The organism is Agrococcus sp. KRD186, assembly GCF_017168255.1.
Classification (GTDB): Bacteria; Actinomycetota; Actinomycetes; order Actinomycetales; family Microbacteriaceae; genus Agrococcus.
In genome coordinates this window covers 1,996,990-2,050,398 of sequence record NZ_JABFAP010000001.1, presented here as the reverse complement: position 1 = coordinate 2,050,398, position 53,409 = coordinate 1,996,990, and the positions used below count along the sequence as shown (strand labels likewise).

General features: G+C 70.5%; 59 protein-coding genes (1 of these 59 only partly in view). 33 read left to right on the top strand and 26 right to left on the bottom strand.

The window, feature by feature from the left end; all coding sequences use genetic code 11:
• Positions 1 to 242, bottom strand: partial view of an LLM class flavin-dependent oxidoreductase gene (locus J1M46_RS09930; protein WP_342384412.1) — the 5' portion only. It extends 280 nt beyond the left edge of the window; the window shows 242 of its 522 coding nt (coding positions 1-242); it begins with the start codon at positions 240 to 242; the stop codon falls past the left edge of the window.
• Positions 243 to 794: 552 nt separating this feature from the next.
• Between J1M46_RS09930 and J1M46_RS09925 the strand changes: the two genes are divergently transcribed.
• The 5 genes from J1M46_RS09925 to J1M46_RS09905 all read left to right on the top strand — a co-directional run bounded on the left by J1M46_RS09925 (position 795) and on the right by J1M46_RS09905 (position 5,234).
• Positions 795 to 1,991, top strand: a complete 1,197-nt coding sequence (locus tag J1M46_RS09925; protein WP_206447651.1) for a M20 metallopeptidase family protein — start codon at positions 795 to 797, stop codon at positions 1,989 to 1,991.
• Positions 1,992 to 2,029: 38 nt separating this feature from the next.
• Entirely contained in the window at positions 2,030 to 3,349 is a 1,320-nt protein-coding gene (locus tag J1M46_RS09920) for an MFS transporter (protein ID WP_206447650.1), read from the top strand.
• 141 nt (positions 3,350 to 3,490) lie between these two features.
• Positions 3,491 to 3,727: a helix-turn-helix domain-containing protein gene (locus J1M46_RS09915; RefSeq protein ID WP_206447649.1), complete on the top strand. Its 237-nt coding sequence runs from the start codon at positions 3,491 to 3,493 to the stop codon at positions 3,725 to 3,727.
• The gene (locus J1M46_RS09910; RefSeq protein WP_206447648.1) at positions 3,714 to 4,997 is read left to right on the top strand and encodes a type II toxin-antitoxin system HipA family toxin; all 1,284 of its coding nucleotides are present in this window, start codon (positions 3,714 to 3,716) and stop codon (positions 4,995 to 4,997) included. The genes J1M46_RS09915 and J1M46_RS09910 overlap by 14 nt, the downstream gene beginning before the upstream one ends.
• A gap of 42 nt (positions 4,998 to 5,039) precedes the next feature.
• A complete protein-coding gene (locus J1M46_RS09905) occupies positions 5,040 to 5,234 on the top strand; it encodes a hypothetical protein (protein WP_206447647.1) in 195 nt (64 codons plus the stop codon).
• 53 nt (positions 5,235 to 5,287) lie between these two features.
• Here the strand turns inward: J1M46_RS09905 and J1M46_RS09900 are convergent, their stop codons facing one another.
• Positions 5,288 to 6,280, bottom strand: coding sequence for a hypothetical protein (locus J1M46_RS09900; protein WP_206447646.1), 993 nt, complete (start codon positions 6,278 to 6,280; stop codon positions 5,288 to 5,290).
• A gap of 284 nt (positions 6,281 to 6,564) precedes the next feature.
• Here J1M46_RS09900 and J1M46_RS09895 point away from each other — a divergent pair, with 284 nt between their 5' ends.
• The 4 genes from J1M46_RS09895 (at position 6,565) to J1M46_RS09880 (ending at position 10,400) form a co-directional block, all read left to right on the top strand.
• On the top strand, positions 6,565 to 8,028 hold the full coding sequence (locus J1M46_RS09895) for a SulP family inorganic anion transporter (RefSeq protein WP_206448678.1): 1,464 nt from the start codon (positions 6,565 to 6,567) through the stop codon (positions 8,026 to 8,028).
• 169 nt (positions 8,029 to 8,197) lie between these two features.
• Complete coding sequence (locus J1M46_RS09890; RefSeq protein ID WP_342384343.1) at positions 8,198 to 8,764, top strand: nucleotidyltransferase domain-containing protein; 567 nt, start codon at positions 8,198 to 8,200, stop codon at positions 8,762 to 8,764.
• A gap of 91 nt (positions 8,765 to 8,855) precedes the next feature.
• Positions 8,856 to 9,347, top strand: coding sequence for an HNH endonuclease (locus tag J1M46_RS09885; protein ID WP_206447644.1), 492 nt, complete (start codon positions 8,856 to 8,858; stop codon positions 9,345 to 9,347).
• A 132-nt stretch (positions 9,348 to 9,479) separates the two neighbouring features.
• Positions 9,480 to 10,400 (top strand): PDDEXK nuclease domain-containing protein, encoded by a 921-nt coding sequence (locus J1M46_RS09880; protein WP_206447643.1) that lies wholly within the window; start codon positions 9,480 to 9,482, stop codon positions 10,398 to 10,400.
• A 79-nt stretch (positions 10,401 to 10,479) separates the two neighbouring features.
• Here J1M46_RS09880 and J1M46_RS09875 read toward each other — a convergent pair whose 3' ends face one another.
• The 3 genes from J1M46_RS09875 to J1M46_RS09865 form a co-directional block, all read right to left on the bottom strand.
• The gene (locus J1M46_RS09875; protein WP_206447642.1) at positions 10,480 to 10,992 is read right to left on the bottom strand and encodes a hypothetical protein; all 513 of its coding nucleotides are present in this window, start codon (positions 10,990 to 10,992) and stop codon (positions 10,480 to 10,482) included.
• A complete protein-coding gene (locus J1M46_RS09870; RefSeq protein ID WP_206447641.1) occupies positions 10,992 to 11,585 on the bottom strand; it encodes an RNA polymerase sigma factor in 594 nt (197 codons plus the stop codon). The genes J1M46_RS09875 and J1M46_RS09870 overlap by 1 nt, the downstream gene beginning before the upstream one ends.
• A gap of 139 nt (positions 11,586 to 11,724) precedes the next feature.
• The gene (locus J1M46_RS09865; RefSeq protein WP_206447640.1) at positions 11,725 to 12,438 is read right to left on the bottom strand and encodes an HAD-IA family hydrolase; all 714 of its coding nucleotides are present in this window, start codon (positions 12,436 to 12,438) and stop codon (positions 11,725 to 11,727) included.
• Between the two features lie 38 nt (positions 12,439 to 12,476).
• Between J1M46_RS09865 and J1M46_RS09860 the strand changes: the two genes are divergently transcribed.
• The 5 genes from J1M46_RS09860 to J1M46_RS09840 all read left to right on the top strand — a co-directional run bounded on the left by J1M46_RS09860 (position 12,477) and on the right by J1M46_RS09840 (position 16,335).
• Complete coding sequence (locus J1M46_RS09860; RefSeq protein WP_206447639.1) at positions 12,477 to 12,653, top strand: hypothetical protein; 177 nt, start codon at positions 12,477 to 12,479, stop codon at positions 12,651 to 12,653.
• Between the two features lie 5 nt (positions 12,654 to 12,658).
• Positions 12,659 to 13,885 (top strand): tyrosine-type recombinase/integrase, encoded by a 1,227-nt coding sequence (locus tag J1M46_RS15820; RefSeq protein ID WP_206447638.1) that lies wholly within the window; start codon positions 12,659 to 12,661, stop codon positions 13,883 to 13,885.
• Complete coding sequence (locus tag J1M46_RS09850) at positions 13,882 to 14,820, top strand: tyrosine-type recombinase/integrase (protein WP_206447637.1); 939 nt, start codon at positions 13,882 to 13,884, stop codon at positions 14,818 to 14,820. Before J1M46_RS15820 ends, J1M46_RS09850 begins: the two co-directional genes overlap by 4 nt.
• Positions 14,817 to 15,845 (top strand): tyrosine-type recombinase/integrase, encoded by a 1,029-nt coding sequence (locus tag J1M46_RS09845; protein WP_206447636.1) that lies wholly within the window; start codon positions 14,817 to 14,819, stop codon positions 15,843 to 15,845. The genes J1M46_RS09850 and J1M46_RS09845 overlap by 4 nt, the downstream gene beginning before the upstream one ends.
• Positions 15,846 to 15,978: 133 nt before the next feature.
• Positions 15,979 to 16,335 (top strand): PDDEXK nuclease domain-containing protein, encoded by a 357-nt coding sequence (locus tag J1M46_RS09840; protein ID WP_241249081.1) that lies wholly within the window; start codon positions 15,979 to 15,981, stop codon positions 16,333 to 16,335.
• Between the two features lie 39 nt (positions 16,336 to 16,374).
• Here the strand turns inward: J1M46_RS09840 and J1M46_RS09835 are convergent, their stop codons facing one another.
• Both J1M46_RS09835 and J1M46_RS09830 read right to left on the bottom strand, forming a co-directional pair.
• Entirely contained in the window at positions 16,375 to 17,130 is a 756-nt protein-coding gene (locus tag J1M46_RS09835; RefSeq protein ID WP_206447634.1) for an SDR family NAD(P)-dependent oxidoreductase, read from the bottom strand.
• Positions 17,131 to 17,176: 46 nt separating this feature from the next.
• Positions 17,177 to 18,814, bottom strand: coding sequence for an amidohydrolase (locus tag J1M46_RS09830; RefSeq protein WP_206447633.1), 1,638 nt, complete (start codon positions 18,812 to 18,814; stop codon positions 17,177 to 17,179).
• Between the two features lie 154 nt (positions 18,815 to 18,968).
• Between J1M46_RS09830 and J1M46_RS09825 the strand changes: the two genes are divergently transcribed.
• From J1M46_RS09825 to ald, 6 genes are all read left to right on the top strand, one after another.
• Positions 18,969 to 20,321, top strand: coding sequence for an MFS transporter (locus J1M46_RS09825; RefSeq protein ID WP_206447632.1), 1,353 nt, complete (start codon positions 18,969 to 18,971; stop codon positions 20,319 to 20,321).
• Between the two features lie 90 nt (positions 20,322 to 20,411).
• Positions 20,412 to 21,185, top strand: a complete 774-nt coding sequence (locus tag J1M46_RS09820; protein ID WP_206447631.1) for a FadR/GntR family transcriptional regulator — start codon at positions 20,412 to 20,414, stop codon at positions 21,183 to 21,185.
• A gap of 9 nt (positions 21,186 to 21,194) precedes the next feature.
• Entirely contained in the window at positions 21,195 to 22,106 is a 912-nt protein-coding gene (locus tag J1M46_RS09815) for a LysR substrate-binding domain-containing protein (protein ID WP_206447630.1), read from the top strand.
• A gap of 99 nt (positions 22,107 to 22,205) precedes the next feature.
• Positions 22,206 to 23,504 carry an aminotransferase family protein gene (locus J1M46_RS09810; protein ID WP_206447629.1) on the top strand — a complete coding sequence of 433 codons (1,299 nt, stop codon included), beginning with the start codon at positions 22,206 to 22,208 and terminating at the stop codon, positions 23,502 to 23,504.
• Entirely contained in the window at positions 23,501 to 24,988 is a 1,488-nt protein-coding gene (locus J1M46_RS09805) for an NAD-dependent succinate-semialdehyde dehydrogenase (RefSeq protein ID WP_206447628.1), read from the top strand. The genes J1M46_RS09810 and J1M46_RS09805 overlap by 4 nt, the downstream gene beginning before the upstream one ends.
• Positions 24,989 to 25,015: 27 nt before the next feature.
• Positions 25,016 to 26,137 carry an alanine dehydrogenase gene (gene ald / locus J1M46_RS09800; protein WP_206447627.1) on the top strand — a complete coding sequence of 374 codons (1,122 nt, stop codon included), beginning with the start codon at positions 25,016 to 25,018 and terminating at the stop codon, positions 26,135 to 26,137.
• A gap of 36 nt (positions 26,138 to 26,173) precedes the next feature.
• Here ald and J1M46_RS09795 read toward each other — a convergent pair whose 3' ends face one another.
• On the bottom strand, positions 26,174 to 27,961 hold the full coding sequence (locus tag J1M46_RS09795; protein WP_206447626.1) for a nuclease-related domain-containing DEAD/DEAH box helicase: 1,788 nt from the start codon (positions 27,959 to 27,961) through the stop codon (positions 26,174 to 26,176).
• 144 nt (positions 27,962 to 28,105) lie between these two features.
• Here J1M46_RS09795 and J1M46_RS09790 point away from each other — a divergent pair, with 144 nt between their 5' ends.
• Both J1M46_RS09790 and J1M46_RS09785 read left to right on the top strand, forming a co-directional pair.
• Entirely contained in the window at positions 28,106 to 28,750 is a 645-nt protein-coding gene (locus J1M46_RS09790; protein ID WP_206447625.1) for a type IV toxin-antitoxin system AbiEi family antitoxin domain-containing protein, read from the top strand.
• Entirely contained in the window at positions 28,743 to 29,705 is a 963-nt protein-coding gene (locus J1M46_RS09785; RefSeq protein WP_206447624.1) for a nucleotidyl transferase AbiEii/AbiGii toxin family protein, read from the top strand. The genes J1M46_RS09790 and J1M46_RS09785 overlap by 8 nt, the downstream gene beginning before the upstream one ends.
• Before the next feature lie 48 nt (positions 29,706 to 29,753).
• On the opposite strand, the gene J1M46_RS09780 is transcribed toward J1M46_RS09785, so the two are convergent.
• Entirely contained in the window at positions 29,754 to 29,996 is a 243-nt protein-coding gene (locus J1M46_RS09780; RefSeq protein WP_206447623.1) for a hypothetical protein, read from the bottom strand.
• 75 nt (positions 29,997 to 30,071) lie between these two features.
• Here J1M46_RS09780 and J1M46_RS09775 point away from each other — a divergent pair, with 75 nt between their 5' ends.
• Entirely contained in the window at positions 30,072 to 30,743 is a 672-nt protein-coding gene (locus J1M46_RS09775; RefSeq protein WP_206447622.1) for a DNA alkylation repair protein, read from the top strand.
• Positions 30,744 to 30,757: 14 nt separating this feature from the next.
• Here J1M46_RS09775 and nhaA read toward each other — a convergent pair whose 3' ends face one another.
• Positions 30,758 to 32,017, bottom strand: coding sequence for a Na+/H+ antiporter NhaA (gene nhaA, locus J1M46_RS09770; RefSeq protein ID WP_206447621.1), 1,260 nt, complete (start codon positions 32,015 to 32,017; stop codon positions 30,758 to 30,760).
• Between the two features lie 267 nt (positions 32,018 to 32,284).
• On the opposite strand from nhaA, the gene J1M46_RS09765 reads away from it, so the two are divergent.
• On the top strand, positions 32,285 to 33,058 hold the full coding sequence (locus J1M46_RS09765) for an SDR family NAD(P)-dependent oxidoreductase (RefSeq protein WP_206447620.1): 774 nt from the start codon (positions 32,285 to 32,287) through the stop codon (positions 33,056 to 33,058).
• The gene (locus J1M46_RS15920) at positions 33,004 to 33,630 is read left to right on the top strand and encodes a DUF4260 family protein (RefSeq protein WP_446698576.1); all 627 of its coding nucleotides are present in this window, start codon (positions 33,004 to 33,006) and stop codon (positions 33,628 to 33,630) included. The genes J1M46_RS09765 and J1M46_RS15920 overlap by 55 nt, the downstream gene beginning before the upstream one ends.
• Here J1M46_RS15920 and J1M46_RS09755 read toward each other — a convergent pair.
• From J1M46_RS09755 to J1M46_RS09740, 4 genes are all read right to left on the bottom strand, one after another.
• On the bottom strand, positions 33,515 to 33,802 hold the full coding sequence (locus J1M46_RS09755; RefSeq protein ID WP_206447618.1) for a YgaP-like transmembrane domain: 288 nt from the start codon (positions 33,800 to 33,802) through the stop codon (positions 33,515 to 33,517). The two genes, J1M46_RS15920 and J1M46_RS09755, sit on opposite strands and share 116 nt — an antisense overlap.
• A 116-nt stretch (positions 33,803 to 33,918) precedes the next feature.
• Positions 33,919 to 34,692 (bottom strand): sulfite exporter TauE/SafE family protein, encoded by a 774-nt coding sequence (locus J1M46_RS09750; RefSeq protein ID WP_342384342.1) that lies wholly within the window; start codon positions 34,690 to 34,692, stop codon positions 33,919 to 33,921.
• A complete protein-coding gene (locus tag J1M46_RS09745) occupies positions 34,689 to 36,104 on the bottom strand; it encodes an MBL fold metallo-hydrolase (RefSeq protein WP_206447617.1) in 1,416 nt (471 codons plus the stop codon). Before J1M46_RS09745 ends, J1M46_RS09750 begins: the two co-directional genes overlap by 4 nt.
• A gap of 162 nt (positions 36,105 to 36,266) precedes the next feature.
• Positions 36,267 to 36,452, bottom strand: a complete 186-nt coding sequence (locus J1M46_RS09740) for a hypothetical protein (RefSeq protein WP_206447616.1) — start codon at positions 36,450 to 36,452, stop codon at positions 36,267 to 36,269.
• 93 nt (positions 36,453 to 36,545) lie between these two features.
• Here J1M46_RS09740 and J1M46_RS09735 point away from each other — a divergent pair, with 93 nt between their 5' ends.
• A complete protein-coding gene (locus J1M46_RS09735) occupies positions 36,546 to 36,830 on the top strand; it encodes a metal-sensitive transcriptional regulator (protein WP_206447615.1) in 285 nt (94 codons plus the stop codon).
• A 33-nt stretch (positions 36,831 to 36,863) separates the two neighbouring features.
• Here J1M46_RS09735 and J1M46_RS09730 read toward each other — a convergent pair whose 3' ends face one another.
• A complete protein-coding gene (locus tag J1M46_RS09730; RefSeq protein ID WP_206447614.1) occupies positions 36,864 to 38,156 on the bottom strand; it encodes a M18 family aminopeptidase in 1,293 nt (430 codons plus the stop codon).
• Positions 38,157 to 38,291: 135 nt separating this feature from the next.
• Here J1M46_RS09730 and J1M46_RS09725 point away from each other — a divergent pair, with 135 nt between their 5' ends.
• On the top strand, positions 38,292 to 38,879 hold the full coding sequence (locus J1M46_RS09725; RefSeq protein WP_206447613.1) for a dihydrofolate reductase family protein: 588 nt from the start codon (positions 38,292 to 38,294) through the stop codon (positions 38,877 to 38,879).
• A 9-nt stretch (positions 38,880 to 38,888) separates the two neighbouring features.
• Here J1M46_RS09725 and J1M46_RS09720 read toward each other — a convergent pair whose 3' ends face one another.
• Both J1M46_RS09720 and J1M46_RS09715 read right to left on the bottom strand, forming a co-directional pair.
• Entirely contained in the window at positions 38,889 to 39,299 is a 411-nt protein-coding gene (locus J1M46_RS09720) for an antitoxin HicB (protein WP_206447612.1), read from the bottom strand.
• A gap of 14 nt (positions 39,300 to 39,313) precedes the next feature.
• Positions 39,314 to 39,523, bottom strand: coding sequence for a type II toxin-antitoxin system HicA family toxin (locus J1M46_RS09715; RefSeq protein WP_206447611.1), 210 nt, complete (start codon positions 39,521 to 39,523; stop codon positions 39,314 to 39,316).
• Positions 39,524 to 39,616: 93 nt separating this feature from the next.
• Between J1M46_RS09715 and J1M46_RS09710 the strand changes: the two genes are divergently transcribed.
• Complete coding sequence (locus tag J1M46_RS09710; RefSeq protein WP_206447610.1) at positions 39,617 to 39,805, top strand: hypothetical protein; 189 nt, start codon at positions 39,617 to 39,619, stop codon at positions 39,803 to 39,805.
• Positions 39,806 to 39,808: 3 nt separating this feature from the next.
• Here J1M46_RS09710 and J1M46_RS09705 read toward each other — a convergent pair whose 3' ends face one another.
• Complete coding sequence (locus J1M46_RS09705; RefSeq protein WP_342384341.1) at positions 39,809 to 40,621, bottom strand: alpha/beta fold hydrolase; 813 nt, start codon at positions 40,619 to 40,621, stop codon at positions 39,809 to 39,811.
• Between the two features lie 133 nt (positions 40,622 to 40,754).
• Positions 40,755 to 41,333 (bottom strand): LapA family protein, encoded by a 579-nt coding sequence (locus J1M46_RS09700; protein ID WP_241249079.1) that lies wholly within the window; start codon positions 41,331 to 41,333, stop codon positions 40,755 to 40,757.
• A 233-nt stretch (positions 41,334 to 41,566) separates the two neighbouring features.
• Here J1M46_RS09700 and J1M46_RS09695 point away from each other — a divergent pair, with 233 nt between their 5' ends.
• Positions 41,567 to 42,433, top strand: a complete 867-nt coding sequence (locus tag J1M46_RS09695) for a DUF559 domain-containing protein (RefSeq protein WP_206447608.1) — start codon at positions 41,567 to 41,569, stop codon at positions 42,431 to 42,433.
• A 70-nt stretch (positions 42,434 to 42,503) separates the two neighbouring features.
• Here the strand turns inward: J1M46_RS09695 and J1M46_RS09690 are convergent, their stop codons facing one another.
• Positions 42,504 to 42,743, bottom strand: coding sequence for a putative acetyltransferase (locus J1M46_RS09690; protein ID WP_206447607.1), 240 nt, complete (start codon positions 42,741 to 42,743; stop codon positions 42,504 to 42,506).
• Positions 42,744 to 42,789: 46 nt separating this feature from the next.
• A complete protein-coding gene (locus J1M46_RS09685) occupies positions 42,790 to 44,214 on the bottom strand; it encodes an SDR family oxidoreductase (protein ID WP_241249571.1) in 1,425 nt (474 codons plus the stop codon).
• A gap of 471 nt (positions 44,215 to 44,685) precedes the next feature.
• Between J1M46_RS09685 and J1M46_RS09680 the strand changes: the two genes are divergently transcribed.
• From J1M46_RS09680 to J1M46_RS09665, 4 genes are all read left to right on the top strand, one after another.
• Positions 44,686 to 45,015, top strand: a complete 330-nt coding sequence (locus J1M46_RS09680) for a type II toxin-antitoxin system HicB family antitoxin (protein WP_206447606.1) — start codon at positions 44,686 to 44,688, stop codon at positions 45,013 to 45,015.
• A 34-nt stretch (positions 45,016 to 45,049) separates the two neighbouring features.
• Positions 45,050 to 47,581 (top strand): DEAD/DEAH box helicase, encoded by a 2,532-nt coding sequence (locus J1M46_RS09675; RefSeq protein ID WP_206447605.1) that lies wholly within the window; start codon positions 45,050 to 45,052, stop codon positions 47,579 to 47,581.
• Positions 47,582 to 47,676: 95 nt separating this feature from the next.
• Complete coding sequence (locus J1M46_RS09670; RefSeq protein WP_206447604.1) at positions 47,677 to 49,209, top strand: HNH endonuclease signature motif containing protein; 1,533 nt, start codon at positions 47,677 to 47,679, stop codon at positions 49,207 to 49,209.
• Between the two features lie 164 nt (positions 49,210 to 49,373).
• Positions 49,374 to 49,814: a nitroreductase family deazaflavin-dependent oxidoreductase gene (locus tag J1M46_RS09665; protein WP_206447603.1), complete on the top strand. Its 441-nt coding sequence runs from the start codon at positions 49,374 to 49,376 to the stop codon at positions 49,812 to 49,814.
• Positions 49,815 to 49,887: 73 nt separating this feature from the next.
• Here J1M46_RS09665 and J1M46_RS09660 read toward each other — a convergent pair whose 3' ends face one another.
• The 5 genes from J1M46_RS09660 to J1M46_RS09640 all read right to left on the bottom strand — a co-directional run bounded on the left by J1M46_RS09660 (position 49,888) and on the right by J1M46_RS09640 (position 53,365).
• Positions 49,888 to 50,517, bottom strand: a complete 630-nt coding sequence (locus J1M46_RS09660) for an SDR family NAD(P)-dependent oxidoreductase (RefSeq protein ID WP_206447602.1) — start codon at positions 50,515 to 50,517, stop codon at positions 49,888 to 49,890.
• 25 nt (positions 50,518 to 50,542) lie between these two features.
• The gene (locus J1M46_RS09655) at positions 50,543 to 51,052 is read right to left on the bottom strand and encodes a nitroreductase family deazaflavin-dependent oxidoreductase (protein ID WP_206447601.1); all 510 of its coding nucleotides are present in this window, start codon (positions 51,050 to 51,052) and stop codon (positions 50,543 to 50,545) included.
• A 43-nt stretch (positions 51,053 to 51,095) separates the two neighbouring features.
• Complete coding sequence (locus J1M46_RS09650; RefSeq protein WP_092916735.1) at positions 51,096 to 51,287, bottom strand: hypothetical protein; 192 nt, start codon at positions 51,285 to 51,287, stop codon at positions 51,096 to 51,098.
• A gap of 97 nt (positions 51,288 to 51,384) precedes the next feature.
• Positions 51,385 to 52,020, bottom strand: a complete 636-nt coding sequence (locus J1M46_RS09645) for an NAD(P)-dependent oxidoreductase (protein WP_206447600.1) — start codon at positions 52,018 to 52,020, stop codon at positions 51,385 to 51,387.
• Positions 52,021 to 52,129: 109 nt separating this feature from the next.
• Positions 52,130 to 53,365, bottom strand: a complete 1,236-nt coding sequence (locus tag J1M46_RS09640) for a nucleotide disphospho-sugar-binding domain-containing protein (protein WP_206447599.1) — start codon at positions 53,363 to 53,365, stop codon at positions 52,130 to 52,132.
• Between the last annotated feature and the right edge of the window lie 44 nt (positions 53,366 to 53,409).

Here is a 53,409-nt window from a genome sequence, read left to right as displayed (position 1 = left end):
CGCGCGACGTCGAGGTCGCGGTCGTAGGAGACCTTGATCTCGATCATGCGGTCGACATCCGCGTCCGCCCGCTTGCCGAGCTCGATGCCCTCCTCGAGGTTGGGCACGATCGTCTCTGTGTAGTACTTGTCGCCCTTGCCCGAGGTGCAGATGTGGCCGTCGGCCACGCGGTCGGCGTACTTCGTGGTGGCGGGGCGGCCGCCGGCGAGGAGCGCTTCGGTAGGGGTCGGTGATGCTGCGATGCGGCGGATCGCCGCGACTTCCTCGGGGGAACGTCCCGCGCCATGCGTCCTGCGGCTTCGTCGCTCGAGCTGAGTATTGCTCGGAGGCTAACCCGCACCCCCCCGCGGTCGCACCAGCAACGGTGAACCGCGTCCGTGCGCTCGGCGACGGTGTACAGATTGCGAAATTTGGACTGTACGGATGGGGGCGGTGCATTGCGGCGTCGATCACATCCGATGACGGAACTCCGCCAGCGTGGTGAGAACGATGAGTCGCTCGGCGGCGCGGAGGCGGGGAGGGCTTGGCGGTCGCCGATCCTGGGGGTTTCGTGATGGCTGCGGCCTTCGTCCGCGGCTTCCTCGACCGGCGGGTGGGCGTTCTGCTCGACCGGCGGGTGGGCGGTCTCTGCGACCGGCGGCTGGTCGGTCTGCTTGACGGAGTGCAGTCCTCCTAGGACGGAGATTGCCGACCGCTAGGCAGCGGCGTCGTCAGCACTCGCCGTATGGGCTGCGTGTTAGGTTCGACCCTTGCAGCGAGCGCCGCTCGAGGCTCTCGCTCGCAAGGGAGACGGCATGACGGATCGCACGGCGCACGAGCCGACCGAGCTCATCGCCCTGCGCCGCGAGCTGCACCAGATCCCCGAGGTGGGGCTGCAGCTGCCGCAGACCGTCGCGCGCGTGCGCCGCGAGTTCGAGCAGCTGCCCGTCGAGATCGTCGACGCCGTCGGCGTCTCCGGGTTCGCGGCGGTGCTGCGCGGCGGCCGCGGCCAAGACACCCCCGTCAGCGAGCGCCCGACTGTGCTGCTGCGCGCCGACATGGACGCCCTCCCGGTGGTGGAGGAGACCGGGCTGCCCTACGCATCCGCCAACGGCAACATGCACGCGTGCGGGCACGACCTGCACATGGCCGCGATCGTCGGTGCGGCACGCCGGCTCGTCGAGGCCCGGCACGAGCTGGCCGGCGACGTGGTCTTCCTGCTGCAGCCGGGCGAAGAGGGCTGGGACGGCGCGCGGCTCGTCATCGACGAGGGCCTGCTCGACGTGAGCGGCAAGCGCCCCGACCACGCCTACGGGCTGCATGTCTGGTCGGGCCTCTACCCGCACGGGCAGATCGCCTCGCGGCCCGGGCCGCTGATGTCGGCGGCGGATGTGCTGACGGTCACCGTGCACGGGCGCGGCGGGCACGGCTCGGCTCCGCACCTCGCGATCGACCCGATCCCGATCGTCGCCTCGATGATCCTCGACGCACAGGTGATGGTCGCGCGGCAGTTCGACGCCTTCGACCCTGTCATCGTCACCTGCGGCAGCCTGCACGCGGGCTCGGCGAACAATGTCATCCCCGACAGCGCCATCGCCGAGTTCTCGCTGCGCTCCTACTCTGCAGCCGCGCGCACGCAGCTGCTCGAGGGCCTCACGCGGCTGTTCACCAGCATCGCCGAGGCGCGCGGGGCGACCTGCACGCTCGACTTCGGCGCCTCCTCAGCGCTCACGAGCAACGACCCGCATGAGATCGAGTACGTGGCGGATGTCGTGCAGCAGGCCTTCCCCGACCGCTGGCACACGCTCGAGCACCCGATCGGCGCCTCCGAGGACTTCTCGCAGATCCTGCAGCTGATCCCCGGGGCGTTCATCTTCGTGGGGGCCGTCCCGGCCGGGCAGGACCCCACGACCGCGCCCCTCAACCATTCGCCGAAGGCCGCCTTCGACGATGCCGTGCTCGACGACTGCGCAGCCATGCTCGCGGTCTTGGCGCAGCACCGACTGCGGTGACGCATCCGCTTCATCCCCCTGCACAGGAAGAGCCGACGATGACCACTCCCCAGCCCACCAGGGTCGCCCCAGCGCGGCAGAGCTCGTTCAAGACGCTGCTCGGCACCGGCGTCGGCAACGCCGTCGAGTGGTACGACTGGAACATCTACGCGAGCTTCGCCGTCTACTTCTCGGCGCAACTGTTCAACGACGCCGACCCGCGATCGGCGTTCCTGCAGACCATGGCCGTGTTCGCGGTCGGCTTCGTCGCACGCCCCTTCGGCGGCGTGCTCTTCGGCTGGATCGGCGACCGGATCGGCCGCAAGCCGTCGCTGACGCTGTCGATCCTCGCCGCCTCGGCCGGCTCGCTGCTGATCGCGCTCAGCCCCACCTACGAGCAGATCGGCTGGGTCGCCTCTGCACTGCTGCTGCTCGCCCGCCTCATCCAGGGCCTCGCGCACGGCGGCGAGCTGCCGGCCGCGCAGACCTACCTGGCCGAGTTCGCGCCGCGCGAGCGACGCGGGCTCTTCGCGAGCTCGATCTACGTCTCCGGCACGCTCGGACTGCTCGCCGGGCTCGCGCTCGGGCTGCTGCTGCAGGCGCTGCTGACCCCCGAGCAGATGGCGGTCTGGGGCTGGCGGATCCCGTTCGCGGTCGGTGCGCTGCTGGGGCTCGTGGCCCTGTGGATCCGCTTCTCGATGAACGAGTCGGAGGTGTTCGAAGAGCACAAGGCTGCCGCCCAGGAGCAGAAGAAGGAGAACGTGCTGCTCCTGGTCGCCAAGAACTGGCGCACCGGGCTGCGGGTCATCCTGATGACGGCGGGGCTGACGGTGGCGTACTACATCTGGTCGGTCACGATCGCGTCGATCGCGCAGACCTCGTTCGGCTACAGCCCCGAGGACGCCTTCGCCGCCGCGCTGATCGGCAACGCGGTGCTCATCGTGGTGCTGCCGCTGTGGGGCTGGGTCTCCGACATCGTCGGCCGGCGCCCGACCATCATCTTCGGCCTGCTCGGCAGCGCCGTGCTCTACATCCCGCTGATCAACCTGATCTCGGGCGGCGAGTTCTGGCAGCTCGTGGTCGCGATCTGCACGCAGCTCATCCTGCTCGCGGCGTTCCTCAGCCACGCGCCCGCCACCTACGCCGAGATGTTCCCGACCGCGCAGCGCACTTCCGGCTTCGCAATCTCGTACGCGATCGCGATCGCGACCTTCGGCGGCACCGCGGGCTACGTGCTCACCGCCATCGGCGACCCGTTCGTGTTCGCCTGGTACTCGATCGCCCTGCTCGTCGTGTCGGCGGTCACCGTGTTCTTCATGCCAGAGACCAAGGGGCGCGACCTGACGGTGGAGGCGGAGCCGGTCGTTCGAGTGCGGTAGGCGCTGCTCAGGGCAGTCCGGCGCGGTCGAACTCCTGCTGCAGGCGCGGGCGGCGCGTTATGGGGATATCCCCGCATGCTCTACTGTGGGGATATCGCCACATCGCCGGATGCGGTGAACTTCCCACACTGGAGGTGCAGGATGCCTGCTCTGCAGGCCCGAAAACCGAAGGATGTCGCGGCGCTGATCCGAGCCGCTCGCGAAGATCGTGGCCTCAGCCAGGGTGAGCTTGCTGAACTGGTCGCCTTTTCCCGCGACTACATGGTCGACCTCGAGTCCGGCAGGCCGACGGTCTACATGGCCCGGCTCTTCCGGGTGTTGCACGAACTTGGGATCACCGTGACCCTTGAGTACGAGGTCGACGATGGCAAGTCTTGACCTGTTCCTCCACGACCTTCGTGTCGGCTCGATCAGCCCAGTCGCGCGCGATCGGACACGCGTGGCGCTCACCGTCGATCGCGACTACGACGCCGCAGTCCTGCTCAGCGAGGCGTTCGCTCCCCTCGCCGGTCGACGGTCGCCCGTTGACGCGGTGACGAACTTCCTCGGCGGTTACGTCCCGGAGGGCAACCACCGCGAGCGGATGGCCGCGAAGCGTCGCATCGACAAGGACGACCTGTTCGCGCTGCTGCGCGAATTCGGGGGATCGATCGCGGGTGCGGTCACACTGCGTGCGCCAGATGAAGATCCCAGGTATCGACCCGAATACGACGCGCTCGACGATCGTGCGCTCGCGGCCAAGCTCAAGCAGGCGCTCGATGACAGCGACCAGGGGATCCCCGACGACAGCCGCTCGACGCTGCCCGGCTACCAGCCGAAAGTGCTCGTCGCACAGTTCGACAGCGGCTGGCTCGAACCGCATGGCAGGGCGCACTCGACGCACATCCTGAAGCCGCAGGTCGCCAGCAGACCGAACCGCATCTTCGACGAGCACTACAGCCACCTCCTGACGCAGCGACTCGGTCTGTCGACGTACGCCAGCGAGATCCGCACGGCGGGCCGCATGACCTATCTCGCCATCGAGCGATTCGATCGCACCGTCGAGGATGGCGCCGTGCGGCTGCACCATCAGGAGGATCTCGCGCAGGCGCTCGGACTCGATTGGCGGGACACCGACGTGAAGTTCCAGTCGCCGGACTGGCCTGCTGACCCCAAGCGCGCGACTGCACGAAGGATCGGTGAGCTGCTCGGCTCGATACCCGGAGGTGACGCTGCGATCGAGCGCTGGATCGAGCAGCTGACGTACACCGTGGCGATCGGTGACAACGACGCGCACGCCAAGAACGTCGCGCTCATGCACGAGCCGTCAGGCACGGAGCTCGCGCAGATCTACGACGCGCTCCCGAGCCTGTTCCAGCAGGATCGCGTGCACTGGGATCTTGCGCTCGCGATCGACGGGCAGTTCGATCATCGACGGGTCTCGGCGGAGCGCATCCTGGCCGAGGTGCGGTCGTGGGACGTCATCTCCGAGCGACGCGCGGCGTCGATCGTCGGTCGGGTCATCGCCGACCTGCAGCTCGCAATCGGTGACGTCACCCCGCCGGCGGGGGTCTCGCCGGGCATGGTGGAGCGGCTGCACTGGAGCGTCGATCGGCTGGCGGCCGGGGACGAGATCAGCGAGCCCAAGCGCAAGACGCAGATGCCCTGAGACGTGCTCGTCCCGCTGCTCGCGTGGCGATAGCCTCGGCGTATGGACGAGTCGACGATCACACCGGTGGAGCTCTCGCGCGAGCTGGGGATGGATCGCAAGGGTCGGCAGATCCGCGGCTTCCTGCGCAACCCCGCCGATGGTGGCGGGCCCTTCGAGGGGCACGAGATCGGCACCGAGTGGCACCTGACGCGCGAGCAGGCGGATCGCATCCGGAAGCACTTCCGCAAGGAGTGAGGGTCTCGTGACGCGCGCGGCTTCGCAGCGTGCTCCTCGACCGACGGGCTGGCTCAGGTCTGCTGCGTCGTGAGGGCGCTGATCTGGCAGTCGGCGCACCAGTAGGCGTACAGGAGGCCCTCCGTCCAGGCGCTCCAGCCCTTGGCGCCGACGAACTCGGTCGCGCCGTCGAGCTGCGCGACGAATGGCATGGCGCGCTGGCACTGCGGGCACTCCGGATGCCAGGCATCCTGGATCCAGCTCGGGTGGCCGCCGACGCGATTCAGGTTCTGCTGGCCGCCCCAATCCTGCAGCTGCCAGCGCGCGGGCGTCAGATGGAGCGCGGCGCGCAGCTCGGGCACCGGGTCGGGCGTCGGCATCCCGTAGTCCGGCAGGTCGTTGACCCGGGGCAGCGCCCGCGGCTGGTCGCCATCGTGCGCGAACCATTGCACGCTCCACATGCAGGGAGCGTTGACGCATGCCACCAGCGCTCGCGGCACCACGCCTTCCTCGACACCCGGGAAGTCGGCGAGGTCGAGCACCCGCTGCAGCGGCCAACCGCACGCGGAGCACTCGCCCTGTGCCGCTCCGCCGACGCGAACGTGACCGACAGCAGGAGTGCTCGGCTGCCAGGTGGGATTGGGCACCGCTCGCCAGCGCTCGACGGGCTCGTCGGGGAAGAACCTCGGCTCGTAGTCGACGTCGCGCTGTTCGAAGACCAGATGGTGGGCCGGCAGCGCGACGGGCGGGCGCTCGCCCTCGTCGAACTGCTCGAGCCAGGTGAAGGGCATCGGCTCATCGACCTCGTCGACGTGCCCTGCCATCAGCTGCGGTGCCTGGAGCAGCAGCCCACCGAGGTGCTTGGCGCTCTCACTCGGCAGATGCTGCACGACCGCTTCGGCCAACTGCGGCAGCTCATCGTCTGCCACGCGATCGAGGACGTTGACGATCGCGTCACCGGTGCGGATGTCGTTGCGCAGCGTCTCGAGCAGCACCTCCAGCGGCGACGCCAGCGCGGCGATCCTCCTGTCCTCTGCAGCGCGTGATTCCCGTTCCGCATCGTCCATCGCAGCCTCCTCGTCGTGGCACTCGCGGCCAGGCTAGCGGGGCGGGGTCTCGTGACGCGCGCGGCTTCGCCGCGTGCTCCTCGACCTACGACCGGCCGCCGGTAGACTGAGCCCGTCGGGCTCTCCGGCACCCAGCACTTCTGCGCCGCCGTGAGCGGCGCTCTTGCGTGACGCAGCGCATCCGTTCTTCTGGTGCGCCGGCTCGGGCGCACGTGCCCCAAGGAGCCACCGTGACCATCACCGCGACGCACGATCGCGCGCGCTACCGCGACGACCCATCAGTCATGACCGTGCTGCGCAACCCGCGGCTGCTCACGCGGGAGGCGCTCGCGGGGCTGGTGGTGGCGCTCGCGCTGATTCCCGAGGCGATCTCGTTCTCGATCATCGCCGGCGTCGACCCGGCCGTCGGGCTCTTCTCGTCGTTCATCATGGCCGTGACGATCGCGTTCGTGGGCGGTCGGCCCGCGATGATCTCGGCCGCCACCGGCGCCGTCGCGCTCGTCATCGCGCCGATCATGCGCGAGCACGGCTTCGACTACTTCATCGCCACGGTGCTGCTGGCGGGCGTGCTGCAGATCGTGCTGGCGGTGCTGGGGGTGGCGAAGCTCATGCGCTTCATCCCGCGCAGCGTCATGGTCGGCTTCGTCAACGCGCTCGCCATCCTCATCTTCCTCGCGCAGATCCCGCACCTGGTGGGCGTGCCGTGGCTCGTCTACCCGCTGACGGCGGTGGGGCTGGCGATCCTGGTGCTGCTGCCGCGCGTGCAGAAGGTGGTGCCGGCGCCGCTCATCGCGATCGTGGTGCTCACCGCCGCGGTGCTGCTGTTCGGCTGGTCGGTGCCGAACGTCGCCGACCAGGGCGAGCTGCCCTCGTCGCTGCCGGCGCTGTTCTTCCCCGACGTGCCGCTCACGCTCGAGACGCTCGGCATCATCGGACCGACCGCGCTCGCGATGGCGCTCGTCGGGCTGATGGAATCGCTCATGACCGCCAAGCTCGTCGACGACATCACCGACACCCGCTCGAACAAGACCCGCGAATCGTGGGGGCAGGGCGTCGCCAACCTCGCCTCCGGCCTCTTCGGCGGCATGGGCGGCTGCGCCATGATCGGCCAGACGATGATCAACGTGAAGGTCTCGGGCGCGCGCTCGCGCATCTCGACCTTCCTGGCGGGGCTGTTCCTGCTCATCCTCGTAGTGGTGCTGGGCGACATCGTCGGGCTCATCCCGATGGCGGCGCTGGTGGCCGTGATGGTGATGGTCTCGGTCGGCACCTTCGACTGGCACTCCATCACGCCGTCGACGTTGCAGCGGATGCCCGTGTCAGAGACGCTCGTCATGGTCGTCACGGTGGTGGTCGTCGTGGCCACCTCCAACCTGGCGATCGGCGTGGTCGTGGGCGTCGTGGTGGCGATGGTGCTCTTCGCGCGTCGGGTGGCGCACTTCGCCTCGGTGACGCGTGAAGTGCGCACGTCGGACGGCGGCACGGCCGTGCACTACACGGTCGAGGGGGAGCTGTTCTTCGCCTCGTCGAATGACCTGACGACGCAGTTCTCGTACACCGACGACCCCGACCACGTCGTCATCGACCTGTCGCGCTCGCACATCTGGGACGCATCCACTGTGGCTTCTCTGGATGCGATCGAGACGAAGTACGCGCGGCTCGGCAAGCGGGTCGAGCTGCACGGGCTGAATGCCGCGTCGGTGTCGATGCGCGAGCGGATGTCGGGGCAGCTGGGCGGCGAGGGCTGAGCTGGCGGTACCGGTAGGCCTCGGTGTCCGTTGTGCCACTTTGAGGGCCGAATAGCCACTTTTCTGGCCAATCGGCCACTTTTCTGGCATGCTTAGCCACGACGAGGAGGCTTTCGTGCGACTGCAGAATCCGTTCGCTGCGCTCAGCCCGTCGGGGATCGACTCCCAGGTGCTGCTCGTGCTCGCACGCACCGACCGGCAACTCTCCGTGCAGCAGATCCACAGCCTGCTGCCGGAGGAGGGCTCGCGCACGGCAGTGCAGAACTCTGTTGCGCGCTTCGTCGAGCAGGGCACCGTCCTGGAGCAGCAGATCGGGCGCAGCCGCGCGTTCGCATTGAACGACCAGCACCTGCTCGCCGAACCGATTCGGCAGATCGCCGCGAGCAAGCAGCTGCTCGTGCGCCGATTGGCCGGAGCGATCGCAGACTGGCCGGTCCAACCGCTCACCGTGATGATCTTCGGGTCGGCCGCGCGCAGCGACATGCGCTCGGACAGCGACATCGACCTGCTGATCGTGCTGCCGGATGCCGTCGATGAAGCTTCCGGCGACGAACTGGTCGGCGACCTCGCGGCGCGTGCCACCGCCTGGACCGGCAACGATGTTCGTCCTCTTGTGTATCAAGCCGGGGAGGTGCAGCCTGCCGGAGTCTTCGACGCGATCATCGAGGAAGGCCTCAACGTCGCGGGTGATCCCGCATGGCTGCGGCGGCGACTTCGTCGACGGGATGCCGCTTGAGCCCGCAGCGGTTGGGCTTCGAAGGGCATTGATCGGCGAGTCCTGAGCCGATCGGAAGCCCGACCGCTGCTTCGCGGGCGATGATTGCGGCATGGAGATCTTCGGGCCGCTGCTGGCCGGCTTCGCCCCGGTGGTCGGGCCGCATCTGTGGTGGTTGATCCCGGTGGTCGTCGCGGTGCTCGTGCTGCGGTTCCCGATGCTCGGGCGCGGGCCGAACTCCTCGGCGCGCGACCCGTGGCGCGGCTTCAAGTTCGGAGCGCGCACCGCCGTGCTGGAGCGCGCCGGCGGTCGCTGCGAGGGCAGCGCCTTCCTCTTCTGGGGACGCTGCGATGCGCCCGCGGTGGAGATTGACCACGTGGTGCCGTGGTCGCGCGGCGGGCCGACCGTGGTGGGCAACGGGCAGGCGCTGTGCAAGGCGCACAACCGATCGAAGGGCGCATCGACGCCGGCCTGGTGGTACGTGCTCGGCCTCGAGCGCCGCCGCCGCAGCTACTTCCCGGTGGGTGCGGATGTGCGGGTGCGCGCGGTCATGAGCGGCACCGACCGGATGCTGCGCGAGCGCTCAGCGGCCACGCGCGCCTGATCGGTTGGTCCGGTCGGCTACATCGCCCAGGCGAGCGACTCCGGCACCGCGAGCACGAAGTAGTGACGAGGCGTCCCGACCCCTGTGGAGAAGTGGGCGCCGATGTCGGCCGTGCCGTCTACCTTCCCCGGCATGAGCGAGATCGAGCTGCCCGAGCACTACGACCAGATCCTGGCGACGCTGAAGCAGCAGGTGCGCGGTGCGCATCTGCGAGCGCATCGATCGGTCAACGCCGAGCTCATCACGCTGTACTGGCGCATCGGCAATACGATTCTGGAGCAGCAGCAGCGGCAAGCAGGCTGGGGCGGCAAGGTCGTGGAGCGGCTGGCCCATGATCTGCGGCGAGAATTCCCAGAGATGACGGGACTGTCGCGACGGAATCTGATGTACATGCGAAGCTTCGCCGAAGCCTGGGGTGAGGAATCCACAATTGTGCCAACAGTGTCGGCACAATTGACATCGCACCCTGTGGGTCTGCTCAGTTGGAGTCACATTCGACTGCTGCTCGACAAACTTGAGCATCAAGCGAGCCGCGAGTGGTACGCCGCGAGGGCGGCGGACGAGGGCTGGTCCCTCGTCGTGCTGAGGCACAACATCATGGGGCGGCTCCGGCAGCGCGAAGGCGCGGCACCGAGCAGCTTCGACGGGCAGCTCGATGCGCGAGACGCGAGGCTCGCGCAGGCGATCTCCAAGGACCCGTACGTATTCGACTTCCTTGGGCTGGGCACGGAGGCTGCCGAGCGCGACCTCGAGCAAGCCATGATGGACCGGCTCGTCGATGTGCTGCGCGAGCTCGGGCCCGGCTGGGCGTTCGTCGACAGGCAGAAGCACATCGAAATCGGCGGCGATGACTTCTATCTCGATTGTTCCGATTCTCGGATTATCCCGAGCATGCTCACGTTGGCGGCAGGTCGCGCTGAGACAGCAGGAGTGGCCGTGTGGCCGGTCCCATCGCTGGTCGGGATAACCCGAGCACGCCGTGGTGAGCCCGCAAAACCGATCGGCAGCGTCAAGGCGTCCCCTGTCGACACGCCGCCTCGCGAGCCGATCTGAGACGCATTGCTCGCCGCGCACACTGCGCACAGCAGGGCGGGATGCAGCAGATTCGCTGCATCCCGCCCTGGAAGGTCGGTTACGGGACGGGCCGCAGGCCGACGCTCTCGCAAAGCTGCTCGTCGCTGCCGGGGAAGACGGCGATGACCTGGTCCGCGCGGAGGCAGGCGGTGAGCGGTGGTACCTCGTGCTGGCGACCGTCGTCAACGGGCACGCCGTCGGTGGCGAAGAAGCCTACCCGCCACACCGATCCGCACAGATCGAGCGCCTGCGCGGCACGGTCCGAGTCGGCTCGGATCGGCAGGGTGGTGCCATTGCTGTCAGTGACCTCATCGGGAATGCCGACCTGCGTTGACAGGCTCGAGGTGTCGGCGGCCGCGTAGCAGTGGGCACTGCGCTCCTGTGCCGCCTGGCTGGCGATCGTGACGGCGGCCACGCCAGTGCCGGCGAGGAGCACGAGTGCGGCACCTCCGGCGATTGCGCGATTGCGGCGTTGGTGCGTCTGTCGGGCACCGGCCGCGGCGGTGAGCAGTCGCTGCTCGATGCGCGCAGCGGTGCCGGTCGGGAGCTCGGGGAGCTGGGGGGTAGTCATCAGCGGCCTCCTGCCGTGAAATGGGTCAGTTCGGTGCGCAGGCGTGCGCGCAATCTGGAGAGGCGGTTGCGCACGGCCCCGTGAGAGAGGCCGAGTTTGTAGGCGGCTTCCTTGTAGGTGAATTCGTCGACGAGGCAGAGCTGGTAGATCGATCGGTCGGGCTCTGCCATCGCTGCCACGATCGTCTGGAGGGTCTGCTCGATCTCTCTTGCCAGCATCTGCTCGCTGGGATCGGTGCCAGAAGCGGGTAGTTGATCTTCGGGTTCGGTAATCGGTTGTTCGCGTCGTCGGCTGATCGAGCGGCTGCGATTGAGGGCGAGATTGCGGGCGGTGACGAGCAGCCATGGCAGCAATGAGATCGCGGCGATCTCGACGGACTGGCGCTTGCGCCAGAGGGTTAGGAAAACGTCGCCGGCGATCTCTTCTGCCTCGGCACGGTTGCGGAGCACGGAGAAGCTGCCCCAGTAGACCGGCCGTTGATAGCGGCAGAAGACCGTTGCCAGCGCGTGCTCGTCGTCGTGGCGGAGCCGTTCGAGGAGTTCGCGATCGTCGACGGCAGTGTTCGAATCCGTTGCCACGGGCTGGGTCCCCATCTCGTCTCCTCTAACTGCCGGCCAGGAGAGGCCGTTCACTGTCAGAGTGTCCGGAGGAAGCGGGATCGTCTCACCATTGCCGGGCTGCGCGGGACGGTTCTCGCTCGAAGAGGGGTCCACAGTTCCCGGTCTCGCATTCCTATTCGACGTCGCGCCCATCGAGTGCGGCTCGCAGAGCGGCATCGAGCTTGACGGGCGTCTTGCTGTCATGTTGCACGAGGCCGGCGCACATCCCCGCAGCGCGAGCGCCGGCAATGTCCTGATCCAGGTTGTCGCCGACGAAGGCCATGTTGGCGGGAGTGCTGCCGAGACGTGAGGCGAGAATCTTGAATGCTCTCGGGTCCGGTTTTGTTACCCCAATCTCTTCCGACGTGCACACCGCATCGATGAGCGGCGCCAACCCGATCGTCTCGAGCTTGTCCAACTGTTGAGCGTGGTTGCCGTTCGTGAGAACGCCGATGCGCACGCCACGAGCCCTCAACGCGGCGAGAGTCGGCGCGGCGTCGGGGAACGCGCGCCATGAGCGACGGTAGTGAGCCAGATACTGCTCGAATAGGGCATCGGCGTGACCGACGTCGCTCGGCTGTTCCGCCGCGAGGAGATGGAGGAAAGCGCGCAGTCGCCGTCTTCGCTGCTCGCCGAAGGAGATGGAGCCCGTGCGCCAATGTTCGAAGTGCTCGGCTTCGATGTCGAACCACACCGCGACGAGTCGGTCGGTCGGTTCGCGTCCTAGATCAATCGTGAACTGTCGGACTGCAATGGCCGCCGAACCGCGATGATCGAAGAGCGTGCCGTCCAGGTCGAAGCCGACCGCTTGCCAATGGGCGACATCGCCGCGGGCCACCGATTTCACTCCACCATCTTCGCAACAACCTCGACACCCGCGCATCTGTGATCGCGATCGTGCTCGAAGCCGATCCTCGAGTGGGGCGCCAATTGCCGACTGCCCGGCTCGGAATGATCCTCGCGCCTTCGAAGCTGAACGAGGGGGTCGTCGTCGACACCGTCCTGCGGGACTCTGGTGATGTCGCGACCGGAGCGGCCGCGACGCCGACCGACAGGAGGTAGGGGTCGTGAATGACGAAGCATCTGAGGACGCCGAGGGTGTGTTGGCAGAGGCCATGCGAATCGGCCTGGCGACGGGCTCGATCCGGTACTACCGGAGCTGCTGTCGGACCGTGACTCGGTTCCTCGACAGTCGAGGCATCGACCGGCTCACCGAGCAGGCTGTCGAAGAGTTTCTCACGGCGATGGTTGACCGAATGCGCCGCGGCGAGATCCACGCTGCGCTGCGCTCGAACCTGGAGAAGACCGCCCTGATGATGCTGGAGTTCCAGCAGACCGGCGCGGTCGTATGGAAGCGACGAAGGCCAGCACCGAGGCTCAGCGCGCCCACGACGAAAGTGCTCAGCGCCTTCGGTGAGCACTTGCAGAAGGAACTGGCACCAGGCTCCGTGCGTCTTGTCATCGGAGAAGTCCACGGGTTCATGAGCTATCTGGACCGCGTCGACCGCCCGCTCGAATCGGTCTCCGTCGAAGACGTCCGAGCGTTTCTCGTCGATGCGCGGTCGCATCACGCATCGGGCATGGGAAACACCGCGTGGGCTATCAAACGGTTCGTCCGGTTCCTGAACCATCAGGGCATGGCCGAGTTGAAGGCCGATGCCTTGCTGGCGCGGGTCGGACCGAGACGGACACGGGCACTGCCTTGCTTCACTCCCGAGGAGGCGGACAGGCTCGTCGGTGCGATCGAGACTGCATCTCCGCGCGGGAAGAGGGACTACGCGATCGTCCGGTTGGCACTGTCGACGGGACTGCGCTGCTGCGACATCGTGTCGCTACGGCTCGACGAGATCGATTGGCGCCGCGATGAGATCCGTTTGGTGCAGAACAAGACCTCGGCGCCGTTGACGCTGCCGCTGTCGGCGGAGGCCGGCAACGCGATCGCTGACTGGCTCCTGCAAGGAAGGCCCGAAAGCGATGCGCCCGAGGTCTTCGTCCGTCTGTACGCTCCGTTCACGAAGCTCACCGGGCCAACGGGGGCGCTCATCATGGGCCGATGGCTCGCCGAGGCCGGCGTGTCGCACCGAGCACATGACGGCAAAACGTTCCATGCACTGCGGCGCACGACCGGCACGCGCCTGATCGAGTCGGGCGCCGAGCTCGCGCTGACGGCACAGGTGCTCGGTCACGCGACCGTCGAGTCCTCTCGGCGCTACATCGCGCTGGCCGACGATTCCCTCCGTGAATGCGCCCTGCCCCTCGACACGTTCGCCCCCACGAAGGAGGGGCAGCGATGAGCATCACGTACAGCAGCGGCTTCGCGACTCACATCGAGGCAATGCTTGAGTGGCGCACAGCGCTGGGCTACTCCCGAGGCACGCTCGAGTATCCGATGCTGAGCTTCGACCGGTATTGCTCGGCCCACCCGTCTGACGAGCCGATCCTGACCCGCGAGCTGGTGACCGACTGGTGCCGGGAAGGTACGAAGATTGAGTGGCCTGCGCACAAGGCCCACGCGATCCGCGCATTCGGCAAGTACCTGCAGATTGTCGGCGTCGAAGCATTCGTGCTGCCCGCGCAGTGGATCCGAAAGCCCACCAGGCAACTGCCTCACATCTTCAGCGACGGGGAACTGGCCGCCTTCTTCGACGCGGCCGACTCGATCAGCCCGTCGGCGTCCAGCCCATTCCGTGAGCACACGCTGCCGGTGCTCTTCCGGCTGATGCTGAGCTGTGGGCTGCGGCCCCAGGAGGCCCGACTGCTGCGGCGCAGGAACGTCGACTCCGGCGGCGCGATCGTGATGATCGAGCAATCGAAACGGAACAAGGACCGTCGTGTTCCGGTGGACAAGGGCATGACTGATCTGCTGGCCCGATTTGACGAGCTCGCCGATCTGCGCAGGCCCGACAGGGAGTTCTTTTTCGAAGACCACACCGACCAGCCCTACCCAGGCCGTTGGGTCACGGCCCACTACCACCGCTGCCGTGAACGGACGGGCGGCATCGCGCCGGGTTCCACGCCGTACACGCTGCGCCACAACTACGCCTCGCGCACCCTGACGCGCTGGGTGGAGGAGGGCCGCGACCTCGGCGTGTGGCTGCCCTACCTGTCGGCCTACATGGGCCACGACACCTACTCGGCGACCGCCTACTACATTCACCTGCTTCCCGAGCGTCTGGCCGCAACCGGCCTGACGAGCGCCGCAGGCATCATCCCGGAAGTGACATCATGACCAACCCCACCGACAGCTTCTATCGGCACCTGCGCGAATGGTTCACCGTGTTCATGCCTCGGCAACGCGGAGCCAGCCCTCACACGATCACTGCGTGCCGCCACACCTGGAACATGCTCCTGCGCTACGTCGCTGAGATTCGCGGAGTCCCGCTCGAGCGGGTCACGTTCTCGATCATCGACCGAGCCTGCATCGTCGAGTTCCTCGACCACATGCGGGCAACGCGGTCATGGACCGGCACGACCTACAACCAGCGGCTCGCCTGCATCCGCTCCTTCTACCGGTACGCCGCGACCGCCGAGCCGACACTCGCCATCCACCTGGCCGACGTCAACGGCATCCCGCAGCTGAAGATCGCAGCGACTCCCACCGTCCGCCATCTGTCGACCAGTGCCGTCGCGGCACTGCTCGCCGCACCCGATCCCACCACGAAGACCGGTCTGCGCGACCAGTTCTTCATGATCCTCATGTACGACGTTGCCGCCCGCGATGCGGAGATGCTCGCTCTAACCGTCGGCGATCTCGATATCAGGCGACTCACCATCGACCTGATCGGGAAGGGAGCGAAACCGCGGCGGCTACCGATCACCGGCGAGACCGCCGCCCACTACCGCCGCTACACCGACGCGTTCCACCGCGACGCCGACCCGGGCGACCCGTTGTTCTTCACGATCCACGGACACCAGAAGACTCGAATGTCCGACGACAACGTCGGCCGATTCGTTCGCCAGCATGCGAGCAGCGCGCGCGAGAGCTGCGCGGAGATCCCGAAGAGGGTTCACCCCCACATGCTGCGCCACTCCCGCGCGATGCACCTCTACCAAGCAGGCATGCCACTGGCGCTGATCACCGAGTGGTTGGGGCACGTCGACCCCGAGACCACGCTCATCTACGCGCACGCCGATACCGAGATGAAGCGTCAGGCTCTCGCCAGAGTCGGCAGCGGCACCACCAGCCCGCCAGCCGTGCCGATGTGGCATGACCGAGATGACATCGTTCGGCGACTCTGCGGGCTCACGGCCTGAACCGGGTTATCCCGACTACCGATAGGCCAGCCGCACCGCTGCTGCTGCTGGCTGTCGCCGCGCCTCGCGCGTGCTCGGGATAATCCGGGAATCGGAACAATCGATATTATGCCGACCTCGGCATAACGTCGACTTGCTCTTCTTCCACACGGAGCAGCTGCGCTACGTCGTCTTCGAGTTGAAAGCCGGCAAGTTCAAGCCCGAGTACACCGGGCAGCTGGGCTTCTACGTCGCCGTCGTCGACGACCTCATCAAGCAGCCGCAGCACGCGCCGACCGTCGGCATCCTGCTCTGCTCCGACAAGAACGAGTCGGTCGTGCGCTACTCGCTGAGCGCCGTGAACGGCGCGCTCGCGGTGTCGTCGTACACCTACGACTCGTTGCCCACGAAGGAACGCGCGTCCTTGCCAGACGCCGATCGCATCGCGCACGCGCTCGATGGCCTCGCGTCGGAAGCAGAGCGAGACGACACCGCGACCTCGCCTATGTGATCGGGTCTCAATTGTCCAACGGCCTGTTGTACAAACGCGCTACCGGGCGGTGTAGCCGCCGTCGACCGCGATGCTCGCGCCGGTGACGTACGCCGCCTCGGGCGAGGCGAGGTAGGCGACCGCGGCCGCGACGTCGTCGGGCGTCGCGAGCCGGCCGAGCGGGATGTCGGCGAGCGTGTCGGCCAGCGCTCGATCGGGGTCGGGCTGGTCGCCCAGCCAATCCTCGATCAACGGGGTCAGGGCCATGCCGGGCGCGACGGCGTTCACCCGGATGTTGTGGGGCGCGAGCTCGACGGCCGCGCCCTTCGTGTAGGCGGCCAGCGACCCCTTCGATGCCGTGTAGGTGGTGAGCGTCGGCACACCCGACGACGCCAAGCGCGAGAGCATGTTGATGATCGCGCCGCCGCCGGTCTGCATCATCGCGCGAGCCGCGGCAGCGGTCATCGTCATGGCGGCGATCGTGTTGAGGGCGAAGACGTCGACGAGCTCCTGCTGCGGGGTGTCGGCGATGAGGCCCGCGTGCCTGCGCCCCGCGTTGTTGACGAGCACGTCGAGGCGACCGAAGGCATCCGTCACCTCGTGCACGACGCGATCAGGCGTGCCCGGCTCGGTGATGTCGCCCGCGACGAACAGCGCATCGCCCAGCTGCTCGGCGACCTCGTCGCTCGGGGGCCTGCGGCCCGAGACCGCCACGCGCATGCCGTCGGCCCGCAGCCGTGCCGCGATCGTCGCGCCGAAGCCGGAGGTGCCGCCGGTGACGAGGGCGACTCGAGCGGATGCGGTCGTGGCGGTCATGCGGTGCCCTTCGAGTGTGGTGCGGATGGGGGAGGCGCGGACGCGCTCAGCCGACGTCGGGGTCGCGGTGGGTGAACGCGCCGCCTGCGATGGTCGCACGGACGGGGATGGCGGCGATCTCGCTCGAGGCGACCTCGCGCGGGTGGGCGCCGAGGAAGACCATGTCGGCCAGCTGGCCGGGCACGAGCCGGCCCTTGCGCGCCTGCTGGCCGGTGACCGTGGCCGAGCCGACGGTTGCGGCGTGGACGGCCTCGTCGACCGTGATGCGCTCGTGCTCGCCGTAGATGCGGCCCTCCTCGCTGCGGCGCTCGACGAACGACTGGACGCCCAGCAGCGGCGGGCCCGGCACCACTGGGCGATCGGACGACAGCGCCAGCGGCATGCCGGCGTCGAGCTGGCTGCGGGCGCGGATCGACAGGTCGGCGCGCGCCTGGCCGACCGGGCCGCGGATGCCCTCGCCGAAGGAGTGGATGAAGGTCGGCTGCACGACGCAGGCGATCTCGAGGGCGGCGAGCCGCTCGAGCTGCTCCTGCCGCACCACCACGCCATGCTCGACCCGGTTCGGCACGCGGGGGCGGCCGTGGCGGCGGATAGCCTCTTCGATCGTGTCGAGCGCGAAGTCGAGCGCCGCATCACCCACCGCGTGCAGCGCGAGCGACCAGCCGGCCGCCGCTGCCTCGAGCACCCGGGTGCGCATGACCTCGGGGTCGTCCTGCAGGTAGCCGTGGTAGCCGGGGCAGTGCTCGTAGTCCTCGCTCATCTGCGCCGTGCGGCCGAGGATCGAGCCGTCGGTGAACACCTTCACCGGGCCCAGCTGCAGCCAGTCGTCGCCCCAGCCGGTGCGCATGCCGGCGCCGAAGCCGCGCCGTGCCGGCTCGGCGGCGTGCCCATCGATGGGGGAGAGCGCATCCATCACCGGCATCACCTGCATGCGGGTGCGCAGCAGGCCCTTGTCGCGGGCCGCCTGGTAGGCGGCGAGCTCGGCGGGGGCGTGACCGATCCAGCCCCCCGCCACCCCCGCATCCGTCACGCTCGTCATGCCCTCGCGGGCGTACTGCGCCGTCGCCAGCTCGAGGGCACGCTCCAGCGAGGCGAGCGGGTAGGGGAGCAGGATGTCCTGCACCAGCTTCATCGCGCGCTCCTCGAGCACGCCGGTGGGGCGGTCGTCGGCGCCGAGCACGATCTTGCCGCCCTCGATGGGCGTCGCGGCGCGGTCGTCGGCGCCGGCGAGCGCCATGCCGGCGCTCGAGGCCTGGCCGGAGTGGCCCGAGGCGTGCTTGATCCACACCGGGCGGCCGCCGCTCGCGCGGTCGAGCGCATCGCGGTCGGGCACGAGGCCCTGCAGCAGCACCGGGTTGTAGCCGGAGGCGACCACCCAGTCGCCCGGCTTCGTCTGCTCGGCCTGCGCCTCGATCACACGGTAGATGTCGTCGAGCGAGGTCACCGCTGAGAGGTCGGCCTCCATGAGCGTCGTGCCGAACCAGACGCTGTGCGAGTGCACATCGTTGAAGCCCGGCAGCAGCGCCAGGCCGCCGGCATCGATCGTCTCGCGGGCGTCGAGCCCGTCCACCTCGTCATCGAGCGCCACGATCCTGCCGTCGAGCACCGCCAGCGCGCTTGCGGTCGGTCGCTCGGCGTCACGGGTGTCGATGCGGGCGCCCCGCACGATCAGGTCGACCTTCATGGCTGCTCCTTCGACGTGCCTCAGACGCTAGACCCCCGCGCGCGTCATCGGAGGGCGGGGTTGCGGTCGGCGTCGATCTCAAACATAGTATGTATCACCTAACCGCGGCGAGTGGCGCTGAGCGCTCGCCGGTCCCCTCCCGGACGGAGCACCGATGGCAACGACGCCAGCAACGACACAGACCCACGGCAGCAGGCAGGAGCGCGACGTCAAGCGCCTGCGCCGGGTGGCCATGACTTCGTTCATGGGCACCGCGATGGAGTGGTATGACTACTTCATCTACGGCCTCTTGGCCGCGCTCGTCTTCGACGAGCTGTTCTTCCCGAGCTTCGACCCGGCCGTCGGCACGGTGCTGGCGCTGCTCACCTTCGGCATCGGCTTCATCGCGCGGCCGGTCGGCGCGATCATCTTCGGCCACCTGGGCGACCGCATCGGGCGCAAGAAGACGCTCATCATCACGCTGCTGGTGATCGGGCTCTCGACCGGCATCATCGGCCTGCTGCCGACCTTCGACGCGATCGGCTTCGCGGCGCCCATCCTGCTCACCACGCTGCGGTTCATCCAGGGTCTGTCGCTGGGCGGTGAGTGGAGCGGCGCCGTGCTGCTGGCCGTCGAGCACGCGCCGGCGAAGCAGCGCGCGTTCTACGGCGCGATGCCGCAGTACGGCTCGCCGGCCGGCACGCTCGTCTCGTCGGGCGTCGTGGCGGTCGTCACGCTGCTGCCCGAGGACCAGCTGATGGCCTGGGGCTGGCGCATCCCGTTCCTGCTGTCGTTCCTCTTCCTCGCCGTCGCGCTGTACATGCGGCTCAAGGTCGAGGAGTCGCCGGTGTTCACCGACGTCGTGCAGACGCAGGTCGCGAAGAAGGTCGAGACGGAGCAGCGCAAGCCGCTGCCGCTGATCGAGGTCTTCCGTCACGCCGGCGGGCGCGTGCTGATCGTCATCGCCACCGTGCTGTTCGCCTCCGGCGGCTTCTTCCTGATGACCACCTACGCGGTGAGCTTCGGCACCGGCGAGCTCGGCATGGAGCCGTGGAAGCTGCTCATCGCGACGATGATCGGCGCCGTGCTGGAGGCCGTCGGCATCTACGTCGGAGCGAAGCTGGGCGACCGCTGGGGCGCCTGGAAGACCGTCGTCGCCGGCGGCATCCTCGCCCTCGTGCTCGTCGTGCCCATCGCCCTCATGCTGGGCTCGGGGGCAGAGGTGCTCGTCATCATCGCCATCGCCATCGGCATCGGCATGCTCGGCGTTCCCTACGGCCCGCTCGGCACCATGCTCTCCGAGCTCTTCAGCGCCCGCTACCGCTACTCGGGCGTCGCCGTCTCGTACAACATCGGCGGCCTCATCGGCGGCTTCGTGCCCTCGATCGCCGGAGCGTTCGCGCTGGCCGTCGGCAGCGCGGTGCTCGTCATCCCGGTGCTGCTGGGCATCATCATGGCGCTGTGCGTGATCGGCGGGCTCATCGCCGGCCGAGTGCTCTCGCGCCAGTCGGAGACCATCGCGGTCTGAGCCCTGGCCGCCGCTGCCCTGCCGTCCGCCGGCGGGGCAGCGGCGGCCCGCTCGTTACGATCGAGTGGGACGGCTCGGGAGAGGAACACCATGACGGTGAGCGCTGCGGTGCGGGAAGCCTGGTCGGGCGCCTCCGGCACGGTCGGTGACCTGAAGAGCGATCGCGTGCGAGCCGTGCTCGAGCAGCAGATCCTCAGCGGCGAGCTGCCGCCGGGCACGCTGCTGCCCACCGAGCCGCAGCTCAGCGCTGCGCTCGGCGTCAGTCGCACGGTGCTGCGGGATGCCGTGCGAGCGCTGGTCGCACGCGGCCTGCTGACCGTGCGGCAGGGCAGGGGCACCATGGTCGCCGAACCGAGCGACGAGGCGCTCGCGACCGCCATGATCGCGCGGCTCTCGCGCTCCGGGCTGACCGTCGGCGACGTCATGCAATCGCGCATCACGCTCGAGACGCTGGTCGTGCGGCTCGCGGCCGAGGCCGGCACCGACGCCGACTGGGAGGCGCTCGAGCGCGCCGAGCACACACTCATCGACGCGATCGCCGCGGGCGACGAGCACGGCGCGCACGCCGCGCACGCCGCCTTCCACGCGGGCATCCTCGAGGCCACGCGCCAGCCGGCGCTCGTGCTGCTGCTGCAGCCGATGAACACGATCGCGCTGCTCACCGGCGCCTCCTCGGTGCGCAGCGGCTCGACCGAGGACTGGAACCTCGACGCGCACCGCGCGATCCTCGACGCGCTGCGGCTCGGCGACGCCGACGCCGCCGAAGCCGCGATGCGCGCCCACTTCTCCGATCTGGAGGAGCGCTCGATCTACGTCGGCCTGCTCGACCGGCCCTTCGCGCAGGCGTACTTCGGCGCGCCGTAGGCTTCGGCTGTGCTCGATCTCAACCGCCTCGTGATGCTGCGGGCGGTCGCGATGCACGGCAGCATCACCGCCGCGGCCCGCGAGCTCGCCTACACGCACTCGGCGATCTCGCAGCAGCTGTCGCTGCTCGAGCGCGAGACCGGCACCCAGCTGCTCGAGAAGGTCGGCCGCACGGCGAAGCTGACGCCCGTCGGGCTCGAGCTCGTGCGCAACACCGAGGCGGTGCTGGCCGCGATGGAGCACGCCGAGACCGAGCTCGCCGCCTCGCACCATCAACCGCGCGGCATCATGACCATCGCGGTCTACTCCTCCATCGCCAGGATCGTGATGCCGGCGGCGCTGCGCACCCTCATGCACGAGCAGCCCGGGCTCGAGCTGCGCCTGCGCCGGCTCGACCCGCAGGAGGCCGTGCTGCAGCTCGTCGGGCGCCGTGTGGATGCGGTGATCGTCGACACCTTCGCCGGCACGCAGGTCGCGCCCGCCGGCGTCATCGACTCGGCCGAGATCGGCCGCGACCCCGTGCGCGGCTACCTGCCCGAGTTCCATGCCGCGAGCTCGATCGAGCAGCTGAACGAGCTGCCATGGGTGATGGAGCCTCCCGACGCGCCCTCGACCCAGTGGGCCATGCGCGTCTGCCGCGAGGCAGGCATCGAGCCGCGCGTGGTCTACGAGTCCTCGGACATGCTCTTCCACCTGCGCATGGTCGAGGCAGGGCTGGCGGCAGCCTTCCTGCCCGACCTGGTGGTGCGCGAGGCGCGCAGCCGCAGCATTCCCAGTCCCGTGCTGCCGACCGAGCCGGACCGACGCATCCTGCTGCTCACCCGCACCGGCGCCGCCGACCATCCCGCGTTCCGCGCGGTGCGCACCGCAGTGGCGTCCGCGCTCGCGAGATATATAAGCAGCGCTGACGGAAACCCGTAAGAGGCCGTCGCTTTACCTAACGCGTCTGGCCTCCTAGCGTGGCAAGCAGGCCGCTCCCGACCGGGCCCGGCCGCACTGCTATCGACGAGGAGATCAGCGATGACGCTCACCGAATCCACCGCCGCCACCACGCAGGGCGCTGTCGTCGACGGGCCCGCACTCTGGTCGGCGCAGGCGCACATGCCGTCCGTCGTCGGTCGCCAGCTCGTCATCGAGCGCGGCGAGGGCTCCTACGTCTTCACGAGCGACGGCCAGCGCCTGTTCGACGGCACCGCGGGCCTGTGGCACGCCAACGTCGGCCACTCGCACCCCGAGATCGCGCAGGCCGCCTACGACCAGATGCTGCAGCTCGAGACGTACCACATCTTCGCCCGCTACTCGAACGACAAGGCGCTGGCGCTGGGCGAGAAGCTCGCGCAGATCGCGCCCATCGAGCGGGCCAAGGTGATCCTCAACTCCGGCGGCTCCGACGCCATCGACGTCGCCTGCAAGCTCGCCCGCCGCCACTGGCAGCGCGAGGGCCGCTCGACCAAGAAGGTCATCCTCAGCCGCGAGCACGCCTACCACGGCCTGCACGCGTACGGCACCTCGATCGCGGGCCTGCCCTTCAACAGCGAGGGCTACGGCACCGACTCCCTCGTGCCCGAGACCGCCCGCATCTCCTTCAACGACCTCGCCCAGGTGGAGGCGACCATCGCGCGCATTGGCGCCGAGAACATCGCCGCGCTCGTGACCGAGCCGATCCAGGGCACTGGCGGCGTCAACCCGCCCGAGCCCGGCTACCTCGAGGGCTTGCAGCGGCTCTGCACCGAGCACGAGATCCTGCTGATCGTCGACGAGGTCATCACCGGCTTCGGCCGCACCGGCGAGTGGTTCGCCTCGCAGCGCTACGGGCTCGAGCCCGACATGGTCACCTTCGCCAAGGGCGTCACCTCGGGCTACGCCCCGCTCGGCGGCGTGTTCGTCAGCCCCCGCCTGTGGGAGCCGTTCTACGTCGACGCCCCCGACACCCCGATCCTCCGCCACGGCGCCACCTACGCCGGCCACACCACGGCCGCCGCGATCGCCCTCAAGCATCTCGAGATCGTCGAGCGCGAGAACCTCATCCCGCGGGTGCGCGAGCTCGAGCAGGTGCTGCGCCGCGAGCTCGACGCGCTCGCGCAGCGCTGCGAGCACGTCGTCGAGGTGCGCGTCGCCGGCTTCCTCGGCGGCGTGCAGCTCGACGAGCGCCTCGACAACGCGCGCGTCGCCGATCGGGCCGTCGAGCTCGGCTTCATCACCCGCCCGCTGCGCGGCAACACCCTGCAGCTCAGCCCGCCGTTCATCGTCAGCGACCAGGAGGTCGCCGACTACGTCGCCGCCATCGAGCAGGCGATCACCGAGGAGGCCGCACGATGACCACGACCACCGCCACCGACGCGCTCATCACCGCCGACGCATCCGCCGTCGCCCACGCCGACCGCGTGATCGCCGGCCTCGGGCTGCCCACCGGCGGCACCGCCGTCACCGACCCCGCCACCGGCGAGCAGCTCGGCTTCATCGAGGACGGCGACGTCGACGGCGCCCTGCGCGCGGTCGAGACGGCGGATGCGGCCGGTCGCGATTGGGCGCGCACGACCCCGCGGCAGCGTGCCAACGTGCTGCACGCCTGGTACGCCCTGCTCGTCGAGCACGCCGAGGATCTCGCGCACCTGATCACGCGCGAGATGGGCAAGCCGCTCGCCGAGGCGCGCGGCGAGGTGAAGTACGGCACCGACTTCGTGCGCTGGTACGCCGAGGAGGCCGTGCGCCCCGCCGGCAACTACCGCGAGGCGCCCGACGGCGGCGCCACCATCCTCACTCGGCGCGCGCCGGTGGGCCTGGCGGTGCTCATCACGCCCTGGAACTTCCCACTCGCGATGGCCACCCGCAAGATCGCGCCCGCGCTCGCCGCCGGTTGCGCGGCCGTCGTGAAGCCGGCCACGCTCACGCCGCTGACCACCATCTACGCCGTGCAGCTCGCGGTGCAGGCGGGCGTGCCCGCAGACCTCGTGCAGGTCGTGACGCCGACGAGCTCGTCGGCCTTCAGCGAGACCGTGCTGCGCGACCCGCGCGTGCGCAAGGTCTCGTTCACCGGCTCGACGGAGGTCGGCCGCACGCTCATGCGGCTGGCTGCCGACAACGTGCTGCGCTCGTCGATGGAGCTCGGCGGCAACGCGCCGTTCCTGGTCTTCGACGACGCCGATCTCGAGCGGGCCATCGACGGCGCGGTCGCTGCGAAGCTGCGCAACGGCGGCCAGTCGTGCATCGCGGCCAACCGCTACCTCGTGCAGGACGGCATCGCCGACGCCTTCGTCGAGGGGGTCGCCGAGCGGCTCAGCCGGGTGGCCGTCGGGGCCGGGCTCGGCGAGGGCACCGTGGTCGGGCCGCTGATCGACCAGCGCGCCGTGCGGCAGATGCGCGCCCTCACCGACGACGCCGTCGCGCACGGCGCGGAGCTGCGCGCCGGCGGCACCGAGCTCGGCGACGGCACCGGCCACTTCTTCGCCCCGACCGTGCTCGACCGGGTGCCCGAGGCATCCGACATCGCCGGCACCGAGATCTTCGGCCCCATCATGGCGATCCAGCGCTTCGGCACCGAGGCCGAAGCGGTCGAGCGCGCGAACGCGACCGAGTTCGGGCTCGCCGGCTACGTCTTCACCGAATCGCTCGACCGCGCGATGAACGTCGCCGATCAGCTCGAGACTGGCATCCTGGGCGTCAACCAGGCGGTGCCGTCGAACGCGGCAGCGCCCTTCGGCGGTGTGAAGCAGTCGGGGCTGGGCCGCGAGGGCAGCGCCGAGGGGCTCGAGGAGTACCAGTCGGTGCGCTTCACCAACATCGCGCGACGCGCGACCAACTGAGACAGCTGAGACAGAAGGAGCAGGCGGATGCGCATCGCAGTCGTCAAGGAGATCAAGCCGGGCGAGGCCCGGGTCGGGCTCACGCCCGCCGGCGCCGAGGACCTCGCCCGCGCCGGGCACACGGTGCTCGTCGAGCGCGGGGCGGGTGAGCTCGCGGGCTTCCCCGACGAGCAGTACCTGGCCGCCGGGGCGGAGCTGGTCGCACGCGAGGAGGCGTGGGAGCAGGCCGAGCTGCTGGTGAAGGTGAAGGAGCCGATCGCCGAGGAGTACGGCTTCCTGCGCGAGGACCTGACGCTGTTCACCTACCTGCACCTGGCGGCCGACCGGCCGCTCACCGAGGCGCTGCTGGCCGCCGGCACGCTCGGCATCGCCTACGAGACCGTCTCCGACGGCACCGGGCTGCCGCTGCTGGCACCGATGAGCGAGATCGCCGGCAGCCTCGCCGCGCACGCGGCCGCGGCGCACCTCACGCGCCCCACGGGCGGGCCGGGCGTGCTGCTCGGCGGCGCTCCCGGCGTCGCGCCGGCGCGCGTGCTCGTGATCGGCGGCGGCGCCGTCGGCACGCAGGCCGCGAAGCTCGCGCTCGGCATGCAGGCCGAGGTGACGGTGCTCGAGATGTCGCCGGCGCGCATCCGCCAGCTCGACGGGCTGCTCGACGGCCGCGCGCGCGTGCTGATGTCGGATGTCGCGACGGTCGAGGCCGAGCTCGCGCAGGCCGACGTCGTGATCGGCGCCGTGCTCGTGCCCGGTCGCGCGGCGCCGAAGGTCGTCTCGCGCGCGCAGCTGGCGCTGCTGAAGCCCGGCGCGCTGCTCATCGACGTCGCGATCGACCAGGGCGGCGCCTTCGAGACGTCGCACGCGACCACCTACGCCGACCCCACCTTCGTGGTGGACGGCATCCGCCACTACTGCGTCGCGAACATGCCCGGCGCCGTGCCGCAGACGGCGACGAAGGCGCTGACGAACGCGACGCTGCCGTACATCCGCCGCATCGCGCAGCAGGGTGCCGGGGCCGCGCTGGCGGCCGACCCGGCCCTCGCGCAGGGCGCCAACACGCGCGCGGGGCGCATCGTCCACCAGGGCGTGGCGGATGCGTTCCCCGACCTGCACGGTCAGGGTGCGGACGAGCGCGAGCTCGCACTGCAGTAGCGCGCATCGCCGATCGGGCGCCGGCGCCCGCGCGAGTCAGCGCGGCAGCGGCGCCCGCTCGGCGATCTCGTCCAGCGTCGTCAGCACCACCAGGCGCTCTGTGGCGCGGGTGGCGCCGATGTAGAGCAGGTCCTCCCACTGCGGCGTCGTGCCGTCGACGTCGGTGAGCACCACCACCGGGGCCTCGAGCCCCTTGAAGGCGTGCACGGTGCCCCACGGCGTGCCGACGGCATCCCCGTCGTGGTGCGCCAGCGCATCCGCCACCGCGCCCTGCGCGCGGCTCGCCGCCGAGGCCCGGCGCGGAGAGAGGATGAGGATCTCGGGCGGATCCCAGCCGTCGTCCCAGAGCGACAGCAGCGTCTGCTGCAGCAGCGCCTGCTGCTCGGCCTCGTCGCGGTAGCGGTGGATGGTCAGCGGCGGATCGTCGGGCTCGTCCTCGTCGAAGTCGCGGTCGTAGCCGATATAGAACTCGGTGTGCAGCATGCGCTCGATGAGCTCGGCCAGCTGCGGCGACTGGCGCACGTTGTTGCTGAGCGACATGGTGGCGGCGGGGACGACGCGCCGGGTGATGGACTCGAGGCGGCTCGCGGGCTCGGGCTGCGCAACGTCGGCCGCAGGCTGCTCGCCCGGCGGAGCGATGGTGACGTGACTGACGAGCGGCAGGGCGTGGAGCGGCCGGTAGATGTCCTGCCGCGTGAAGTCGCCAGCGAGCACCGCCCGCGAGCCGGCGAGGCCGTCGACGAGCAGGCTGTCGAGCACGTCGAGGGTCGACTCGCGCGCCAGATCCTGCGCCTCATCGGCCATCAGCGCCGTGAACGGCGGCGCGAAGCCGGGCGCGCGCGTGACGGCGAGCGTCGCCGCGGGGAGCGTGCCGTTCCACCAGGCGTCGTCGGCGCCCTCGGGCGGCGTGAGGCCCGAGTAGGCGAGCATCAACTGGTGCACGCGCGCGACCGTGATGTCGTCGCGAGTGCGCAGCCGGTGCCGCAGCTCGGCCTCGAGCCGCTTGTTGAAGCAGGTGAGCAGCACCCGCTCGTCGCGGTTCGCGGCCAGCAGCGCCGCGCGCACCGCCACGTTGGTCTTGCCGGTGCCGGCCGGGCCCTCGACGATCAGCCGCGGGTTGCCCGCGAAGTACTGCAGCGCCTGCTCCTGCCGCTCGGTCGCCTCGCGCAGGCTGCGCTCGCGCTCCTCGCGGCGCTCGGCCATCGTGCGGTGGAACGAGATGCTCGGCACCAGCACCTGCTGCGCCTCGGCGACATCCTGCGCGTCCGGGCGGTCGGAGCCGAAGGCGGGCACCCGCCGCTCGATCTCGCTGCGGCCGTGGCGCAGCACGCCGACGATGCTCGTCACCGTGCGGGATGCGTCGAGGTCGGCCCGCGTGAGCGTCTCGTTCGCGGGCACGTCGATGCGCGCCTCGAGCTGGGCGACGAGCTCGCCGCCGCGGTTCGGGAACCACACCGCCTGCCAGATCGGGTAGGGCGCGACGTACGCCCGCCGCTCGATCCACTGCCGGATGCTGCGCGTGTTGTCCCACGCCTGGTCGTAGGGGGAGCGGGGCGTCGGCTCCTGGCCGCCGAGCCGCCAGAGCCCGTCGTCGCCGACCTCGACCCGGTCGTGCGACTTCACCTCGACCACGAGCATCCCCTCGCCCGGCACGAGCAGCACGAAGTCGGCCTCACCCTCGATCTGCGTCTCATGGTGGCGGATGGGCAGGCCGTGCCAGACGAGCCAGCCGTCGGTGCCGGGGTGGTCGCGCAGGGCGTCGAAGACGGTGCGCTCGCCCGGCGGGGCGCCCGCGCGCAGCAGGCCGGGGATCATCGTCGCCATGCTCGGAGCGTATCGGGGGCCTCGGTCGTCATCGCCGTGGTCGGCTCGCTCCTCATCGCCCGGCTGACGGGGGCCTCCTCGTCCGCGCTGTCGCCGCTGCTCATTTCTCGGCACGATTGTAACGAAAAATGCTACAATCAAGCCATGGGTTGGCATGACGGGCAGCGCGCGATCAACGCGATAGCCGCCGAGCAATGGGGTCTGGTGACGACCCGCCAGGCGTTCGGCGCCGGCGTCAACCGCATGCACCTGTCTCGACTCGCGGCCGCCGGGCTCGCCGAGCGACTCAGCCAAGGTGTCTATCGGGTTGCTGGTGCACCGCAGCCCGAACATCAGGAGATTCTCGTCGCGTGGCTCGCCCTGCACGAGTTCGGACAGCCGCGCACGTCGCTGGTCGTCGGTGGCGTCGCGGCGGCGCAGCTCCATGGCATCGGGCAGTTCTGGATGCGCGAGATTGACCTTCTTGCACCCACGCGCCGCCGCAGTGGACGAGACGGTGTCAGGATCCGCGCCACACGGCTAGGCGAGCGTGAGGTCGTCACCGTGCACGGTGTGCCAACACTCGCGCCGTCTCACACGATAAGCGACCTACTCGTCCTCGGAGAGTCGCCGGACACGGTTGCGGACGCCGCCGTTGATGCGCTGGAGCTCGGTATCACGACGACTGCAGCGATCCGAGAGGCCCTCCTGGATCAACCGGTCGCCGACGCCGCACGAGAGATGTTCACAGATGCTCTCGAGCAACGCATCGCAACCGACCAGACCTCACTACGCTCACCGCGTGACTGACGCAAGCGGGTACGCGGACTGGCGAGCCGTCGAGCAAGCGACGAAGGATGCCGCGAAGCGAGCGCGAGCCGCAGCCGGGTCGGATGGGCTCACGCTCGAGCAGCACCTGCTGCAAGCTCGTTTCGATCGATTTCTCTGCCGCGTCTTCGACGGCGATGGCGCCGACGGCCGGTGGCTCCTCAAAGGCGGCACGGCGTTGCTGGCGCGCGTCCCCAATGCGCGCGGTACTCGCGATGTGGACCTCTCGTCAAACGCGACCACACTCGACGAAGCTGTCAAAGATCTTGCCGCACGAGTGGGCGTCGCTCTCGGTGATCACCTCCGCTTCGAGCTTGCTCGATCGCGGCCGACGGGCGGTGGCGATACGCAGCCGTTCGTGCAGGCGCAGACCGTGACCTTTGCAACGTGGGCGGGAGCGAAGAAGGTCGGTGACGTCAGCGTTGACGTCGTCGTCGGCCACCCGCCGACCGGCCGGCCGCGACTCCTCGAGCCTGCGACTCGGATCGTGCTGTCCCGACCGCTGCCGACCGTGCCCTACCTCGTGTACCCGATCGCAGACCAGATCGCTGACAAGGTGTGCGCGACGATGACTACCGGCTTCCGCGAAGGCGCCCGATCGACGCGCGTGAAGGATCTGATCGATCTCGTCGTCATCGCCTGCACCCAGACAGTGAACCTGCACGAGCTGCGCGTCGCGCTCGCGTCCGAGCGACGGCGACGCGGGATTCACCACTTCGATCAATTGGACATCCCGGCGCACTGGAGAGACGGCTATGCCCTGCTCGAAGCGAAGACGGCCGCAATCGACGTCGACTTCGATGCCGCGCATCTGCTGATGGAACGGTTCCTGGCGCCCGCGCTCGCAGCAGGCTCAGGCGAGTCAGATAGACGGTGGACTGCGACCACGTGGTTTCCGGAGTTGGGCGCTGATCGGCCTGCAAATGGCTGGACCTAGACGGCGCCCCACAGCGCCGGTCGAACCGCGGATTCGCAAGCACCCAGGTCAGGTCGGCCGGCACCGCCAGCATGACGTAGCTCGCTCGTGCGCGAGGATGCCGTAACCCCTGTCGTCCGATCGCGGCGGTGGATCGACATCGAGGTCGTCGAAGCGATCCGCGTCGCTGGTTTCGTCGACCGGGTCGCCGCGCTCGTCCGCCTCGCTGAACGGGTCGGGCCAATCCTCGAGCCCGTCGAGCGTCACCGCGCCCAGATCCACCAGCTCCGGCAGCCGTCCACGCCCGCTCATCCCGATACCTCTCGTCTGTCACCGCCGCCCATGCGATCGGGGCGACGACACGCATCCGTCTGAGACCATCGAGGTATGAGCGAGAGCACCGTCCCCGAGCTGTTGGCCGAGCTGGCCGCCCTCGAAGATCCCCGCGCGCGGGAGATCAACGAGCGGCACGGCGACGACCACGGCGTCAACCTCGGCAAGCTGCGCACGATCGCGAAGCGGCTGAAGACCGACCACGAGCTGGCGCTCGAGCTGTGGGCGACGGGCGAGACTCCCGCGCGGCTGCTGGCGCTGCTGATCGCCAGACCGAAGGCCTTCGGCGAGGACGAGCTCGACGCGATGCTGCGCGAGTCGCCCGCGCCCAAGGTGCAGGACTGGCTCGTCAACTACATCGTCAAGAAGGGCCCGCACGCCGACGCGCTGCGCCTGCGCTGGATGGACGATGCGGATGCGTCGGTCGCCGCCGCGGGCTGGGCGCTGACGAGCGAGCGGGTGCGCAAGGCGCAGACGGAGCACCTCGACCTGCCGGGCATGCTCGACACGATCGAGGCAGAGATGGCGACCGCGCCCGAGCGGCTGATGTGGGCGATGAACGAGAACCTCGCGAACATCGGCATCACGCAGCCGCCGCTGCGCGAGCGAGCGATCGGCATCGGCGAGCGGCTCGGGGTGCTGAAGGACTACCCCGTCGCGCGCGGCTGCATCTCGCCCTTCGCGCCCATCTGGATCACGGAGATGGGCGCGCGGCAGGAGGCGTAGGGCGCGCGACCCCCTCAGTCGCCGATGCGCTGCTGCGCCGCATCGGGCACGCCGTCCCTGTTCTCGTCTGCCGCGCGGGCACGGCGGGCATCCCAGCGCAGCAGCGGCGCGGCCAGGAGCGCGGCCACCCCCGAGCCGATGAGCACGGCGAGCTTCGCGGCGTCGGTGCGAGCGTCGTCATCGAACGAGAGCTCGGCGATCAGCAGGGAGACGGTGAAGCCGATGCCGGTCAGCAGCGCGACCGGCAGCAGATCGCGGATGCCGATGCCGTCGGGGAGCCGCAGCGGCGTCAGCCGGGTGATCAGCGCCGTGACGCCGAGCACCCCGAGCAGCTTGCCGAGCACCAGTCCTGCCGCGACGGCCAGCAGCACCGGCTGCGCGGCGAGCTGCGAGAAGCCTCCGCCGTCGACGACCGAGACGCCGGCCGAGCAGAAGGCGAAGACCGGGAGCGCGATCGCCGTGGACCACGGTCGCACGGCGGCTTCATGGCGATGCGTGCGCGGCTCTCGCTGGCCGTGCACGGGGCGCGCGGGAACGAAGGCGCCGAGCACCACGCCGGCGATGGTCGCGTGCACCCCCGACTCGTGCATGCACCACCACGCGACGAGGGCGATGGGGATCAGCACCCACCAGAAGTCGAAGCGCGAGCGCGCGAGCAGCGCGAACGCCAGTACCGCGAGCGCGGCGCCGAGCAGCGCGAACAACTGCACGGAGGCGGTGTAGAACACCGCGATGACGAGAATCGCCAGCAGGTCGTCGACCACGGCGAGCGTGAGAAGGAAGGTGCGCAGGCCGATGGGCAGGCCGCGGCCGAAGATGGCGAGCACGGCGAGCGCGAAGGCGATATCGGTGGCAGCAGGGATGGCCCAGCCGGTCAGTGCCTCAGGGTCGCCGGCGACGAGCACGATGCCCACGTAGACGAGGGCCGGCAGCGCCATGCCGCCGACCGCGGCGAGCACGGGCACGGCCGCGCGCTTCGGATCGCGCAGGCTGCCCGCCACGATCTCGTGCTTGAGCTCGACGCCGACGACGTAGAAGAAGACCGCGAGCAGGCCATCGGCCGCCCAGGCCGCGACGCTCAGGTCGAGGTGCAACGCCGCGGGCCCGACGCGCAGCTCCATCAGCGAGGCGTACGACTCCCGCCAGGGCGAGTTGGCCCAGATGAGCGCCAGGGCTGCCGCGAGCAGCAGCAGCGCGCCGCTCGTGGTCTCGAGGCGCAGCAGCTGCGCGATGCGCGCGCGTCGTGCGCCGGTGGGCGTGCGGGTGGGTTCCACGGGACTCCTCTCGACGCCGCCGAGCCTCGTGCCCGGCGGCACGCCGACCAGGCTTCCCGGCACACCGCGTCCAGTCTATGCACGGCTGGCGTGCGCCCGCGCCCCGGGATCTCCGCCGTTGCCGAGCCGAGTGTGGACAGGCCTTGCTGACACCCGGCAGGCTGGAGCCATGACCCGACTCACGCGGCGCCCGTGCCTCCCCGCCCGCTCAGCGACGCCCGGCCGGGAGTGCGGCTCGGTGCGCCGCCCATCGACGATGCTCGCCGCATGAGCGCGCCCCGGCGGGGCGTGCTGATCACCGGGGCGTCTGGCGGCATCGGGCGTGCCACCGCGCTCGGGTTCGCTGCCCGTGGCGACCGGGTCGCCGTGCACTTCGGGCGCGACCGAGCGAGCGCCGAAGCGACGCTCGCGCTGCTCCCCGGTGCGGGCCATGCGATCGTGCAGGCCGACCTCGCCGACCCGGATGCGGCACGCGCACTCGTCGATGACGCGGTCGGTGCGGTCGGCGAGCTCGACGTCCTGGTCAACAACGCAGCCGCCGCGCCGAGCGGCGGCAACGTCCATCGACCGGACGACGGGACGTTCGAGGATTGGGCGGCGGCATGGCAGCTGATGGTGCAGGTGAACCTCCTCGGTGCCGCGCATGCGAGCTGGGCGTTCGCGCGACACCTGATCGCACGGGAGGCGCCGGGCGCGATCGTCAACGTCGGGTCGCGCGGGGCCTTCCGCGGTGAAGCGGATCATCCCGCGTACGCGGCGACCAAGGCGGCGCTGCACGCGCTGGGGCAATCGCTGGCGCTCGCGCTCGCGCCGCACGGCATCTCGGTCACCTCGGTCGCGCCCGGGTTCGTCTCCACGGATCGCCAGCAGAGCAAGCTCGCCGGTGCGAGCGGGGCAGCGCTGCGGAGCGAGAGTCCCTTCGGCCGTGTCGCAAGCCCGGACGACGTCGCTGCCGCGATCCTGCACCTCGCCTCGCCCGAAGCTCGATGGTCGTCCGGTGCCGTCCTCGACGTCAACGGCGCCTCCTACCTCCGAACCTGACGCGCGGGGTCGGCCGTCAGTCGGAGTCTTGGCGCGTCGCGCGTGCGGCCTCGACGATCGCCTGCGCGAGGGAACCGGCTTGGACAGGGGATCGTTCAGCCACGGGAAGTCGACCAGATAGAAGTGCTCGTCACCGCCCCCGACATGTGGTGGTTCCCGTTCGCAGCCTTCCTCGCGTTCGACCTGTCGATGCTCGCGTATCTGCGCTCACCGCCGTCGGCGCAGCCTCGTACAACGCCATCCACACCTACGCGTGGCCCGCGGTGCTCATGGCGATCGCGCTGGTGACCGGCTCGGTCGCGCCGACGTTGTCGCTGTGCTTCGCGCTCATCGCTCTCGCGTGGGCGTTCCACGTCGGGATCGATCGGATGCTGGGCTACGGATTGAAGCTGCCCGATGCGTTCACGCACACGCACCTGGGGTGGATCGGCAAGGACCGCGGTAGGCCCGCACCGGTCAGTCCCGCTGCAGCGAATCCCGCGCCTCCGGGATGCCGAGTCGGTTGGGCTCTGCGGCGGCACGGTGCGCGAGCAGGGCGCCCGGGCACCAGCCGCGGATCGCGCCGACGATGAGCACTGCCGCGCCGGCGCCCGCGAGGATGGCGACGAGCGGCTGCGCCAAGCTGTCGACCGCGAACGCGGCGAGCAGCACCCCGACCAACGCCTGCACGACCCGCTCCACGCCGCCCGCCGCGCAGGCGTCGCGGAAGCGCGCGCGACGGCTGTCGCTCGGGCGGTGCGTCATCGCTGGATCTCGAGGCGGCGGTCGAGTCTCGGCAGTGCCGCGGCGAACTCGCCGTTAACCAGGAGGGCGAAGTGCTTGAGCATGGTGATCCTCGTCGGTGGTCGATCGGTGGGGGTTCAGGCGGGCGGGAGGAGCAGCGGGACCTGCTGCAGGACGATGGCCACGGCGACGACGAGCACGAGCACCGCGAAGGCGATGCGCAGCGCGCGGTCGGGGATGCGGCCCGTCAGGGCCGAGCCGAGGAAAGAGCCGGCGACGGCGATGACGATGAACGGCAGCACGAGCTGCCACGGGATGTCGGCGAGGCCCGGCTGGGTGGCGAGGCCGGTGAGCGTCTGCATGGCGATCACCATGAGGGAGGTGCCGACCGCGACCGCGGTGGGAAGGCCGACGAGCAGTATGAGCGCGGGCACGATCAGGAAGCCGCCCCCGGCGCCGACGAGTCCCGACAGCGTGCCGACGGCCGCGCCGAGCAGCAGGACGCGCGCGGCGGACATGCGCTCCACAGGCTTCCCGGCGGCCGCCCGGCGCCCGCGCAGCATGGCGATCGCGGCCGCGATCATGGTGGCCGCGAGCAGCAGCATGAGCAGCGTCGCCGGCAACAGACCGCCGATCAGCCCGCCGGCGAGGGCGCCGAGGATGCCCGCGGCCCCGAACAGCGCACCGATGCGCCAATGCACGCGTCCGGCGCGGGCGTGCCGCACGACTCCGACGGCGCTCGTCGCACCCACGATCAGCAGCGACGAGGCGATCGCCGCGCGCGGCTCGACACCGGCGACGGCGGTCAGGATCGGCACCGTCAGGATCGCGCCGCCGCCGCCGAGCAGACCCAGGCTGACGCCCACGAGGAGCGCCAGCCCGAGCGTCGCCGCGATCGCGACTGCGGTCACGCGACCGCGGAGGAGGAGCGATCGGTCGCGCGCAGCCAGCCGGCGTAGGAGCCGTCGAGCTCGATCACGTCGCGGCCGGTGCGGCGCAAGGCGCTCGCGACGATGCTGTTGCGCACGCCGCTCTGGCAGTAGGTGATGACGGCGCCGTCGGTCGGCAGCTGGTCGAGGTGCCAGAGCGCTCGGCCACCACTGAGGTGGCGAGAGCCCGGGATGTGGCCGGACTCGTGCTCGCCGCGGCCACGCACGTCGACGAGCACGGCGTCGTCGAGCCCGTCGAGCTCCTCAGGCTGCATGAGCTTGGGCTGCACGAGCGGCAGCCCCTCGAGCGATCGCATGTAGCCGTCGACGTCGTCGATGCCGACGCGCACGAGGTGGTCGCGCATCCGCTCGGCGTCGTCGGCAGTGTCGGCGAGCAGCACCAGGGGTCGCTGCTCGGTCTCAGGGTCATAGACCCACGCGCCGTAGCTGGCGGTCTTGCCGCCGTCCGGGATGTTGAGCGAGCCGGGCACGGTGCCCTCGTGCACCGCGTGCTGGTCGCGGGTGTCGACGACGATCGCAGCGTCCCCCTCGAGCAGCGTGCGCACCTGGGCGGCCGAGCGCTCGACGAGCGGCTCGCGCTCGCCCAGCAGCGCCGGGCCGGTGCGGTTCTGCCGCTTCATGCGCGCGAAGTAGGCGTGCGCGTCGGGCTGCCCCGAGAGCAGCTCGTCGACGAAGCCCTGCTCGTCGTCGGCCGCCAGGTGCGGCGCCCACCACGCGAAGGCGCGCTCGTAGCCGACGGTCGTCACGGCGATGGCGCCGAGCGCCTTGCCGCACGCGCTGCCGGCACCGTGCGCAGGCAGCACCTGCACGTAGTCGGGCAGAGTGAGGAAGCGGTCGCGCAGGCTCGCGAAGAGCTGCTTGGCACCCTCGAAGCGAGTGTCGACGCCGCCGGCGGCTTCGTCGAGCAGGTCTGGCCTGCCGACGTCGCCGACGAACACGAAGTCGCCGGTGAGCAGGAATCCGGGCTCGTCGGCCTGGGCGCCGTCGGTCACGAGGAACGACAGGTGCTCAGGGGTGTGCCCGGGCGTGTGGACCGCTCGCAGCGTGATGTTGCCGACGACGATCGTGTCGCCGTCGTGCATCCGGCGGGCGCCGGCGAAGCCCTCGCCGTACGTCCAGTCGGGACCGCCTTCATCCGAGACGTGCATCTGCGCGCCCGTGCGGGCGGCGAGCTCGCGGGTGCCCGAGAGGTAGTCGGCGTGGATGTGCGTCTCGGTGACGTGCGCGATGCGCAGGCCCTTGCTCGCGGCGAGGTCCAGGTAGACAGCGATGTCGCGTCGCGGGTCGACCACGATCGCCTCGCCCGTCGCCTGGCAGCCGATCACGTAACTCGCGTGCGCGAGATCCTCGTCATAGAAGCGTTCCAGCAGCATGATTCGTCGTTCCTCTCCGGGTCGGTCTCAGCAGCGGCAGCGGTCGGCAGCGGGGACGCCGGCGAGGGCCTCCTCGACGTGCTCGCCGCAGCCTGCCCAGGTGGGCTTGCCGCAGTGGTCACAGGTGATGCGTGCGCACATGGTGTCTTGTCTCCTTGACTCTCAGCGTCCGAACAGGCGGGCGAGGAGGCCGGGGCGCGCGCTACGCGCCTGGTCGATCTCGCTCTGCGAGTGCTTGCCGCTGCACCACTGCGCGCTCGGCACGGTGCGGCGCACCTCCTGCACATGCTGGCCGCAGCCGGCCCACGTGGTCTTGCCGCACACGCGGCAGCTCGTCGCTCTGCACATCTCGCCCTCCTGGCGCTGGGTGGATCGGGATACCCCCGGGGTATCCAAACTATACCCCAGGGAGTATCGTGGGTGTCAACCCTGGAGGATCACATGAGCAGCACCGCAGACCTGTCCATCGGGCACGACCCCGAGGCGAAGCGCAAGATCGTCAACCGCCTGCGTCGCGCCCACGGCCAGCTGGCCGCCGTCATCTCGGCGGTCGAGGATGAGGCGCACTGCCGCGACATCGTGCAGCAGCTCTCGGCCGTCTCGAAGGCCGTCGATCGTGCTGGCTTCCTCGTGGTCGCGGGCGCGCTGAAGGAGTGCATCGCGGATGAGCCCGAGGGTGGCGAGCGGTTCGACGAGCTCGAGAAGCTCTTCCTCTCGCTCGCCTGAGCGAGCGCCCAAGGGCTCCTCAGCGGCGGGGCGTCAGGCGCGGAAGAACGCCTCCGCGGCGCGCGTCAGGTCGAACAGGTCGCTGACGCCGGCGAGCTCGCGCGCCGAGTGCATCGACAGGATCGGGATGCCGACGTCGACCGTGCGGATGCCCAGCCGGGTCGCGGTGATCGGGCCGATCGTCGAGCCGCACGGCACGGTGTTGTTCGAGACGAACGACTGGCTCTGCACCCCCGCCTGCCCGCACCACGCGTGCCACGCGGCAGCGCCCGCGCCATCGGTCGCATAGCGCTGGTTGGCGTTGATCTTCAGGATCGGCCCGGAGCCCAGCACCGGCTGCACGACGGGGTCGTGCTTGTGCGCGTAGTTCGGGTGCACCGAGTGGCCGACGTCGCTCGAGACGCACCACGACGACGCGAGCGCACGCATCCGCTCTGCGCGGTCTGCGCCGAGCGCCAGGCCGATGCGCTCGAGCACGTCCTCGAGGAACGGGCCGGCCGCGCCCGAGCGGGTCGCCGAGCCGATCTCCTCGTGGTCGAACACGGCGAGCACCGGGATGTGGTCGGCGTCGAAGCCCTCGGCGGCAGCGGCGAGCGCGACCGTGCCGGCGTGCACGCTGGCGAGATCGTCGAGCCGGCCCGCCGCGAAGAAGACGTCATCCCTGCCGAAGACGGCGCCGCGGGCCGCGTCGGCGACCACCAGGTCGAAGCCGCGGATGCGGCCGGCATCGACCGGCGCGCCCTCGACCGTGGCGGATGCGGCCACCTCGGCCAGCAGGTCGGCCGACGCGGGTACGCCCAGGCCCCACACGGGCTGCGTCTGCGCCTGCCGGTCGAGCTGCAGCCCCTCGTTCGCCTCGCGGTCGAGGTGGATCGCCAGCTGCGGCAGCCGCAGCAGCGGCCCCGTCGCCGCCAGCAGCTCGGTGCCGTCGTCGAGCACCAGCCGGCCGGCGAGCCGCAGCTCGCGGTCGAGCCAGGAGTTCAGCAGCGGGCCGCCGTAGACCTCCACGCCCGCCTGCAGCCAGCCGAACCGGCCGGTGGTGGGCTGCGGCTTGAGCTTGAAGCCGGGGGAGTCGCTGTGCGCGCCGAACACCCGCACGGGCGTGGTGGCGGTCGCCCCCTGCGGCACGATCCAGGCGATCACCGCGCCGTCGCGCACCACCAGGTACCTGCCCGCGGCCTCGGGCCAGGCATCCGTCTCATCCAGGGCGGCGAAGCCGGCCGCCTGCAGCCGGCGGGCGACCTCGGCGGCGGCGTGGAAGCTCGAGGGCGAGGCGGCGACGAAGTCGGCGAGATCCTCGGCGTGGGTGAGCGGGGCAGCGGGCACGGCGGTGTCCTCCAGATCGACGGGCTCTCGATCGTATCCGGCGGCCGCAGGTGGGGCGTTGACGGGCGGCAGAGGTGGTCGTAGCGTGCCGACGGAGACCCGGCCTTCGCGCGCCGTGGCTCGGGAGGACGACCGATGCAACCGCTCACCGTGGACTTCATCTGCTCGCTCGACGGCTATGGCGCGGCCGAGGGCTGGCCGGGCTGGTGGGGCATGGAGAGCCCCGAGTACCTGCAGTGGCTCGAGGATTCGCCCGAGCAGGATCATCCGATCCTGATGGGCGCGACGACCTACCGGCTGATGTCGCAGCTCGCGGCGTCCGGTGAGCCGGGCACCGACGTGCTCGCCGACATGCCCAAGATCGTGTTCTCGTCGACGCTCACCGAGCCGCTCGCGTGGCCGAACACGACACTGGTGTCGACGGATGCGGTGGAGGCCGTGCGGCGGATGAAGCAGGAGGGCGATACTCCGTTGCGCACGCTCGGCAGCCTCTCGCTCTGCCGCGACCTGCTCGCGGCCGGCCTGGTCGACACCTATCGGGTCGTGATCTTCCCGGTGATCACCGGTGCGACCGGCGCCGACCGCATCTTCGACGGCTACCCCGATGTGCGGCTCGAGCTCACGCAGTCGCGCGCCTTCGAGGGCGGGCTGCAGCTGCTCGAGTACACGCCGACGGTGCTGAAGGGGCCGCCGGGCGGTGGGCCCGAGCGCGCCTTTGCGTGAGCGGCGGCCTCAGCGAGTTCGCTTCGTCGTGGTCTTGCGCGTCAGCAGCTGATAGACGCGCTGCGTGCTGATGCCGAGCGTCCTGCCGGCATCGGCCGCGGAGAGCCCGCGAGCACTCGTCAGCGCGGCGACCACGGCGCGCTTCTGCTGCGCGGCTCGTGCCTGCGCCTTGCGCGCCTCAGCCTCGGCCAATTCTGCCGCCGCCCAGGCTCCGCGCTCGTCCTCGAGTCCGGCGACCGTGACCCTGACCTCTATCGAGTCGAACTCGACGTCGAGCCACATCGCCGCCACGTCCTGCGCTTCGAAGGGCACCTCCGCGAGCGACTTCGCCTGCCCGCCTGTGTCGAGTGCAGGGATGGTGAAGACCCACCAGCGGCCCTCACGCTGCACCACCACATCGAGTCGGCGCTTCGCTGTCATCGTGGTCTCCTCCGTCATCGCCACTCCCGAGGGACCTCAATGCCCGTCGCGGTCAGCTGACTCAGCACCCCGGCACTCACCTCGCGATGCCCGACCGGCACCGCGAACTTCACGGAGCCGTCCGGTCTGCCCCAGATCTCGTGGCTGCCGCGGCCGTCACGAAGTCTCACCCAACCGATCGCTCGGAGATGCCTCAGTACATCCCTCGTCTTCTGCGGCTTCAACGTAGCAACCTAGACCCCTCTTGGCAAGTGCTTCTAGGCCGGGCTTGTCGCTCTCCGCGCTCGGCCATGAGGGGTCAACGTAGCCGAGGCGCCATGGGCGCGGGGCTCGTCCTCCACAAGTCGTCAGCCGATGCAGCAGTCGGCGCCGACTTCGCTTCAGGCGAGGCTCGAGCCCGCCTGTCCTGGGTCGCGGACGATCAAGCGGGCGTGGTTGAGGGCTGCGTGAGCTGGTCGAGGGTGTCCCTGAACCGCTACATCGAGCAGACGCTCGCCGAGGTGTAGCGCTCAGGCAACAGCGGGGCAGCGATCCGCGATGATCGCCGCCGTCGCGGGCGGGTCGATCGCGTGGTTCTTCGACTCGGGCACGTGCACGAGGGTGGCCGACGGCATCCGCTCGACCAGCATCGGCGCGGCCCGCTCGAGCACCGGCATGGTCTCGACGCCCACGAGCACTGTGGTCGGCACCGGCAGCGCGAGCAGCGCCTCGCTCGGCGTCGAGGTGGCGGCGGCGACCGTCGCGTCGTAGACCGTCGATTGCGCGAGCGTCGTCAGATGCTCGAACAGCGGCGAGGCCTTGATGCCCTCGACCATCTGCGGCGGCAGGCCGACGCCCTCCAGCTGGAAGGTCGTCACCGCATCGCCGCCGCGGCCCTCGTCGACGAGTGCCTGCAGCCGCTCGGGCAGGTCGGCGGCCGGCTCGTCCTGCCCGAAGCGCATCGGCGGCTCCGACAGGAACAGGTGCACGATCGCGGTGCCCGCCTCCGGCCGATTCGCCGCGTGCGAGGCCGCCAGCAGCGCCACCATCGCACCCGAGGAGTGCCCGAGCAGGATCGCGCTGCCACCGACCGCCTCGACGACCGCCGCGACATCCTCAGCCTCGCGCTCGGGCGCATAGGGTTGCGTGTCGCCGCTGTCGCCGCGCGCCCGGCGGTCGAAGGCGACCGCCTCGAAGCCCTGCGCGACGAGCGCGTCGGAGAGCGCGGATGCGTCGGCCGCCGTCGAGAAGGCGCCGCCCACGATCACGACGGGTCGGCCCGGGCTCGCTGCCGAGGGCCCGCTGCGGTGCACGGCGATGGCCGTGCCGTCTGCTGATGTCACGTGCTGCACGTCGGCCAGCCAAGCACCGGCCGCCGACGGCGTCCAGGGGCAATCGCGCGGGCGTGGTGGCTGGCTCGCGTCGCCGCGGCGCCGTCAACGGGGCGGATCGGCTTGCAGGCGCGCAGCGGTGCTGTCAGCGCAGGGCGCGCTTGATCTCCGACCGCTCCTTCTCGAGCCGGCGCACGCGGCGGCTCAGCTTGAACAGCCGCACCGAGCCCAGCAGCGCAGTGATCAGCACGCCGGCGATCGCCGCGAACAGCATCGCGATGCCCAGCGGCAGGCTGAACTCCCAGCCGAAGTAGGCGAAGCTCGCCGCCACGTTGTTCTGCAGGATGAAGATCAGCAGCAGCACCAGGATGACGGTGCCGAGGATGAGCGCGATCCAGGTGCCGCCGCTGATGCCCTGCCGCTGGTGCGCGTCGAGCGCGGGGTCGAGCGCGACGCGGGTGGGTTCGCGCGTGCCTGTGGTGTCGGCGCTGCGGGAAGCGGCGGCGGATCCGGTGCTGGGGACTGCGGGATCGTTCACCCGGTCGGCCCGGTCGGCCCGGTCGGCCCGGTCGGCCCGGTCGGCCCGGTGCGCGGGCGCGGGCTCTGCCGCTGCGCCATCGTCGTGCGGAGCGCGCTCGGCTCCGGCACCGTAGTCGATGACCATGTCGTCGTCGCCGTTGCCGTCGGCGCGACGGGGGACGCTCGGGGTGGCATTGGGATCCATGTCGGGCTCTCCTTGCTCGCGAGACTGCTGTGGGGACACGCTAGCCCCGCGTGCCTGAGAACGGGTGGGCCCGTGCCCGGCCCGCAGCACACCCGCCGCCGCGGATTCTCAACGTGTGAGGTGGTGGTTCGCCGCATGGTGTGCGGCGAACGTGCACCTCACACGTTGAGAGTTGTGCACAGCTGAGCGGCGGCGCGCCGCGGCCCTCGCGACCGGACATGCATCCTCCGCACATGGAGTTCCTGGAGTGGTTGGCGAGCGAAGGTGGGGTCTGCACCGTGCAGGCGGCGCGCAACGTCGTGTCGAAGGAGGAGCTGCAGGCGATGGCGGGCACGCAGATCTGGTCGCCGCTGCGCGGCTGGGTCGCGCTGGTTGGCCTGCAGAACGACGTCACCCGCGCACTGGGCGCCGGCGGTGTCGCGACGTGCGTGACGGCGTTCGCGAAGCACGAGCTCTGGCTGCCGCACGGGCCCCAGAAGCTGCACGTGCGCATCCGGCGCAACACGCACAGCCTGCGTGCGTCCGGCACGCGCGCGAAAGCCAGCATCGTCGCGCACGCGACACCGTCCCGCCTCGAGGAGTCACGCCCGCAGTTCGGCATCGACTCGCCCATCGCGGCGCTGGCCAATGCCGCACACTGCATCAGCGAGAGCGAGCTGATGGCGGCGGCCGATACGGCGCTCGCGAAGGAGCTCGTGGAGCCCGAAGATCTGGCGGAGCTGGTGAAGCAGCTGCCGCTGCGGCGAACGCGCGGGCTGGCGTGGGCGACAGGGACTGCGAGCTCCGGGTCGGAGTCGGAGTTCGCCGCGCTGCTGCGGCGCTGCCGCATCGCCTACCGGCAGCAGGCGTCACCGGTGGAGGGCGAGTTCGTCGACTTCCTGATCGGCCGGTCGCTCGTGATCGAGATCGACTCGGTGGCGTGGCACGCCTCGCCCGAGCAGATGGCGAACGATCGGCGCCGCGACGCCGAGCTGACGCGCCGCGGCTATGTGGTGGTGCGCTTCACGTATGAGCAGGTGCTCTTCCAGCCCGACTACGTGCGCGAAGTCGTGCTCGACCTGGTGCGGCGCGGCGTGCACCGCCGCGCCCCCTGGGGTTGACGTTCTTTCAACGTGCCAGGTGGTGCGATGCCGCACCCGGTGCGGCGAAGATGCACCTCACACGTTGAGATCAATGCTGCGGGTGCTGCCGAAGGCGCGGCGCCGGAGGCGGCGGCACCTGCTTGGCCGCGACGATGTCGGCGATGGGGATGACGACCGCTCCGCGACGGGTCGCGATCGTGCAGGTGGCCGCGTCGATCGCGACGAGGTCGCCCAGCGCATCCGTCGCCCCGTGCTGCCCGTCGTGCAGCCGGTAGCGCACCACCAGCCGCCTGCCCAGCGGCAGCGCGCGCAGCTCGGAAGGCGTCATGGTCTCGAGGCGCAGCTCGGGGCCGCTCCTCGACCGGCGGGCCGAGTCACCAGGCACCCTTGACGTAGTCCTTCAGGAAGATGCCGAAGAGGTCCTCGCCCGCCTCGCCGCGCACGATCGGGTCGTACACGCGGGCGGCGCCGTCGACCAGGTCGAGCGGGGCGTGGAAGCCCTCCTCGGCCAGCCGCACCTTCGTGAAGTGCGGCCGTTCGTCGGTGATCCAACCGGTGTCGACGGCGGTCATGAGGATGCGGTCGCTCTCGAACATCTCGCGCGCGCTCGTGCGCGTGAGCATGTTGAGCGCCGCCTTCGCCATGTTCGTGTGCGGGTGGCCGGGGCCCTTGTAGCCGCGGCCGAAGACGCCCTCCATCGCCGACACGTTCACGATGTACTTGCGGTGCGCGGTCGATGCCGCCATCGCCGGCCGCAGCTTCGACACCAGCAGGAACGGCGCCGTCATGTTGGCCAGCTGCACCTCGAGCATCTCGAGCGGCTCGACCTGGTCGACGTGTTGCGTCCAACTGTTGATGTGCTCCTCGTCGGGCAGCAGGCCGCCGGCGTCGATCGCGGTGCCGGCGGCGAGCCGCTCGAGCGACGACGAGCCGGCAGCCATCGCCTGCGCGGTCAGCTCGTCGGCCGTGCTCGCGGCTGCTGCGAGGATCGGGTGGTTCGCGACCGAGGCGGCGAGGGCGAGCGGATGCGCGTCGTTCGTGTGCCCGAAGGTCACGAGCTCGGGCATGGGGCCGCCGTGCGGCGAGAGCTCCGACAACGGCGTGCTCTCGGCCTCGACGAGCGGCGCGTAGGCGCCGGGGGAGCGTCGCACGGTCTGGGCGGCGTTGTTGATGAGGATGTCGAGCGGACCAGCCGCGGCGACATCCTCGGCGAGCCCGACCACCTGCGCCGGGTCGCGCAGGTCGATGCCGACGACTTTCAGCCGGTGCAGCCACTCGGCCGAGTCCTCGAGCGACGAGAACCGGCGCACCGCATCCCGCGGGAACCGTGTGGTGATGGTCGTGTGGGCGCCGTCGCGCAGCAGCCGCAGCGCGATGTGCATGCCGATCTTCGCGCGGCCGCCGGTGAGCAGCGCGCGCTTGCCGGTCAGGTCGGTGCGGGCGTCGCGCTTGGCGTGGCTGAGCCGCGCGCAGTCGGGGCAGAGCTGGTGGTAGAACGCGTCGACGAGCGTGTACTGCTGCTTGCAGATGTAGCAGCCGCGCGACTTGAGCAGCGTGCCGGCCGTGGGGGCGGATGCGCGGGTCGCCAGCGGGATGCCGCGCGTCTCGTCGTCGATGCGGTCGGCTGCGCCCGTCGCCGTGGCGGCGATCACGGCCCTGTCGGCCGCCTGGATGCGGGCGTGCTTGGCCTTGCGGCTGGCGAGCTTCACTTCCTTGAACATGTTCGCGGTCGCCTGCCGCACCGCGACGTAGTGCGGGTCGTCGCGATCCATCTCGTGCAGCGTCGCCAGCACGCGCAGCGTCGTCGCGACGTCGTCCGGCTCGAGCGTCGTCGGCTCGGCGTCAACTGCCGCGGCGGCCGCTGCGTCGGGCGTCGCCGGCACGTCGGCGGGCGCGCCGGAGGGATCCGATTGAGGGGGGAGCACAGGAGATTCTACCGAATCGCGGCGACTCGGGGCCTGACGGGTCACCCGCCATGCGCGCGACCACCCTTATCGTGGTGGCAATAGTGCTACCATGCGAGGTGTGGGGAAGCTGCGGAAGCGACTTGCGGCAATGCGCGCGTCGCCGAAGAACGTGCCGTTCGCCGACTTGCAGTCGGTATGCGAGCACTACTTCGGTGCCCCGAGGCAGCGGGGAGGATCACACCTCGTCTTCCGGACGCCGTGGCCGGGCGACCCGCGCGTGAACATCCAGGACCGGGACGGAAGGGCGATGCCGTACCAGGTGCGCCAGGTGCTGGCTGCGATTGAGAAGTTGGAGGGGGAACGATGAGCAAGGGATTGCACTACGGGTACCGCACGGAGTGGTCGGAAGAAGACGAGGCGTTCGTCGCGACCGCCGTCGAGTTCCCCTCGCTCTCCTGGGTCGCAGAGGAAGCGCCGGAGGCATTGCGGGGACTCGAGTCGCTCATCGCTTCGGTGATCGCCGACCTCGCCGCGAACGGCGAGACGGTGCCGACTCCACTGGTGGACCGCGTCTACTCGGGGAAGTTGAGCGTGAGGATCTCGCCGTCGCTGCACAAGAAGGTTGCGCTTCGAGCGGCGGAGGAAAAGGTCTCGATCAACCGGCTCGTGTCGCAGGTGCTCGCCGAGGTGTGACTGCCAGCGGCGCTCGTGCGACAGACTCGAGGCGATGACCCTCCTCGACCACGCCGCACAGCTCCGGGATGCCGGCACCTGGGATCCAGACCGAGCCTTCGACGCGTTCGAGGCCTGGGCCGCCGGGCGCGGGCTGCCGCTCTACCCGGCGCAGGAGGAGGCGCTGCTCGAGATCGTCACGGGCAGCAACGTGATCCTCTCGACCCCCACCGGCACCGGCAAGTCGCTCGTCGCGACCGGCGCGCACTTCGCGGCCCTCGCGCAGGGTCAGCGCTCCTTCTACACCGCCCCCATCAAGGCGCTCGTGAGCGAGAAGTTCTTCGCCCTCGTCGACACCTTCGGGGCCGAGCAGGTCGGCATGGTCACGGGAGACTCATCCGTCAACCCCGACGCCCCGATCATCTGCTGCACCGCCGAGATCCTCGCCAACCTCGCCCTGCGCCACGGCGAGGACGCCGACGTGCAGCAGGTGGTGATGGACGAGTTCCACTTCTACGGCGATCCGCAGCGCGGCTGGGCGTGGCAGGTGCCGCTGCTGACGCTGCCGCACGTGCAGTTCATCCTGATGTCGGCCACGCTCGGCGACACCACCGCGATCGCCGACGACCTCAGCCGCCGCACCGGCCGCGAGACGGCGCTCGTCACCGGCGTCGAGCGCCCCGTGCCGCTCAGCTACGAGTACGCGATGACCCCCGTGCACGAGACCATCGAGGAGCTGCTCGCCACCCAGCGCGCCCCCGTCTACATCGTGCACTTCGCCCAGGCGGCCGCCCTCGAGCGGGCGCAGGCGCTCTCGTCGGTGAAGATCGTCAGCCGTGAGCAGCGCGACGAGATCGCCACGGCGATCGGCGAGTTCCGCTTCACCACCACCTTCGGCAAGACCCTCTCGCGGCTCGTGCGCAGCGGCATCGGCGTGCACCACGCGGGCATGCTGCCGAAGTACCGCCGGCTCGTCGAGCAGCTCGCGCAGCAGGGGCTGCTGCGCGTCATCTGCGGCACCGACACGCTGGGCGTCGGCATCAACGTGCCCATCCGCACGGTGCTGCTCACGGGCCTGACGAAGTTCGACGGGCAGCGGATGCGTCAGCTCACGGCGCGCGAGTTCCATCAGATCGCGGGGCGCGCGGGCCGGGCCGGCTACGACACCGCGGGCTCGGTGGTGGTGCAGGCGCCCGAGCACGAGGCCGAGAACGCGAAGATGCTCGCCAAGGCCGGCGACGACCCGAAGGCGCGGCGGAAGCTCGTGCGCAAGAAGGCTCCCGAGGGCTTCGTCTCCTGGGGCAAGCCCTCGTTCGAGAAGCTCATCGAGGCCGAGCCCGAGCCGCTCGTGCCGCACATGCAGGTGAGCCACTCGATGCTGCTCAACGTCATCGGCCGCGGCGGCGACGCCTTCACCACCATGCGCGAGCTGATCGCCTCCACGCACGAGCCGCGCCGCGCGCAGCTCGCGCTCGAGCGCCGCGCGCTCGCGATCTACCGCACCCTCCGCACCGCCGGCGTGGTGGAGCAGGTGCCGGACCCGTCGATGCCCGGCGGCCAGCGCATCCGCCTCACCGTCGACCTGCAGCCCAACTTCGCGCTCAACCAGCCGCTCTCACCCTTCGCTCTCGCGGTCATTGACATGCTCGACCCGGCCGAGCCGACGCATCCGCTCGACGTCGTCTCGGTGATCGAGTCGACGCTCGACGACCCGCGGCCGATCCTGTCGCAGCAGCAGTTCCTCGCGCGCGGCGAGGCGGTCGCGGCGATGAAGGCCGAGCGCATCGAGTACGAGGAGCGCATGGAGCTGCTCGAGGAGGTCACGCACCCCAAGCCGCTCGAGGAGCTGCTGACCGCCGCGCTCGAGGTCTTCGCCTCGTCGCAGCCGTGGGTGGGCGACTTCGCGCTCTCGCCGAAGTCGGTGGTGCGCGACATGTGGGAGCGGGCGATGACCTTCGCCGACTACACGCAGCACTACTCGCTCGCGCGCTCGGAGGGGCTGGTGCTGCGGTATCTCTCGGACGCCTACCGCGCCATCCGGCAGACCGTGCCGGAGGAGGCCAAGAGCGAGGATCTGCTCGACATCATCGAGTGGCTGGGCGAGCTCGTGCGGCAGGTCGACTCGAGCCTGCTCGACGAGTGGGAGCAGCTCATGCACCCGGTGGGGCCGGGCGAGACGCCGATCGCGCCGCCCCGGCCGCCGAGCGTGGTGGCGAACCCGCGGGCCTTCCGCACGCTGGTGCGCAATGAGCTCTTCCGCCGCGTGCAGCTCGCGGCACTCGATAAGCACGAGGCGCTCGGCGAGCTCGACGGCCCGTCGGGCTTCGGGGCGGATGCGTGGGGTGACGCCCTCGATGCCTACTACGACGAGCACGAGACGATCGGCACCGGCGCAGATGCCCGCTCGTCGCGCATGCTGGTCATCGACGAGGGGCGCGAGGTGTGGGAGGCGCAGCAGATCCTCGCCGACCCGGCCGGCGACCACGACTGGCGCATCTGGGCCACCATCGACTTGGTGGCGTCGGCGGATGCGGGCGTGGCGGTCGTGCAGGTCACGCGCGTCGGGCGCCTGTCGCTAGTCGAGTAGCGCGCGCAGCGCGCATATCGAGACCGGCTCCGCGAGTTCTCCACCCCCCTCCGGTGCGCGGTCGCCGTGTCAGTGGCACGTGATGGAATGCGTGCATGTTCGAGGACGGCGTGGATGCGGAGGAGTACATCGCCGCTGTCCGTGCCGGCGCGATCGACCCGTACGGGCGCACTGCGGATGAGCTGCAGGAGTCGCTGGACGCGTACGATCGTGACTGGACCGAACGCCTGATGGCGCTGACCGAGGAGCAGCTCGACGAGGTGGTCGCCGGCCGCATGCCGCTGCCTGCGCTGCCGGGCCCGATCGAGTCGGAGCACGCCGCCCGCTTCCGCGCGGAGTCGGAGTTCGTGGGCCGTGCCCGCGCGCTGGAGGTGCAGACGGCGCGGCTGGAGGCAGCCAAGCGGGAGTTGTACGCGGCCCGCTTCGCGCGGCTGGCCGACGAGCCGGGCGTGTTCGACACGAACCTGCACGAGACGGCCTCGAACCTCGCGGTGGAGCTGCGCCTCTCCGACCGCACGATGGAGCGGCGCATGATCGCCGCCTCCCGGATGGTGAGCGAGCTGCCGCTCGCGCACGACGCCCACCGGGCCGGCCGCATCAACAGCGGCCATCTGCGCACGATCGAGCAGGCGACCGAGGCGCTGCGCCTGGACGCCACAGTCGATGCCGGCGAGCGGGCGAGGGTCGAGCAGGAGCTCGTCGCCATGGCCGAGACCACGACCCCTGGGCAGCTGCGCTCACGGGCGAAGCGGATCGTCGATCGGGTGCTGACCGAGCCCTTCCAGCAGCGGCACGACCGGGCGCGCGAGACGCGCGAGGTCTTCCTGCAGGACGAGGGCGACGGGATGGCGTTCCTGGGCGTGCGCTGCCTGGCGGTGGCGGCGAAGGCCGCCTACAACCGCGCCACCGACGCGGCCCGGCGCAAGCCGAAGGATGACCCGCGCACGTTCGACCAGTACCGGGCCGATGTGGTCATGGATCTGCTCACCCGCGGCCAGGTGCCCGACGACGTCAATGGCGTGCACGGGGTGAACGGGATCACCGCGACGGTCGCGTTGACGATCCCGGCGACCGCGCTGCTGCGCGAGCCTGCCAGCGATGGTTCGGGGCGGCAGGAGCTGTTCCCGGCGCTGCTCGATGACGAGATCCTCGTCGATGTCGACACCGTCCGCATGCTCGCCGCCGAGACGGTCACCTGGGAGCGGCTCTTCCTCCACCCCGTCACCGGCGTGCCGGTGACGGTCGACACGTACCGGCCGAACCGGGCCATGCGGCGCTGGCTGCGCGCCCGCGACGGCCGCTGCCGCTGGCCCGGCTGCAACAACCCCGTCTACCGCGCCGACGTCGACCACACCCACGACTGGGACGCCGGCGGCGCGACCACCATCGGCAATCTCGCGCACCTGTGCCGCCGGCATCACACGATGAAGCACGCCACCGCCTGGACGGTCCAGCAGCTCGAAGACGGGGTGCTCGAGTTCACCAGCCCCCTCGGCGTGGTGCTCCGCAGCGAACCCGAACACCAAGGCCCAGCGTTCGTCGACACCGACGACATCATCTGGGGCACCATCGCCTGCACCCAGCCCAGCCTCCCCAACGCCCCACCACCGCTGAACACACCCTTCTGATCCGGGCCAACGTGGCGCTTGCATGCTGACGCTTGCGCGCTGACGCTTGCGCGCTGACGCTTGCGCGCTGACGCTTGCGCGCTGACGCTTGCGCGCTGACGTGTGCCCGCTGGCGCTCGCTCGTGGCCGTGCCCGGCTACGCTCGAGATGACTGAGGGGGATGCATGCCACTGGAAGGCGAGTACGAGCCGAGCACATCCGATTGGGCGCGAAAGCAGGCCGAGGCTTTCGAGGCGTCGAACGGGGCCGAGGCCAACACGCTGCGAGGCATGCCGATCATCCTGCTCACCAGCGTCGGCGCGAAGAGCGGCAAGCTGCGCAAGACCGCGCTCATGCGGGTCGAGCACGAGGGCGAGTACGCCGTGGTCGCGTCGCTCGGCGGCGCCCCGAAGCACCCCGTCTGGTACTTCAACCTGAAGGCGCAGCCGCACGTCGAGCTGCAGGACGGCGCCGAGCGGCACGACTACCTCGCGCGCGAGCTCGAGCCGGGCGCGGAGCGCGACCTGTGGTGGGATCGAGCAGTCGCCGCCTACCCGCCCTACGCCGACTACCAGCAGAAGACCGAGCGCCTCATCCCGGTGTTCATGCTGGAGCGCAAGAGCTGAGGGCCGAGACCCTTTCGGGTCTCGACCGCGACGCCAGCGCCGACGCCCGTCCTGGGCGTCGTGGCCAGCGAGCTCAGTCGAAGCTGGGGTTCGGCGCGAACTCCGCGGTGAGCTCGGCCGCGAGCGCGGTCACGTCGGTGGCGCCGGCGAACGCGCGCTCGGGCTGCGCTGCCCGCTCGGCATCCGAGACCAGCGACTTCACGCGCTTGACGACCGTGCGCGCGGGGGTGTCTCGCAGTGCGTGCCCGACCGCCGCGAGCCAGGCCTCGGCCGCCGCCTTCAGCGCCACGTAGTTCGCGTTGCCGGCCGTCGGGTGCTCCACACCGGTGGACGAGACGATCGCGACGAGACCCGCATCCGAGCGCCCGATCGCGCCGGCGAACGCGCGCGTGGTGTTGCGCAGCGTGCCGACGACGCGCGACTCGAGCCACGCCCAGTCCTCGTCGGTCTGGCCGGCGAGGCCGCCGCCGCCGCGCCAGCCGCCCACCAGGTGGAGCAGGCCGTCGAGCTCGCCGATCTCGGCGGCGAGCGACCCGACCGCCTCGAGATCGGTCAGGTCGCACTCGAAGCGCTCGCTCGCGTCGACGAGTCCGAGCCGGTCGGCGTTCGATCCGACGGCGATGACGTGGTGACCTGCGTCGAGCAGGGCGGATGCGGTGGCGTGGCCGAGCGCGCTCGTGGCGCCCGCGATGAGGATGCGCATGGCGCCCAGTCTGCCGTGCCGAGCGCTACCGGCGCTCGCGGAAGGGCGACGGGACCGCATCCGTCGTCAGCCGGAACAGCCGCACGGTGCGCCCGGAGTCGCGCTCATAGGCGCGGTAGCCGGGCCACTGCGCCTCGATGCGGGCCCAAGCCGCGTCACGCTCGGCGTTCGGGATGCGGGCGGCGCGCACCGGGTAGCGCAGGCCGCGCACGACCACCTCGGCGTCGGGGTGCGCGGCGAGATTCGACGTCCATCCGGGGTGCTGCGCGCGGGCGAAGCTGGTGCCGGCGATGATCGCGCCGCCGTCGCCGTCGGGCGTGAACATCAGCTCGTTCGCGCGCGGCTGCCCGCTCTTCGCGCCGACCGTGTGCAGCACGAGCGAGGGCACGAGGATGCCGGAGACCACCAGGCGCCCGCCGGTCAGCCGCTTGGCGATGCGCTCGGCGACCGGCAGCGCCCTCGGTCCGATGCGGCGGAACGCGCGCGTGCGCGTGACCGGCGCGAGCAGGCGGCGGAGGCGCTGGCGGATGCTCATGCGACGATCGTCGCACGGGCAGCCGGTGCCGGGCGGTGGTCTGTCAGTCGTGCCGCTTGGCGCCCTTGCGGGCATCCTGCACGAGCTGCCGCACCTCCGACTCGGGCGGCACCGCGCCGCCCGCGTTCAGCTGCGCCAGCACGGCGTCCACCGCGTCATTCTCGCTGCCCTCGAGCGGGATCGAGAGCCCGCGCTTGAGCAGCTCGCCGTAGTCGGGTACCCAGTCGATGCTCATGACCCCACCGTGCCACCTCCATGGGCGGGCTGGCCAGGGGTCGATCCGCCGAGGAGGCTGCGGCCTCGTGGACCGCAGCCTCCTCGGCGCGCGGGGCTCAGTACGCGAAGTGCACGTGCGCGCGGCTGTGCTCGCTCGACTCGATCGCGTCCACGACCGCGAGGGCGAAGTCGGGGCCGGAGATCGCGGAGCCGTCGGCCGCCAGCGGGGTCTCGCCGCCCGTGCGGTACTCGCCGCGGCGGGTCTGGTCGGGCACGAAGCTGCCGAAGGTGCCGGCGGGGGAGACGTACGTCCAGTCGACGTCGTCGACGGCGCTGACCCGCTCGTAGGCGGCGAACAGCTCGCGCGACTCGCCCTTGTACTCCGGCGCGAAGGCGTCGGTCTCGACGATGCGCTCGCCGGCCTCGTCCTTCAGTGAGCCGAACCCGCCGACGATGATGAAGCGGGTCGGGGTGCCCGCGAGCCGGCCCGCGATGTCGGCATACGCATCCGCCACCTTGCCCTCCATGTCGCCGCGCGGCGAGAGCGCGCCGACGACCACGTCGGCACCGTCGATCGCCTCCGCGAGCACGTCGCCGTCGAGCACGGAGCCCTTGATGACGCGGGCTCCTGCGGGCGCATCCTGCGGGGTCGAGCGCGACACCAGCGTGAGCTCGTGCCCGCGACTCGCGGCCTCCTCGGTGATGTTGCTGCCCGCGAACCCTGTCGCGCCGAGCACTGTGATCTTCGCCATGTGTGCGTTCCTCTCTTCGAAGTCTCTGCACTCAGACAACGACGAGGGCGGTGCGCGCATTCCGGTGGATGTGCCGTGGCGCGTCTGCGCAGACCGGCGGCTCCTGCGGCTACCGCGTCTGCTCGTGCAGCTGGGCCTCGATGAGGTCGGCGGCCCGGCCAGCGCCGCCCGCCGCCTCGAAGCCCGCGGCGACCGCATCCACACCGGCCTGCATGCCGCGGGCCCGGCGCACCGCATCCCGCAGCCGCTGCGGGGTGAGCCGCTTGCGCGGCAGCCGCACGCCGGCGCGCGCATGCTCGACGCGGGCGGCGACCTCGAACTGGTCGCGGCCCCACGGCACCACGACCACCGGCACGCGCCGGCCGAGCGCCTTCTGGGTCACGCCCATGCCGCCGTGGGTGATGGCGCAGACCGCCCGGTCGAGGATCGGGCCGTGCGGCACGAAGCCGGTCACGTGCGCGTTGGGCGGCGGCCGGAACCCGAGCCGCGCCTCGGCCGGCATGGTGGCGACGACCGTGACCGGCTCGTCGGCGAGCGCCGCGAGCGTCACGCGCACGATGTCGGTGTCGCCCTGGAAGTCGTTCGAGGTGGTCACCAGCACGATCGGCCCCTCGATCTCGTCGAGCCAGCGGGGCGTGGCCGCGGGCGGCTCCCACGAGGTCGGCCCGACCATCGGCACCTTGGGCCCCCACTCGGTGTGCGCGTACTCGAGGGGCTCGGCGGTGGTGACGATCATCTGCGGCGCGCGGCGCAGCACCTGGTCGAAGTCCTGCAGCGGCGGCAGGCCCGCGACCTCGGCGCGCAGCGCGTTGATCGTCGGCATCGAGACGCGCGTCGCAGCATCGAGCACGGTGCGCGCAACCGAGGCGTCGCGCAGCCGCCCGAGCGGTCCGCGCATCGGCCGCAGCCCCGGCCCGAACGGCGGCCAGCCGCTCGAGCGCAGCACCGGCGTGTAGGGCGAGATCGATGCCCACGGCAGCCCGGAGGCCTCGGCGACCGCCGCCGCGCCCCAGGTGTTGACGTCGGTGAGCACCAGGTCGGGGCGCTCGCGCTCGAGCAGCGAGCGCAGGTCGGGACCGTCGAGCCGGCCGCGCGCGCAGTACAGCGCGCTCAGTCGCACCAGGCTGTCGAACGGGCTCGCGGCACGCCAGTCGTCGAAGTCGATCTCGCCGATGGCCGGATCGATCGCGTCGGCGTCGAAGCCGAGCATGCGCATGCGGTCGACCTCCGCCGGCAGCGTGCGCATGCGGATGCGGTGGCCGCGCCGCTGCAGCTCGAGCAGGATGCCGGCGAACGGGAACGCGTGAGCGAGCGCCGGGCTCGTATAGGCCGCGATGAGGGCCACGCGGTGCCTCCTTGCAATGCGGCAGCGGATGCGTCGGCTGGGGT

What these genes read in the sequence shown, in the direction of transcription:
- J1M46_RS09830 (WP_206447633.1), bottom strand. Translation starts at nt 18,814, where the DNA reads ATGAAGGTCGACCTGATCGTGCGGGGCGCCCGCATCGACACCCGTGAC.
- J1M46_RS09720 (WP_206447612.1), bottom strand. Translation starts at nt 39,299, where the DNA reads ATGACAGCGAAGCGCCGACTCGATGTGGTGGTGCAGCGTGAGGGCCGC.
- J1M46_RS09650 (WP_092916735.1), bottom strand. Translation starts at nt 51,287, where the DNA reads ATGAGCATCGACTGGGTACCCGACTACGGCGAGCTGCTCAAGCGCGGG.
- J1M46_RS09810 (WP_206447629.1), top strand. Translation starts at nt 22,206, where the DNA reads ATGACGCTCACCGAATCCACCGCCGCCACCACGCAGGGCGCTGTCGTC.
- J1M46_RS09645 (WP_206447600.1), bottom strand. Translation starts at nt 52,020, where the DNA reads ATGGCGAAGATCACAGTGCTCGGCGCGACAGGGTTCGCGGGCAGCAAC.
- J1M46_RS09795 (WP_206447626.1), bottom strand. Translation starts at nt 27,961, where the DNA reads ATGGCGACGATGATCCCCGGCCTGCTGCGCGCGGGCGCCCCGCCGGGC.
- J1M46_RS09925 (WP_206447651.1), top strand. Translation starts at nt 795, where the DNA reads ATGACGGATCGCACGGCGCACGAGCCGACCGAGCTCATCGCCCTGCGC.
- J1M46_RS09910 (WP_206447648.1), top strand. Translation starts at nt 3,714, where the DNA reads ATGGCAAGTCTTGACCTGTTCCTCCACGACCTTCGTGTCGGCTCGATC.
- J1M46_RS09680 (WP_206447606.1), top strand. Translation starts at nt 44,686, where the DNA reads ATGAGCAAGGGATTGCACTACGGGTACCGCACGGAGTGGTCGGAAGAA.
- J1M46_RS09775 (WP_206447622.1), top strand. Translation starts at nt 30,072, where the DNA reads ATGAGCGAGAGCACCGTCCCCGAGCTGTTGGCCGAGCTGGCCGCCCTC.
- J1M46_RS09710 (WP_206447610.1), top strand. Translation starts at nt 39,617, where the DNA reads ATGGGCGCGGGGCTCGTCCTCCACAAGTCGTCAGCCGATGCAGCAGTC.
- J1M46_RS09780 (WP_206447623.1), bottom strand. Translation starts at nt 29,996, where the DNA reads ATGAGCGGGCGTGGACGGCTGCCGGAGCTGGTGGATCTGGGCGCGGTG.
- J1M46_RS09820 (WP_206447631.1), top strand. Translation starts at nt 20,412, where the DNA reads ATGACGGTGAGCGCTGCGGTGCGGGAAGCCTGGTCGGGCGCCTCCGGC.
- J1M46_RS15920 (WP_446698576.1), top strand. Translation starts at nt 33,004, where the DNA reads ATGGTCGTCCGGTGCCGTCCTCGACGTCAACGGCGCCTCCTACCTCCG.
- J1M46_RS09905 (WP_206447647.1), top strand. Translation starts at nt 5,040, where the DNA reads ATGGACGAGTCGACGATCACACCGGTGGAGCTCTCGCGCGAGCTGGGG.
- J1M46_RS09660 (WP_206447602.1), bottom strand. Translation starts at nt 50,517, where the DNA reads ATGCGCATCCTCATCGCGGGCGCCACGAGCGCGCTCGGCCACGCCACC.
- J1M46_RS09875 (WP_206447642.1), bottom strand. Translation starts at nt 10,992, where the DNA reads ATGACTACCCCCCAGCTCCCCGAGCTCCCGACCGGCACCGCTGCGCGC.
- J1M46_RS09700 (WP_241249079.1), bottom strand. Translation starts at nt 41,333, where the DNA reads ATGGATCCCAATGCCACCCCGAGCGTCCCCCGTCGCGCCGACGGCAAC.
- J1M46_RS09725 (WP_206447613.1), top strand. Translation starts at nt 38,292, where the DNA reads ATGCAACCGCTCACCGTGGACTTCATCTGCTCGCTCGACGGCTATGGC.
- J1M46_RS09900 (WP_206447646.1), bottom strand. Translation starts at nt 6,280, where the DNA reads ATGGACGATGCGGAACGGGAATCACGCGCTGCAGAGGACAGGAGGATC.
- J1M46_RS09740 (WP_206447616.1), bottom strand. Translation starts at nt 36,452, where the DNA reads ATGTGCAGAGCGACGAGCTGCCGCGTGTGCGGCAAGACCACGTGGGCC.
- J1M46_RS09765 (WP_206447620.1), top strand. Translation starts at nt 32,285, where the DNA reads ATGAGCGCGCCCCGGCGGGGCGTGCTGATCACCGGGGCGTCTGGCGGC.
- J1M46_RS09895 (WP_206448678.1), top strand. Translation starts at nt 6,565, where the DNA reads ATGACCGTGCTGCGCAACCCGCGGCTGCTCACGCGGGAGGCGCTCGCG.
- J1M46_RS09805 (WP_206447628.1), top strand. Translation starts at nt 23,501, where the DNA reads ATGACCACGACCACCGCCACCGACGCGCTCATCACCGCCGACGCATCC.
- J1M46_RS09735 (WP_206447615.1), top strand. Translation starts at nt 36,546, where the DNA reads ATGAGCAGCACCGCAGACCTGTCCATCGGGCACGACCCCGAGGCGAAG.
- J1M46_RS09885 (WP_206447644.1), top strand. Translation starts at nt 8,856, where the DNA reads ATGGAGATCTTCGGGCCGCTGCTGGCCGGCTTCGCCCCGGTGGTCGGG.
- J1M46_RS09670 (WP_206447604.1), top strand. Translation starts at nt 47,677, where the DNA reads ATGTTCGAGGACGGCGTGGATGCGGAGGAGTACATCGCCGCTGTCCGT.
- J1M46_RS09675 (WP_206447605.1), top strand. Translation starts at nt 45,050, where the DNA reads ATGACCCTCCTCGACCACGCCGCACAGCTCCGGGATGCCGGCACCTGG.
- J1M46_RS09655 (WP_206447601.1), bottom strand. Translation starts at nt 51,052, where the DNA reads ATGAGCATCCGCCAGCGCCTCCGCCGCCTGCTCGCGCCGGTCACGCGC.
- ald (WP_206447627.1), top strand. Translation starts at nt 25,016, where the DNA reads ATGCGCATCGCAGTCGTCAAGGAGATCAAGCCGGGCGAGGCCCGGGTC.
- J1M46_RS09915 (WP_206447649.1), top strand. Translation starts at nt 3,491, where the DNA reads ATGCCTGCTCTGCAGGCCCGAAAACCGAAGGATGTCGCGGCGCTGATC.
- J1M46_RS09665 (WP_206447603.1), top strand. Translation starts at nt 49,374, where the DNA reads ATGCCACTGGAAGGCGAGTACGAGCCGAGCACATCCGATTGGGCGCGA.
- J1M46_RS09850 (WP_206447637.1), top strand. Translation starts at nt 13,882, where the DNA reads ATGAGCATCACGTACAGCAGCGGCTTCGCGACTCACATCGAGGCAATG.
- J1M46_RS09825 (WP_206447632.1), top strand. Translation starts at nt 18,969, where the DNA reads ATGGCAACGACGCCAGCAACGACACAGACCCACGGCAGCAGGCAGGAG.
- J1M46_RS09790 (WP_206447625.1), top strand. Translation starts at nt 28,106, where the DNA reads ATGGGTTGGCATGACGGGCAGCGCGCGATCAACGCGATAGCCGCCGAG.
- J1M46_RS09695 (WP_206447608.1), top strand. Translation starts at nt 41,567, where the DNA reads ATGGAGTTCCTGGAGTGGTTGGCGAGCGAAGGTGGGGTCTGCACCGTG.
- J1M46_RS09920 (WP_206447650.1), top strand. Translation starts at nt 2,030, where the DNA reads ATGACCACTCCCCAGCCCACCAGGGTCGCCCCAGCGCGGCAGAGCTCG.
- J1M46_RS09870 (WP_206447641.1), bottom strand. Translation starts at nt 11,585, where the DNA reads ATGGGGACCCAGCCCGTGGCAACGGATTCGAACACTGCCGTCGACGAT.
- J1M46_RS09880 (WP_206447643.1), top strand. Translation starts at nt 9,480, where the DNA reads ATGAGCGAGATCGAGCTGCCCGAGCACTACGACCAGATCCTGGCGACG.
- J1M46_RS09690 (WP_206447607.1), bottom strand. Translation starts at nt 42,743, where the DNA reads ATGACGCCTTCCGAGCTGCGCGCGCTGCCGCTGGGCAGGCGGCTGGTG.
- J1M46_RS09835 (WP_206447634.1), bottom strand. Translation starts at nt 17,130, where the DNA reads ATGACCGCCACGACCGCATCCGCTCGAGTCGCCCTCGTCACCGGCGGC.
- J1M46_RS09745 (WP_206447617.1), bottom strand. Translation starts at nt 36,104, where the DNA reads ATGCTGCTGGAACGCTTCTATGACGAGGATCTCGCGCACGCGAGTTAC.
- J1M46_RS09845 (WP_206447636.1), top strand. Translation starts at nt 14,817, where the DNA reads ATGACCAACCCCACCGACAGCTTCTATCGGCACCTGCGCGAATGGTTC.
- J1M46_RS09755 (WP_206447618.1), bottom strand. Translation starts at nt 33,802, where the DNA reads ATGACGCACCGCCCGAGCGACAGCCGTCGCGCGCGCTTCCGCGACGCC.